Source organism: Hymenobacter qilianensis (assembly GCF_014489555.1).
Lineage (GTDB): Bacteria > Bacteroidota > Bacteroidia > Cytophagales > Hymenobacteraceae > Hymenobacter > Hymenobacter qilianensis.
Genome location: NZ_CP060784.1, coordinates 4,103,921 through 4,161,591 on the forward strand (window position 1 = coordinate 4,103,921; position 57,671 = coordinate 4,161,591).

Sequence of the window (57,671 nt, forward strand, 5' to 3'; positions counted from 1 at the left end):
TGGGGGCTTTTTTGGCGACCAATTGCAACTCGCGCGGCTTGGTTTGCTGGCAGCCCTCGTGCGCCGGGCCAAACCTCAGCGGTACTTCAATCAATATCCGCTTGCCTAAACTCAAGCCAGGATTTCCGGGTTATCTTTACATCCTGAATCCTGAACTTATGGCTATTACCCAAGAAGACGTACTGCGTGCCCTCAGCTACGTGGAAGAGCCCGATCTAGGCAAAGACCTGGTGACGCTCAACATGATTGAGGACGTGCGCATCGACGGCCTGAACGTCTCGTTCTCCGTCATTCTCACTACTCCCGCCTGCCCGCTTAAAGAGCTGATTCACAACGCCTGCGTGCGCGCCATCCATACCATGGTCGACAAAAACGCGGTGGTAAATGTGAACCTCACTTCCCGCGTGACGACCGCGCGGGCGGCCAACTCGGCTATTCTGAGCGGGGTAAAAAATATCATCGCCATTGCCTCGGGCAAAGGTGGCGTGGGCAAAAGCACCGTAACCGCCAACCTGGCTATTGCCCTGGCCCGCACCGGCGCCAAAGTAGGCCTGATCGACGCCGATATTTCCGGCCCGAGCATGCCCACTATGTTTGGCGTGGAGGATCATCGCCCCCACGTATTCCAGACGCCGGAAGGCAAAAACCTTATTCTGCCCATTGAGAAGTTCGGCGTCAAGCTGATGAGCATTGGTTTTTTGGCCCCCAGTGATAACGCTATTGTGTGGCGCGGCCCTATGGCTTCGTCGGCGCTCAAGCAGTTTATCTCGGAGGTCGATTGGGGTGAGTTAGATTACTTGCTCATCGATATGCCCCCCGGAACCTCCGACATTCACCTGACGCTGGTTCAAACCGTGCCCGTGACAGGCGCCCTCATCGTGACCACGCCCCAGAAAGTAGCGCTGGCCGATGCGCAGAAGGGCTTGCAGATGTTCCGCCAGCCCCAGATCAACGTGCCGGTGCTGGGCGTGATTGAGAACATGGCGTGGTTTACGCCCGCCGAGCTGCCCGACAGCAAGTACTTCATCTTCGGCGAAGGTGGGGGGCAAAAATTGGCTGAAAAGCACGAAGTACCCCTGTTGGGCCAGATTCCGCTGGTGCAGAGCATCCGCGAAACCGGCGACCAGGGCACGCCTGCTATTACCCAGGAAGGCACGCCCGCCGCAGCTGTATTTGAGCAGGTAGCCGAAGAAGTTGCCCGCCAGATTTCTATCCGCAACGCCGTGACGCCCCGCACGCAGGTTGTCGAAATGAACCGCTAAGGCAGGCAGTTCGGCCGTTTTCTCTCCTAACTCAGGCTACGGCCGAACTTCCCAACTCCGTCTTTGGTTGGTTCTTAACCAGCTAAAAACCTTACTTTTGTTCCGCTGATTTCTCGTTGCTGGATTATTCGTAATCAGCGAAATCATAGAAATCAGCGTTAATTTGCGATTCATGACACATTCTGTTGCCGTCGAAGAACATCCGCTCCTCTCCCGCATCGAGCAGGCCCTGGACACTATTCGTCCCTACCTGGCCGCCGACGGAGGCAACGTGCGCGTGCTCAACATCACCGACGATATGGTGCTCCAACTGGAGCTGCTCGGCGCCTGCGGTACCTGCCCCATGTCGCCGATGACGCTGAAAGCCGGCGTGGAAGAATCGGTGAAGAAAGCGGTACCCGAGATTCGGTCGGTGGAAGCGACCAACGCCACACCGATGGAAGAGCAGCCCGCCGGCCAAACCGGTCACCCTTTGCCCCCACCCCCGTCCCTACGCCGCAGTTTTAGGTTTTACTGCTTGTACTAAACACGCCCCGCTCCTGCCGATTTCGGCGGAAGCGGGGCGTAGTGGTTTGGGGGATTTGGGAAGGTTATGTTTAAGACTTTGTGCTAAATCAAATCAAGGAAAAGTCAGAGAATAATGTCAATTTTTTTAATCTATTAATAGTACTTTTCAATTCCTAAATAGTCAATTAGGTCAAAAAACACTTCATTGAATACTAAACCCAATACGCCGCTTAGTCCTATACTTACTAGAAGTAATCGCGAAAAATATTTAGTCTTTGCATTATTACTCGATTTGACCACAGTGTAAATTCCAAAAGGAATAAAAATCATACAAATAGGAAGTCTAAATGCAGGACTCAACCCCCAAGCTCTTCCTTCTATAACGTAGGACAATGAGATAAATCCGAATATCACGACTGTAATCAGGAGTCCGAACACAATTTCCCTCATTGCAATTTCTTTATCCATAATAAGCTTAAAAGTGTCAATTAAAGCCATTAGTGAGATTATCAGCCCCCGAGTAAAAAAGGCAGAATTATTATTCCCATTTTTATTTATTTTCAGTTAAAAATCTCATATTTATCGATGGTCTTTAATTTCTATTGACAATACTGGCGCGAGCTTGTAGCTCGTTCCTAACTTCAAAGTGGAAGTTATACCTCCACTACCGCAACAGCGGCAAACGTTGACCGTGCCGCTTAGAGAAATTCGTGCGGCGTGGTCGTTCTAGCGGGGAAGGCGCAGACTCCCAACATGACTGGTCACGAGTTACACTACGTTAAACTCGCCCCAGTTGGGAGGTTATAGCAGAAAGCCATTTTCTACTGGATAAGGCGCAGGTATATTTTCTTCATCCAACATTTCCCGCAGATCAATTTCTATAGTGCGGGCAATGGAAGAAATAGGCACATCATTATACGCCGCCTCAAACGGGTTTTCCGAGTAGTCGCCTATTCTGTCCACCAGAAAATACAACCAAATGATGACCGTGGAAAAAGGAATGGTAAGCCAGTAATGTAAAGCGCGTGATTGCTCAAATATGTCAAGCAGCCCGAAAGGGATAAGCGCACAAAAAATATACATAATCCATAGCCCGGTGGAGGCATACTGCCGGGGGAAAGGAAAATTTTTAATGCGCTCCGTCATCCCCTGCGCGTCATACAGACTGCCTATGAGGGTATGGAGCCACACATGCTTGTAATCGGATAATTGCCCGCTGTGAAATAAACGCTCGATTTCGCGGCTTTGGTTTTTCAAAATCTGGCTGGGAATGTTCGTGTACTTTTTGAGCTGGCTAAATTCCTCGGCCGATAAATAGGGCGCTATCTCAGGCTCCATTCCATCCTGGCACTCCTTTCTGAAGTTTGGCGTAAAATCCAGCTTTTCAATAGCCTCATTGTGCTCCCAGGTTCTTCCTTTTCGCATATTATGCTTGAGAGCCAGCAGCCAGGCCAAGTGACGATGGATGGTTGTTTTCTTCCATTCATTGCTTATCTCTTGCCCCGGCATGGTCAGGATGGCCGTCGCGAACGTGCGGCTGTCATTGATAATTTTCCCCCATATTTTTCTCGCCTCCCAGGTTCGATCGTAGGAACTGTTGTTTTTAAAGCTCAGGAAAAAGGCCACCGCAATGCCAATGACCGAAATGGGCTGCCAAGGCAAGGCAAAGGGAATATGCGTGGTTTCATACACAATAATTATCGCTGCGGAATAAAGCAACCCATACAGCAGCGATTTTCGCGACCACCGAATTGTCATCCACAGACTGTAATAGCGTTTTATGTACATCCTTTATCAATTTTGGCTTAAGCTAACGCTTGTTAAAATTCCTCCACTGGCGCGAGTTTGTAGCTCGTGACTCGCCTTGAGGTGGAGGTTGTACCTCCACTGCCGCAGCAGCGGCAAACCGAAACTGCTCCGCCTGGAAAAGTCCGGGCGGCGTGGTAGTTCTGGCGCGGCAGCCTCCCGGCATGGCTGGTCACGAGTTACGCGGTGCTAACCTCACGGCAGTTGAAGTCTTTATTTTGAGTAGTGTGATAAAATATCCTTTCTATCTTAGGAGAGGTTGCTTCGTTAAGTTTTATTACAGCAACAAGAGGGTCTCCAATAATCAACTCTTTAAAGTTAAAAAAATAAATTTCTTGTCTCGCACCTCCTTTATATCCTTCCAAGGAATAAGTATTGGGTCATGAAACAAATGAAATAAAAAGATGGGTTTTAGGTAAATGCCCTCACTGTTATACTTTAGTAGAAGTGAATTATTATAATTAGCGCTATTTATCGAAGCGGAAATCAATCCTATCCGCTTGCCAACAAATTCATCATTTGCTTTATAGTGTAAGACAAGATCACTCCAACCGAATTTGGAAATAATACAGGTAACAAATATCCATATGCTAATAAAAAATAGAGGAAAAAGGTAAATTATATTTTCCATTGACTTTCCTTATTGTTAGTCTGGTGTTAAATTCAATCAACATCTATATTTCCGCTAAAGAGAATAAACGGAGTAGCGGATGTCATACTTACAATGGCATGATAGAAACTGGTAATCCTTCCAAAACCTTAGCGGTATTTAACAGTAGGAGGTGTAGCCCAAGGTAGCCGGTTTCACTGGCTTCACCTAAACTTCAGTTCAGGTTGCACGCCCTTCAGCGAGTGGCTCTACCTTTGCCCCTCCTCCTACCAAGCATCCGCTCCATGGCCAACCCCAACGACCCCACCCTCCGCTCCTGGATTGATATTCCGCCCACCAGTGATTTCCCGATTCAGAATCTGCCGTTTGGCGTGTTTGAAACGCCGGAGCGAGGTACGCGCCTGGGTGTAGCCATCGGCGAGTATGTGCTGGATTTGTACGCAGTTTGTCAGTATGGCTTTTTTGAAGATCTGGACTTGGGGCCGGCTCAGCCGAAGGTGTTTCGGCGGCGGTCGTTGAACGCGTTCATTGCCATGGGGCGGCCTACTTGGCGGGCTGTGCGCCAGCGCGTAAGTGAATTGCTGCGCCACGACAATCCGGCTCTGCGCGAGGAAGAAGCGATGCGGGCCTGTCTGCTACGGCAGAGCGAGGTGGAAATGCTGCGCCCCGTGAAGCCCAACAACTACACCGATTTCTACTCCAGTATTGAGCACGCGACCAACGTGGGCACCATGTTCCGCGACCCGAATAATGCCTTGCTGCCCAACTGGCGCCACATTCCGATTGGTTATCATGGGCGTGCCAGCAGTATTGTGGTGTCGGGTACGCCGATTCGTCGGCCTAATGGGCAGCGCAAAGCTCCCGATGCGGAGGCACCTACTTTTGGGCCCTCGCAGCAGCTCGACTTTGAGCTGGAGGTAGCCTTTGTAAGTGGGCGCTCTACGGAGTTAGGCTCCCCGGTGCCGATACAGTACGCCGAAGAGCATATTTTTGGCTTGGTGCTGTTCAACGACTGGAGCGCCCGCGATATTCAGGCGTGGGAATACGTACCGCTGGGGCCATTTCTGGGCAAAAGCTTCGGCAGCAGCATTTCGCCCTGGGTCGTGACGCTGGATGCGCTCGAGCCCTTCCGCACGGCTGGCCCAGTGCAGGAGCCGGAGCCGCTGCTGTATCTGCGCCAGCTGGATGCGCACAACTTTGACATTAATCTGGAAGTAGCCATTCAGCCCGAAAATGCCCCCCAGACGGTGGTGAGCCAAACCAACTTCCGGCATATGTACTGGAGCATGGCCCAGCAGCTCACCCACCAGACGAGCAACGGCTGCAACCTGCAAGTAGGCGACCTCTACGCCAGCGGTACCATCAGCGGCTCTACGCCCGACTCGCTGGGCTCGATGCTGGAACTGGCCTGGAAGGGCACTCGCCCGGTGCCGTTGGCCGATGGATCTGAGCGCAAGTTTCTGCTGGATGGCGACACGGTAACGATGCGTGGCTTCGCAGAGAAAGACGGCGTGCGCGTGGGTTTTGGGGAAGTAAGCGGGAGGATTTTACCAGCAATCATTTGATTCTACGGTTAGATACCGCCACTTGGGTTACTTAGATTCTTTGGCCCAGTAAAACCCCGTTGCGGGCTGCCGTAGCGGGGTTTTGCGTTGCCGGCCAGCTATCTGGCTTCATTAAACAAAACCGAATTTGCGCTTAGCGAAGCCAGCGTGCGCAACTTTAGTCGGCGAGGTCAGTACTATCTACTGCCGACATAGGACTTTTCAGCAAGCACAATTCCTGAAAAAACCCTGGCGGTCCAGCGCCCCATTTACCACTCTCCAAAACCACCAACGTATGCTAGCTATGGAATACCGGGGCCCTAAAAGGGTCCGTGCCGTTCAAAAACCAATGCCCGAAATCAAGCATCCACAGGATGCGATTGTGCGGGTAACCCGTACCTGTATCTGTGGGTCGGACCTGCACTTATACAACGGCAACGTACCCGACACCCGTGTGGGTTCGACCTTCGGGCACGAGTTTGTAGGGATAGTGGAGGAAGTTGGCCCCGATGTAACTAAGATTAAGGTGGGCGACCAAGTACTGGTACCCTTTAATATTGCTTGCGGCGAATGTCACTTCTGCAAGCAGAACATGTTTGGCAACTGCCACGAATCGAATACCATGGCAACGGCCGTGGGGGCCATTTTTGGCTACTCGCATACGGCTGGCGGCTTTGATGGCGGCCAGGCAGAATATGCTCGCGTACCTTATGCCAACGTAGGCCCAACGGTTATTCCGGCCGGCATGGACCCGGATGATGCTGTGCTGCTCACGGACGTAGTGCCCACCGGCTACCAAGCAGCCGAAATGGCGGGTATTCAGCAAGGCGATACAGTACTGGTATTTGGTGCTGGCCCGGTTGGTATTATGGCGGCCCGCTGTGCGTGGCTGTTTGGCGCCGGCCGTGTTATTGTGCTCGATAATGTTGACTACCGCTTAGAATTCGTGCGTGATTATGCCCCTTGCGAGGTGTATAACTTCGATGAGATCGGCGACCCGGTGCTGTTTATCAAGAAAATAACCGACTGGATGGGTGCCGACTGCGTGATTGACGCCGTCGGGGCCGAAGCATCCGGCGACCCTATGCAGACCATTACGGGTCGTAAAGGATTGCTTCAGGCTGGTTCGGCCACGGCGCTGCACTGGGCTATCAACTCCGCGAAGAAAGGCGGCGTTGTGTCGGTTGTGGGCGTGTACGGCCCCACCGATAACCTGGTGCCCATCGGGAATATGATGAACAAAGGCCTCACCATGCGGGGCAACCAGACCTCAGTGAAGCGCCTGCTGCCGCGCCTGATTGATCATGTGATGAACGGCACGCTCAACCCAAAAGCAATTATTACCCACCGCATTCCGCTGGAGGAAGTAGCCGACGGCTACCGTATGTTCTCCGCGAAGCTGGATAATTGCATCAAGACTGTTATGATTCCCCCATCCGCTAACAAGTAAAGCCGACTGATCATGGAAAATACGATAAAGGATTACAAGCAGATTAAAGGCTGGGGTGTAGATGCGGACCCAAAGAACGACCCTACCTACCCCATGCGAAATCGGATGAACGTGTCGCAGGACCCTGACAGCCACTCGCACCCCACGCCGATGCAGCATGATGATACGGAGGTGCTGAAGTCGAATGAGCGGCCCCGCGTAACGACCGTTTATGGAACTACCGTGCCGCCCGGTGGGCTGAGCGGCATGATCCGGCGCTTCGCCTTCAACTACAGCGAAAATGAATATCGCCACTGGCTGCCCCTGCTGGTTGCCGACCGCGTAAACGTGGTGGAAGGCATCCTGGAAGACTTCTCTAAGGGCACAATCCCGAATATTTTTGCCGAAAAAGGCTATGCCGTGGAGTGGAAGTACAACCGCACCGCCTTCGTGACCAAGATGGCTGCCATTGCGGCGGTTACGGCGGGTGTGGTGATTTTCCTGAGTTCCGATTCCAAGAAGAACAAGGGCTCACGCAAGATCAAGGGGTATAAGAAAGGCTACCGCGGTTATTCTGAAACGCACGCGTTGTAGAATTCCAAGTTGCTAAAAAAGCCCCCAGAGCAGTTCTGGGGGCTTTTTTATGGAGTTACCTAACCTGAGTTAAAGCATTATTACTTCTTTCCGGCAATAATTTCTTCTACGATGCCGGGGTCGAGCAAGGTGGTGGTGTCGCCGAGGTTGCTGATTTCGCCCTCCGCCACTTTGCGCAGAATGCGGCGCATGATTTTGCCGGAGCGCGTTTTGGGCAAGCCCGACACAATCTGAATCTTGTCGGGCTTAGCAATTTTACCGATTTCGGCCACCACGGTTTCAATAATGCTGGCTTCTACATGCGACAGTTGGTTGGGCTTCACGGGCTCGCCGCAAATAACGAAGGCATAGATGCCCTGCCCTTTTACATCGTGCGGGTACCCCACAACCGCCGACTCTACCACATAGGCGTTTTCGTTGATGGCATTCTCGATTTCGGCCGTACCAAAGCGGTGGCCCGATACGTTGATCACGTCATCGACGCGGCCGATGATGCGGTACAGTCCGTCCTTATCGCGGCGGGCGCCGTCGCCGGTGAAGTAGTAGCCGGGGTAAGCGCCAAAATAGGTTTGGCGGCAGCGCTCATGGTCGCCGTAGGTGGTGCGAATCATGCCCGGCCACGGATACTTAATGGCCAAATAGCCCTCCTCTTCGTTGCCTTCAATTTCCTTTCCTTCCTGGGTTAGCAGCACGGGCTGCACGCCGGGCAAGGGCTGGCCGGCGTGGGCCGGTTTGAGTGGAGAAATGCTCCCCAGCGCCGAAATCATGATGCCGCCGGTTTCGGTTTGCCACCATGTATCCACAATGGGACAGCGCTCCTTGCCCACGTGGGTATGGTACCAATCCCAGGCTTCCACGTTGATGGGCTCGCCCACGGTGCCCAGAATGCGGAGAGAATCGAGGGAGTAGCTGAGCACGTTATCAAGGGGCGTGGCCATCAGCGACCGGATGGCGGTTGGGGCCGTGTAGAAGATATTCACGCCGTGCTTGTCAATTACTTCCCAGAAGCGGCCCGCGCTAGGATAAGTTGGTACGCCCTCAAACATAAGCGTGCTGGCGCCACTCAAGAGCGGGCCATAGAGCAGGTAGCTGTGTCCGGTGACCCAGCCAATATCAGCGGTGCACCAGTATATGTCGTTTTCCTGCACCTGAAACACATTGCGAAACGTGTAGTCAGCCCACACCATATAGCCGGCTTGGGTATGCACCACGCCTTTGGGCTTGCCGGTGCTGCCGGAGGTATAGAGGATAAAAAGCATGTCCTCGGCGTCCATTTCCTCGGCCGGGCAGGACTTTTCTGCTTCCAATGCTTCCTCGTGGTACCACACATCACGGCCTTCTTCCATGTGCACGGGCCAGCCCAGGTGCTCAACCACAATCACGCGGCGCACGCTGGGGCAGGTTTCGAGCGCCTCGTCTACCACGCGCTTCACCGGAATCTGGCGGGCGCCGCGGTTGAGGCCATCGGACGTGAGCACGGTGGTAGCCTGAGCGTCGTTCACGCGGTCGGCAATGGCGGTGGCGGAAAAGCCAGCAAATACCACCGAGTGCACCGCCCCAATGCGGGCGCAGGCCAGCACGGCAATAGCCAGCTGCGGAATCATGGGCATATAAATACATACCCGGTCGCCTTTTTCCACCCCGTTATTGTGCAGCACGTTGGCAAATCTGCATACTTCCTGGTGCAGCTCGCGGTAGGTGTACCGAATCTGGCGAGTTTTGGGGTCGTTGGGCTCCCATATCAGCGCCAGCTTGTTGCCGCGCGTGGCTAGGTGGCGGTCGAGGCAGTTTTCGGTGATGTTGAGCTTGGCGCCGCTAAACCATTCATTGTGTCCCCCTACTAGGTCGGCTTTGACCACCGTATCCCACTTGCGGCGCCAGGTGAAGGGCTCGGCCACGTCTGCCCAGAATTGCTCGGGGTTCTCGACGCTGCGTTTGTAGGCGTCGGTATATTCTTCGAAGGTGCGGATGCGCGAATGTTGAGTGGGCATAGTAGGGAGAGTGTTATTTGGTTGGAAGTATTGTTCTAGTAGGGCTTACATTGCTTCATTTTTTTCAAAAGCCACACCTATCCCCCGCCGCTCCAGCCCGGCCCGAATCTCGTCCAGGATAAGAGGGTCGTCGATGGTGGAAGGTACGGTGAACTGGTCGCCGTCGGCAAGCTGACGCATGGTTTTACGCAGGATTTTGCCCGACCGGGTTTTCGGCAGACGCTTTACTACGAGCACCTGCCGGAAGCAGGCAACCGCACCAATCTGCGAGCGAATTACTTGTACCAATTCCTGCTCCAGGGCATCCTCCGCAATGGATTGGCCATCTTTCAGCACAACCAAGCCGATGGGCCGCTGGCCCCGCAGCTCGTCGGCAATGCCTAGCACGGCGCATTCGGCCACGGCCGGATGGGCGGCCAATAGCTCTTCCATCTCGCCGGTGCTGAGGCGGTGGCCGGCCACATTCATCACGTCATCTACCCGGCCCATAATGAAAAGGTAGCCTTCCGCATCGCGGAAGCCCCCATCGCCGCTGAGGTAGTAGCCTGGAAACGTCGTCAGGTAAGATTTGCGGAACCGCTCATCATCCTGCCAGAGCGTGGGCAGGCAGCCGGGAGGCAATGGCAGGCGCACTGCGACCAGCCCGGTAGTGCCAGCGGGCACCTCGTGGCCGGCCTCGTCCAGAATCTGCACATCGTAGCCCGGCACTGGGTGGCCGGCGCTCCCGGCGCGTGCGGGGGCATTTCCGTCAGGCCAACTAACGTAGCCAGCATCGGCCACCCCGATTCGGTTTGCCACCAATGGTCAATCACGGGTACGCCCAACGTGTGCGCGGCCCATTCATACGTAGCGGGGTCGCAGCGCTCTCCGGCCAGGAAAAGGTAGCGCAGGCGGCTCAGGTCGTACTGTTTAGCCCAATTGCCCTCCGGATCTTCTTTTTTGATGGCCCGAATGGCGGTTGGGGCTGTGAACAACACACTGGCGCCGTATTCAGCAGCTATACGCCAAAAGGTGCCGGCATCGGGCGTGCGAACGGGTTTTCCTTCAAACAGAATTGTAGTGCAGCCATGCAGCAATGGGCCATACACGATGTAGCTGTGGCCCACGGCCCAGCCAATGTCGGAGCCGGTAAACATAGTTTCGCCGGGGGCCAGGCCGTAAATCGCGCTCATGCTGTACTTGAGGGCCACGGCGTGGCCTCCGTTGTCGCGCACTACGCCTTTGGGTTTGCCGGTGGTGCCGGAGGTATACAGGATGTAAAGCGGGTCGGTGGCGTGCACGGGCACGCAAGCCTGAGGTTTGGCCGTGAGCAGCTCCTGGTAATCAAGGTCGCGGCCAGATTGCATGTCGGCTTGCACGAAGGAGCGCTGGAGCACCACCGTATAATCGGGCTTGTGAGTGGCCAGCGCAATAGCCTCGTCGAGCAGAGGTTTGTAGGGAATAATCTTGTCAATCTCGATTCCGCCCGAGGCCGACACGATAACTTTTGGCTGGGCATGATCGATGCGTATGGCCAGCTCGTGGGGGCAAATCCGCCAAAAACCACGGAGTGCACTGCCCCCAGACGGGCGCAGGCCAGCATAGCGACTACCGCTTCCGGTACATTGGGCATATAAATAATGACCCGATCTCCTTTGCCCACGCCCAGATCGCGCAGCCCGCCGGCGAAGCGCGCCGTAAGCTCCAGCAGCTGCTCATACGTGTAGCGCCGCTTGGTTTGGGTCACCGGCGAGTCATAAAGCAACGCCACCTGCTGCCCGCGCCCTGTTTCAACATGATGATCGAGGGCGAGGTAGCAGGTGTTGAGCATGCCGCCCTTAAACCACCGGTAGAAGCCGTTTTCGTCCTGCGACAGGATTTCCTGGGGTTCATCGAACCATGTCAGTTGCCGGGCCTGCGCGGCCCAGAAGGCGGCGGGGTCGGCGAGGCTGGCCGCGTGGGCAGCAGCGTAAGCAGACGGTTGGGGGCATTTTTCATGGGAGTGAGTTATTACTCTTCCGATTGAGTGGGATTAACTTACTAACCAGAACGTCATGCAGAGCGGAGCGAAGCATCTCGCGTGTTTATCAGGATTAGTACTCAGACATCAGCACGCGAGATGCTTCGCTCCGCTCTGCATGACGTTCTGGTGTTATATGCTGCTGCATGACATTTCTTTTACACCTATTTTCCTACTCAGCGGCGGCGGTAGCTACCATTTCCTGCACTTTGCTTACCAGTTGGCGCGTGCTGAAGGGCTTGGGAATATAGAGGTCAGCGCCGGCTTCGTAGCCTTTTTGCACGTCGGCCTCCTTGCTTTTGGCGCTCAGGAAAATCACTTTCGTGCCTTGGCGATCGGGGTGGGCGCGCACGTGGCGGCACACTTGGTAGCCATCCACATCGGGCATCATAATATCCAGCAGAATAATGTCGAAAGCCGTTTGGTTGATGGCTTCCAGAGCCTCCGTGCCATTGCGGGCGATGCTGACGTGGTAGCCGTTTTTGCGCATCAGAAACTCCAACGACATCACGATATTAGGTTCATCATCAACGATTAAGATTCGGGGCTGTTTCATATAGAAAAGACAGATCGGGAGCGGAAATCGAGGTAAAAGCGGAGGCTGGCCGCACCGTGGGCTTATGTAGTTTGCGGTTACTTAATCTTAGGTTTGGGTGCCGGTGGGGGTTGGCTGCGGCGCATTGCTACCCGCCGAAACCGGCAGCTCAATAGAGAAGCGGGCACCCTGGTCGGGCCGGCTTTCCACCCAGATCCGGCCGGCGTGCAGCTCCACAATTTTCTTGGTTATGGCCAGGCCTAGGCCCGAGCCTTCGGGCTTGCGGGTAGTCTGGTTTTTGGCCTGAAAAAACTTATCGAAAATCAGCTCGTGATAGGCCGGATCGATGCCCTTGCCGTTGTCGAGCACGCTGATGCGCAAGGCTTCGCCCACGACTTCCGTAAGCACGCTAATTTGCCCCCCACCATCGGCGCGGCACGATTTGATGGCGTTGGACAGCAGATTGACCAACACCTGCATCAGCCGGTCGCGGTCGCCAGAAAGCAGCGGCAGATTCGGCGGCACCACCACATCGAGCCGGATGTGCTTGTCGCGCATCAGCTGGCCCACCGACTCGATGGCGTCGTTGATAATCTCGGCCACATCCACGGGGCCGTAGTCCAGCGTGGCCTTGCCCGATTCGTACTTTTCCAGGTCCAGCACCAGCGTAATCAGGCGGCTCAGGCGCTCCGACTCGCGGGTGATAGTGTGCAGGAACCGCAGGCGTTCTTCCTCCTCAATTTCCGGGTTATCACTCAGGATTTCCGACAAAGCCCGAATGCTGGTGAGCGGCGTGCGCAGCTCGTGCGTGACCGTATACAGAAACTCATCCTTGCGCATGTCCAGCTCCTGAAGCTGGGAGTAGGCGTCGCGCAGGTCGTCGGTGAGGCGCTGCAACTGGCGCGACTGTTTCTGAAGCTGGCGGTTGGCTTCCATTACCTGCTGTGACTCCTTCAGAATGCCCACCACATTATCGAAGCTGATTTCCTCCACCCCCACCGCCGACGACAGCAGCAGCCGCGCCGAGGCCGGGCCGATACTACCGGCCAGCAGCTTTTCGGCATAGGCTACCAAGCGCGGATCGGCTTGGGGGGCAATTGTGTCAGCCAATTGGTTGTCGGCATCGGGGAAGCGCTCGGAGAAGGCGTGCAGGGCCTGGGCGGTTCGTTTTTTTCCCAGAAAGCCGGTGAGCAAAGCCCGCAGATCGGGCAGCGGAGCCGCCGAGCTGGGCCAGCCGCTGGGGCCTTCAAATACGGTGCGGTAGCGGAAAACGTCCACGAATACATCGGCCTGGCGCTCTTCCAAGGCCGTGGGCCGGCCCGCCAACGAAACCCCTACGTAGAGGCCCACATTGAAAAACCAGCTCCAGAAGAGTCCGTGCGAGAGATAATCCAGGTCAGTGAGGCCGAACAAGGCGAAAGGCCGGAGCCAGCTTTGCCCGAACAAGCCCTCGGTCAGCAGGCTCTCGGGCAGCAGCCCCGGCCCTACCATCGTGGGCATGACAAGGGTGAAAAACCACACAAGAAAGCCCCCAGAATGCCCGCCGTCGCGCCCTGATGGGTGCCGCCTTTCCAGTACAGGCTTCCCAGCACCACGGGCAGAAACTGCGCTACCGCCGCAAACGACACCAGCCCAATATTCACCAGCGGCAGCAAATGGCCCACAAAAATATAGTAGCCATAGGCCAGCAGCAGCACCAGTATCACGGCCAGCCGCCGGCTTTGCAGCGCCACCTGACTCAGGTAAGCAAACCAATGCGTACGCACCTCGGAGCGGGCGGCGGGCACGCGCACCAGCAATGGCATGAGCAGGTTGTTGCTCATCATCACGCTCAGGGCGATGGTCTCGACGATAATCATGCTGCTGGCCGCCGATAAGCCCCCCAGGTAGGTGAACATGGCCAGCCAGCGCTGGCCCGCGTTCAGGGGCAAGGCCAGCACAAACGTATCGGCGTCGAGGCCGCGGCCGCCGTAGAGCAGTACGCCGCCGAACGCAATGGGCAGCACAAACAGGTTGATAACGATGAGGTAGAGCGGAAACAGCCACATGGCTTTGCGCAAATGGTCCTCATTCACGTTTTCGACCACCGACACCTGAAACTGCCGGGGCAGCAGCAGTATGGCCGACACGCTGAGCATGAGTAGCGTGAGCCACTGCGTAGCGCTGGTGCCCGCCCCGCCCAGCGTAAACAAGCGGCTCAGGGCCGGCTCGGCGGCCGCTTTCTCAAACACGTCGCCGAAGCCATCAAACAGCCCGAACGTGACGAATATTCCCACGCCTAGAAAGGCGATGAGCTTCACCAAACTCTCCACGGCCACGGCCAGCACCATGCCTTCGTGGCGCTCGGTGGCTTCCACCGAGCGGACCCCAAAAATGATGGTAAAAAAGGCCAGCGCTACCGTGGTGTACAGGGCGGAGCTGGTCGCCTCCCCGCCCGCAGCTACAATGGAGGTTGCCGCCGCTCCCCGAGTCATGATATTAAACGAGGCGGCTATAGCCTTGATTTGCAGAGAGATGTAAGGAATGATTCCCAGCACGCACACCACCGTGACGAGGGCACCCAAGGAAGCGCTTTTGCCATAGCGGGCCGATATAAAATCGGCGATGGACGTGAGGCGCTGCAAGCGGCAGATGCGAATGATTTTGCGCAGCACCAGCCACCAGGCCGGAGCCAATAATGTGGGACCCAGGTAGATAACTACAAACTCCAGCCCGTGGCTGGCAGCGTGGCCCACGCTGCCGTAGTACGTCCAGGCGGTGCAATACACGGCCATGCTCAGGGCGTACACGTAGGGGTTGCTCACCAGCGAACGGCGTTCTGCCGAACGGCGCTCGGCCGCGTAGGCCACGCCGAAAAGCAAAGCCAGGTAGCCGAAAGAAAAGCCGATGATGAGCAGTTGGTTCATTTAACCGTTATCAATTAATAGTTAACAGCTGTACTGGAAGCAGGAATAAGGGAATTGGTGTAAAGCCTGAGTAAGGCGCAGCCAGCTTGTCAAGGCAACCCAACAACGCGCTCATTCGCGAGCATCCCAGTGTTAAATGCTGAATGTTACTTGTTAATTGTTCTCACCAGCCAGCCCGTGAGCATCACCAGTACCACCCAGGCCAGCAGCACATAGAGGTAGAGCACCGGAATGCCCCCACCCGACCATTATGATCGAAAACGGCCAGCAACGGGTAATTGAGCAGCACCGCAAACAGCAAACCTAGAAACAGCAGACGCTGCCCGCGGCGGTGTTCGGCCTGCTCTTGGGGCGACATGGAAGCCATAAACGACCAGAAACATTTGAAGTGAAACCCTGTAAATGCAGCCCTACTCGACAGGCAAAAGGATGCGGGTAGAATGTACGCATTCGCTGATAAATGCCCCCCAGACACTAGTTAGGTCTGCTCACCCAACCTAAAAAGTCCGCCGTGCCACTGGCCCGACGGACTTTTACACGTTAACAGCGCTGGGCGTCCTGTTATCGAATTCTTAGTGCGTGCTGCCGGAGCCTTCCTCCATGAGGCGCACGTTGCGCACGTCTTTCATCAGCGCCTGCCCGATAACCCAGCAGATCAGGGCAATGCTGACCGGATAAATCAGGCCGGCAAAGCTGCTGTATTCTTTCCATATAGTGCCCTCGGGCTTGGTAGCGGCCCACAGGGTAAGCGCCGTAGCAATGAAAGGCACAAAGCCACCAAACACGCCATTACCAATGTGATAAGGTAAGGAAAGCGACGTGTAGCGCACTTTGGTAGGGAACAGCTCTACCAGGTAAGCCGCAATCGGACCGTAGGCCATTGTCACAAACAGGACGAGGCAGAAGGTCAGGGCAGTCATGGCCATCAGGTTGGGATTCAGCGACTTCATCACGGCAGGTACGGCTTTACCGGTGGCATCTACGGTAGCGGCAGTCACTTCTGTTAGCGGGCCGGCGAAGGCTTTAAGGCCGTAGAAAATGGGGATGGTAAATAGTGCCCCGCACAGCAGCCCCATCATGATGATTTTCTTGCGGCCGATGCGGTCCGATAAGCTGCCAAAATACACGAAGAACGGAGTAGCCAGCAGCAGGGCCGCGCACAGTACAATACTGGCGTCGATGAGGTCAAGCTTCAGCACGTTCTGCATGAAGGAATAGGCATAAAACTGGCCAGTGTACCATACAACGCCTTGGCCCATTGTAGCGCCAAACAGCGAAATAAGCACCAAACGGCGGTTTACAGGGTTCACGAACGACTCGCGCAATGGGCTCTTACTGGTTTTGCCTTCAGCCTTCGCTTTGGCAAAAAGAGGCGACTCGTGCAGTTTACGGCGGATATAGTAGGAAGCAATTACCAGGGCACCGGAGAGGAGAAATGGGATGCGCCAGCCCCACTCCTTGAAGGCTTCCTCGCCCAGGCTCTTACGGGTAATAATAATGACCAGAATGCTCAAAAACAGACCAGCGGTAGCCGTAATCTGGATGAAGGAAGTGAAGTAACCCCGACGGTTATCTGGCGAATGTTCAGCCACATAGGTAGTTGCACCGCCATATTCGCCCCCCAGGGCCAAACCTTGCAGCAAGCGCAGCAGCGTTACGATAATAGGCGCGGCAATACCAATTTTGTCATAGCTCGGAATGAGGCCGGTGATGAACGTGGCACCACCCATGATCAGCAGCGTAAGCAAAAAGGTGTACTTGCGGCCAATCATATCACCGATGCGACCGAAGAACACTGCTCCGAAAGGCCGCACGATGAAGCCCGCTCCAAAGACGGCCAGCGTACCCAGAATGGTGTCCTCGATCTTGCCCGTAGTGCCAAACAGCACCGGCCCGATGATAGCCGCCAGAGAGCCGAAGATGTAGAAGTCGTACCACTCGATGACGGTACCAACGGAGGAGGCCGTAATAACCTGCCAGATTTTACTTTCCGATACGGCGTTATTATCGTGCTCTACAGGCGCATCCGCGACAGCGCCGTAGCCGGGATTAACAGTATTTTCCATGCTGATTGGGGGGTTATGTTGTGGAGTATAGGGAAGTATCGATGGAGTTTGGAGGGAATCCGCACGCTGTCAAAGCGGCCGGCTGCACCAGCGTATTAAAGGGATACTTGGGTTTGGAGCGTGATTTCGGGCCGATAGTTCAGGTTGTTGATGTTCGTGAAGTCGGGCCGGGCGCGGTAGTTGAGCGTGAATTTGGCGTTGTGTCCGTCGATGTAGAAATTGGCCCCCGCATCGAAAATATTGACGTTTCTGGTTTCACCGTTGGAGCGGCGTAGCCCTTCGTAGTTGGCCAGCAAGTGGGAAGCGTATGGCTGCACGCGCAGCTTCGGCCCCAGCAGATTTGTGGGCAGCAGATAGCCGGCCTGGAGGTAGCCTACATTGCCGGTACCGGAGTGGGGCACGGCATTGCCACGGCGAACATCGGTGCCGTAGCCGGGGTTGGAAGCTCCGATAAACCGCACGTGGTTGGGGCCCATATTATAGTTGTAATAAACCCCATAGAGCGTAAAGGCGGTACCGGTTTCCTTGTTGATGGGCGTATCAAAAAACACATCGGCCGAGAACAGCGCGATGTCGCTTTTGGTCGTTTGAATGTTGTTGGGATCGGCAATCTGGGAGCCATTTACGATGCTGCTCGTGGGCCGCGACACCATGCCGTCGTTGTTGTAGAAGAAGCCTGCCCCAATGTTGAATACCCGCTTGGTTCCCAGGTAAGTGCCCACGTTGAAGGGCAGAAGGTTGGCCTCCTGATCCAGGAATTCGTAGCTGAAATAGCCTTGGTAGACGTGGTCGGTGCCCTGCGGATTATACTGGGCGGTATTGGTACCCGTATTTACGGCGGTCGCGCCCGTGCCTACTGTAGTACCCAAGCCCAACGGGGTACTTAGCGCCCCCGTCTGATTCGTAAGGAACGACTCGTTCACGCTTAGCACGTAATCCAGCTTGCCAATCCGGCCCTTGCCGTACACCCCGATACCGCGCACAAACTGGTCGATGGCTTCGATGGTAGGCCAGTTGGTGAGCGGCGCGTCCAGCGTGAGGTAATTGATGGTACTGGAGCGCGTCATGCGTGAAAGCCCGTTCTGGTAGTGCATACCGGCCCCCAGATTCAGGTATTTGTTCACCTTGTACTCCACTACCGCCTCGTGCACAAAAAGCTGCGGCTTTTTGGCGTCGGTAGCCGGGGCCACGCCGCCACTCACGGCTGTTTGGTTATTGATACCGATGTGGGTGTAAACCAAAAACCGCGGATTCAGCTGCGACAGCACGATAAAGCGGGAGCGGCGAAGGGCAAAATCAATCTGGTCGCTCTGGGGCTTGTTGGGCGCGCGCAAGGTGCCGGTATTATTCTCCGTGTAGCGCGTCCAGACCTGGTGCCAGGTGATAAAACGCAGATACTTAGAGCCATCGGGCGATAAGGGCACTTTCATACCCGCCCCGTATGGCACAGACTCCGTGGCCGTGGGCGTAGGTGGAGCGGGGGCCGGCGCTGCTGGCGGCGGGGCGGGTTGTCCGCCAACGGGTGGGGGCTGTACCTGGGCTGAAGCTCCAGCGGCAGACAATAAGGCACTGATGGCCAACGCGTAACGGGCGGTTCGCATAGGGTCTTGGATGGGTAAGAAGTGTGGGAACATCTACCCGAAACCAGAGCGATTCTCCGGTTCGGCCCAACCAAGTAGGAAAATCCTCGCAGCGAAAGCACACCCTTGCTATACTTCCGCTAAGTGCTATAGCTCTATACCCCTTTAAACCGTTCCCAACGAATCATCATGTACTTATCGCCTAGCTCCGTGACTACCAGCCCTGCTCCTTTCAGCTGCTGCGGGTCCTGAAAAAACTCCGCCAGCTCCTTCTGATTCAGTATTTTATACGTAGGGTGGTAGTCAGTCTGGCGAGGGGCTTTTACGCCGTATTTTTTCACCCAGTTCATCACGCTCACGTGGCTTACGCCCAGCAGGCGCTCGATTTCGCGGTAGCTAACTCCCTCCACGTACAATTGAAGCGCCTTGATTACATAGTAGGAATTGATTTCCCGCCCAACCTTCGCTACCGAGAAGTGGTAGCCACAATTCTTGCACTTATAACGCTGCCTGCCGCCCACAACCCCACTTTTTGTAGCCTCTGTGGTATCGCATTTGGGGCAGGATGGCTTTGTCATAGGGGGCTTTTCTCAGGCAGAAAAAGTATAAGCTATATCTATTTAGTAAAGATATATCAGATTAGCTAATTACATAGTAAACCAATCTATTTATAACTGTCTGCCAGCAGTCTACAAGTTTCTCATAACCAGCGCAACACATAAGAATACCTGCCTCGACTCACGAGCTTAACAACGCCGCCAAAACCGCATCTACTGCTAAGCTCAGGCGGCGCAGATCGAGCCGATCAAGGGTATCGGTGGGCTCGTGGTAGTGCTTGTTGCGGTAGAAAGCGGTGTCAGTAACCAGCACGGCAGAATAGCCAAACTGCCAGTAGTTGAGATGGTCGGAAAAGTCGATACCGGGCAGCAAGGCGGGCGCTTTGAAACGCTTGACAGGCAAAGCAGCCACTTGCCGACAATGCCGGGCAAACTGCCGCCCGAAGCGTCCATTCCCGAATTTCTGGGCCACGGTCAGGTAGTTGCCGCGGGTACCATACACTAAGCTCAGCAAGCTGACGGGGTAATCCTGCGTGTTTTTGTGGTCGTCGTAGTAGCCGAGCGTTTCGAGTGCCACCATGCCGCGCACGGGGATCTTCTGGTCATACAGAGATTTGGCGTGGATGTAGCTGCCCATGTTTTTGGTCCGGAAAAAGGGCGGCTCTTCCAGGGTATACGCCACCAGATCAATGCGATACTTCATATCCTGCTGTTGCCTCAGCAACCGCGCCAGCTCCAGCAAGGCAGCCACGCCCGAACCATTATCGTCGGCGCCGGGCTGCTCGCCGCACACGTCGTAGTGGGCACCCACGATGAGGCGGGGCCCGTTCTCGGGGCCGAAGGAGGCAATGATATTGCGGTAGATTTGCCCCCCAATCTCGTAAGGCTGGTCGCTGAGGCGGGCACCTGCGGCGGTTAGCTCCCGCTCGATGTAGCTCGCGGCCTGATTCAAGGAAGCAAGATGCAGGTAGTTGCGGGGCTCAGGCGTATTAACCAAGGCCTGTATATGCTGCCGCAAACGGGCGGTGTCGGCGGTGGCTGGAGCAGCCGTTGCGTATGCCGAAAGGTTGCTAAGCAGGGCAATTAGAAAGAATAATCGGAAATGCATAAACTGCGCAAGTATTAGCTAAACTCTATAAGTCGTGAAGTTATCTATTAGCCGAGCTGCCTTACAGCGTATAGGTATAATTCTGGCAGTCATGCTGTGTCTGCACACAGAAGTCAGTGAGCCGATATTAATGATGTTACAATTATTTAGCATACCATTTTTGCTCTTTGTATACTTTATGATCCCAGTGTTCTGGGTATCACATTTATCCGTGATGACACGTAGTATCATCCGTTCAGTGGCAGTTGCGGCCCTTCTCAGTTTCCTTATAATGATACCGATTTGGAGTTGGCAAGATCACCTAACCCATCGCCGCGCTGACACCATTATTCAACAGGTTAATATCTACCAAAAGAAGCACGGCCGCTATCCTGGGGCACTGGAGCAACTGGTGCCGCGACAGTTGAAAAAGGTTCCATCCACACCCATGGGATTATTGAAGGGAAGGCCCTTTGTTTATACTACTTACTACCTCCAGCCCGACTCAACTGACGCTTTAGCTGTTCAGAATTACTCACTCCGGTACTATGCGGGCATCATGGTAGAAGCTAGCTATGATAGCAGAAGCCGTGAGTGGCACTATGATGATTAGTCTGCCTAATATGTGGGAGGCCTTACATTCGGCATGAATCCTCCGCTTGCAGGTATTCCGCAGGAACCGCCTCCGTCAGCCAAACACCATTCGCCGAGAGGTAAAAAAGCCCCCCAGCTCTATGTAGCCGGCTTGCTTGCACGGTAAGTACAACGGGTTTGCCATGTCGGCGTCCTACAGCTTCGGCTGTTACTGCATCGGCAGACAAATGAACGTGTTGCCGACTGCCGCTCCTTAGTCCGTCTTTTCGAATAGAAGCAAGAAAGCGTGTAGCCGTGCCATGGTAAAGCAGCTCGGGGGGCGTTATTGGCGTCAGGCCCAAATCAACGGCTACCGAATGGCCTTGATTGGCGCGTATCTTCGTGCCGTCGGCGGATAAGCTGAACCGTTGTTTGTCGTTGGTGGCTACTACTTCGTTTAGCTGTTCTGGCGTTACTTCGTGCCGCTGATTCTGTAGCGCGCGAAGCAGTTCGGCTACGCTCACCCAGCCTTGGGCGTCCAGCGCGAGCCCAAATTCCTCGGGCTTATGGCGCAGCACGTAGCTCAGGGTTTTGCTCAAGGCCTTATTCTGCATGAGGTAGTTTATGTTTGCTAGCTCGAAGCTACCATTGCTTTTTTATCGTCCTCCATTATTCTTTCATGTCCACGCTTCCCTCCTTCCGCACCATAGATCCGGCCACGATAAAGCCCACCGAGCTGCACCCGTTTTTGGTAGGCGCGGTGGCGCCGCGACCGGTGGCGTTTGCCAGCACTGTAGATACGGAAGGAAACGTGAATTTGAGCCCCTACAGCTTCTTCAACTGCTTCGGCTCCAACCCGCCGATTCTGGTGTTTTCGCCCGCCAACCGCGTCCGCGACAACTCGCAGAAACACACCTTGCAAAATGTGCGGGAAGTACCGCAAGTCGTCATTCATATCTGCGACTACGCCATGGTGGAGCAGATGTCGCTGGCCAGCACGGAGTATGAAAAGGGCGTGAATGAATTCGTAAAAGCCGGTTTTACGGCGCTGCCCAGCCAGAAAGTACGGCCGCCGCGCGTGGCGGAAGCGCCGGCGGCCTTCGAGTGCGTGGTAGAGCAGGTAATTGAGCTGGGGCAGAATAACGGGGCCGGTAACCTGGTCATTTGTCGGGTAGTGCTGGCCCATTTTCGGGAGGACATCGTGCTGCCCAGCGGCACCGGCATCGACCCGTTTAAGCTCGACGCCATTGCCCGCCTCGGCGGCGACTGGTACTGCCGGGCCTCGGGCAGCAGCCTGTTTGAAGTGCCCAAGCCCAACCGCAACATGGGCATCGGCATCGACCAGCTGCCCGAGCATATCCGCAACTCCGATATACTAACCGGCAACAACCTGGGCCGCCTGGGCAATATTGAAGCTACTGCGCTACCAACCACTGATGAAATACAAGCCTACCGCCACGACCCAATGGTAGCCTACACGCTTAGCAAATACGAAAAAGCCCCCAGGAGCAACGCCAGCAACTGGAGTTGCTGGGCAAGAAGCTTCTGGAAGAAGGCCGGTTGCTTGAAGCCTGGAAGGTGCTGATGCTTGTCTGAATAGAAACCGGTGCCTACAATGGCCGGACCATCTCAAACAAAGGCAAGGGCATGGGTTCCCACTGCATCGCCTGCAAAAACGAATACAGCGGCCCGGTAGGCAGCATAGAAATCACGAGCGGTTTTTTCGGAAAAGCTGCTTCTACGGTGTGCAGTAGCTCACGGCCTCGCCCCTGCCGCCGATGCTCGGGCCGCACCAGCACCGCCTGCAGTAACGTGCGGTCTGCATCCTGGCGCAGCATAACATAGGCCTTTTCATCGAGCTGAAAAGCCCGAGAAGGCGCAGCGGCTCCCATCAGCGTCTCGGGCGCGTACATCCACGAGATGTTCGGCGCCTTCCAGCATCACCAGTCGGGCTACTTCGGCTGGGTTTATCTCCTGTAGTTCCCGGCTCTTGTCTGGGGGCTTTTTGGAGTGGGTACAAGCCGGAAATGAAACAGCTCGCGCTCATTGCGGAAGCCCAGCCGTTCGTAGAGCCTTCGGGCTCGCTCATTAGCTACAAATACCTCCAGCAGCATGGATCGGTCGCGGCGCGCCATGGCCTCATCTATGGCCGCTTGCAGCATCTGATGGCCATACTGTTTGCCACGCTCTTCCCGCACCACACCCATTGCCGCCACCCGGCTCGTCCAGCCCCGCCGAGCAATAAATACCACTCCGATCAGCTCTTCCCCGCGAAACCAGAGTTTGCTGGCTTCGGCGTCGAGATGCTCACCCCGGAAACGCCGCTCAAAGGTGGCCGGCGTGAATACCATTGGCACCATGTATTCCTCAAAGGAGCGGTTCATGGCATCGGTTACCTGGGCTGAGGTGAATTCGAGTACCGGGTGGGCAATGAGTTTTGCGTCAGTGGATACCATAGGAAGAGACTGTTTAGCGATGATCAATCCGGTTTTATGTGAGCAAGCTTACACTTGCTGCATCTACTTTTAAGGAGGCTAATTTCCGTTAAAAAGCATGCGACAGATGCAGCCACAAAAAAGGCCGTTTCGTGTTAGAAATGGCCTTTTTAAGATAGAAAATTTAGTACTGTGAGTGGTCAATTCCGCACGGCAATCATTAGCCCCAATTCCTTATAGCGCATATTGAATTTCTTCGCAATGGCAGAATTCGTCAGGGAGCCCTTATAGATGTAGACGCCCGCCCGGAAATGCTCATTGGCGAACAACACTTCATTTACGCCGCCATGCTGGCTGATTTCCTGAAGAATAGGCGTGAAGATGTTGCTTAGCGCGCCCGTGGCGGTGCGCGGCACGCGGGAGGCCACGTTAGGCACGCAATAATGCACTACGTCGTACTTGCGGAACACGGGCTTGCTGTGGCTGGTCATCTCGGAGGTCTCGAAGCAGCCGCCCTGGTCGATGCTTACGTCGATAATAACGGAACCAGGCGCCATCGTAGCCACCACGCTTTCGGGCACCATAAATGGAATCCGGCCCTCTTCTACGTTCAGAGCCCCAATTACCACATCGGCGCGGCGGATTTGCTGATTCAGCACATAGGTATCCAAGGTGCTGGTATACAACTGGGTACCGAGGTTTTGCTTCAGGCGGCGCAGCTTATAGATATGGTTGTCAAACACTTTTACTTCCGCTCCCAGGCCAGTGGCGGCGCGGGCGGCATACTCAGCCACGGTGCCAGCTCCCAGAATGACCACCTGCGAAGGCGGCACGCCCGTAATGCCCCCAGAATAATTCCCTTGCCTTCGTTGGAGCGGGCGAGGTACTCAGCCGCGATAAGCATGACCGTAGAACCCGCAATTTCGCTCATGGCGCGCACTACGGGCCGGGCGCCCGAGGGGTCTTTGATTAGCTCAAACGCAATGGCATTGATCTTTTTGCGGGTGAGCGAAGCAATGTAGTCGCCGGTGAGCGAGCCAAATTGCAGGGCCGAAATCAGGGTTTGGCCCGCCCGCATCAGGTTGATCTCGTCGGTGGTGGGCGGGGCAACTTTCAGGATGATGTCGGCCTCGTACACTTCCTTCTGCGAGTAGGCGATGGTAGCGCCCGCCTCCGAAAACTCGTGGTCGGAGTATTTGCTGGGCTCGCCGGCCCCGCTTTCCAGCACGATTTCGTGGCCTTCGTTGATGAGGTGCTTCACGGCCTCGGGGGTCAAACCCAGACGATTTTCCTGTAGAGACGATTCGCGGGGCAACCCGATAAACAGCTTACGGCGGCGCGTTTCCACCGCCAGCATCGATTCCTGCGTGAAATAGGCACGGCTCGTAGCCAGCGACTCGAATCCCGGGGGTACTGCTTCCTGCATTATGGCAAGTAAAAATGTTGACCTAAAGACGATGAATTAAAGTGTGCTTACAGAATAGAATTGACTTAAAAACAGGCTTGTTTCTACTTCAATTCTGCTTTTTAACCCATCGTTTTCAACTGAAGAACGCGTGCTTCTTCGCCGGTGACCGTGAGCGTGACGAGTAGATGGCGCGAGGGCAAAAGGTCGGATACTCGGCTTGGCCATTCTATCAGGCAAAGATAGCCAGAATCGAAGTACTCAAGCGCACCCATTGCTAAAGCTTCGGCCGAATTATCGAGGCGGTAAAAATCGAAATGGTAGACGGGCTGGTTGCGGGCATCGCGGTATTCATTTACCAAGGAAAAAGTAGGGCTGCTGACTTCGGAGGCCGGCACGCCCAGGTTTTCGCATAGTGCCTTGATCAGCGTGGTTTTGCCCGCGCCCATTTCGCCCTCAAACAAGATGATATTGTGGTCGCTGAGGGCCGCCCGGAGCTGCGTGGCGGCGGCAGGCAAGTCGGCGAGCGATGGAACGGCTATTTCGGTTTCAGGAATTGCCATAGTGCAGGGCGTTGGTACGCTACTTCAGAATCTGATAAATCCGCACGTGCTCGTCTTTGTGTACGCGCGGGTTGAGGGCATGCAGCACCTGGTCGTAAGGCGAGGGCGTGATAGTCTGCTCTAGTTTTAGGTGCGGAAACAACAAGCGCAGACGGTCGAGGCGACGGTCAATTTCTTTGTTGCCCACCAGCAACAGGTAGGTTGGCCGGCGCTGTGTGTAATTCATCTCGCTAATCAGCCGCCGCAACGGCGTTTTGTCGTTGAGAGCGTAGGTCATCACGAAGTTGGTGGGCAGGCGGCGCTGCTGCTGGTAACGACGCCACACGCCACTTGAATCGGGAATGAAGGCGCTAGCCTCAGCCCCCATTCGTCCCAGATAAAATATGGGGGGCATTTTGGTGCCGTGGGGGCCAAAATCTAGCACTATGCCGCGCAAATCAGTCTTTTGTGACAAATAAACCATAGGCTCAACACGGCTCTTTTTGGAGTAGGTTAGCGCTAAAGCCAGCGTCACAATTCCATTCAGGACCCAAAATAACCGCCAGCTATTCGCCAGCAATCGTGGGTGTCGGTGCCAGAAGGCAGCGCCGGCCACGTACCGCTCCCACCCTATCACGCCCAGAATAATGAGCAACGGGAAGAGAGGCAGAATAAACCGTTCCTGCTTGTTGGGAAATAAGGAGTGAGCGACAAAAAACATGACGCCGCCCCAGAAAAGCAGCGGCGCCAAGCGTCGGGTGCGAGCGTAGCCAAACACCAGAAAGGCGCTAATTGGTGGCACCAAAAACCCCAGAACCGTGAGCGCAAAGCGGTATACAGGCCCAGTGCTATACTGGAAGGCGCCTTTCGAATTGAAAAGGAAATAAGCCACCAGCGAATCCATCGGGTAGTCAAATAGAATTCCATCGATGGTCCCTTGAACCAGCCCAACCACGCCGATGAAGCCAAGCGCAAGCCACGCAATAGCTTTCCACTGCTGCCGAAATAAGAGCACCGCGCCGGCGCCCATCAGAAATAAAGCCGTGTGGTAGCGAAACAGAAACGAGACCCCAAACAAAGCGCCGGCCAGTAGAAAATGGCGTGCCTGAAGCCGGTCGCGGTACCGCACCAGCACATAAAAGCCCCCAGATACGGCGGAATGCACACCATCTCAACCAGATTGCGCACGCTCATGAACGGCATAAACCACAGTACCGCCAGCAGCAGCGCAGCCCGGCGGGCGTACGTTTCGCCGGCCAGCTCCTCGGTGATTTTGTAGCCCAGATACACCGTGAGCAAGGAATAAACTCCGTGCAGCAGGCGTACAAGGGTCATTTTGGCGTCGGGGTTGGTGAAGCCGACTGTGTCGAGGAGCCAAAAAAGACCGTAGTGCAGCCCTGTATAGGTCATGCTGTGGCGTGGCGGCAAAGGCTGATGCAGCCAGGTGGTGAGGCCGTACACCCAATCTTGGGCGATGCTGATGACGTCGAAGTGGTCGTCGTGAAAAGCGTAACCCTTGGAGAAAAAAGCCGCCAGCACCCGCAGGCCCAACGCCAGCAATAGAATGGTGAGCAACGGCGGCAGATACTCCCGGCGCGCCGGCACTTGCTGGGCTGGCTGAGGCGAAAGGGTAAGCGGATCGGGCATACAACAGGCAGACGTGAGACCAAGCACTGACGCGGGCCAGCAGACTGAAACGGGCGCAAGTTCAACAATTCCTGTGGGCCAACGGTTAGCTACCGCGCTATTTTCGGAAGCTGACCGCAACGCGCTCCGTGACTACGCTTACCTTTCCGGCTACCAAGCGGCTGTTATCTTTAAGCAAAAAAAAGCCCCCATGACTGTATCCAAGATGGCCGGTAGCTTGATCGGCTCTGAAATCATAAAAATCGGCAACGAGGTAAGCGAGATGATCAAGAAGGGAGCAGCTATCTGCAACCTGACCATCGGCGACTTCGACCCCGCTATTTTTCCTATTCCCGAAGAACTGCGCGATGCTATAACCGACGCGTATGCAGCCGGCCAGACCAACTACCCGCCGGCCAATGGCGTAGCCGACCTGCGCACGGCCGCCGCCGATTTTGTGCATCAGCGACTGGGCCTCACCTACTCCCCGGCCGATGTGCTGGTGGCAGGCGGCTCCCGCCCGCTCATCTACGCTACCTATCTGGCGCTGCTCGACCCCGGCGATAAAGTGGTGTTTCCGGTGCCATCATGGAATAATAACCACTACTGCCACTTAGCCAGCGCGGAAGCGGTAATGGTGGAAACCAGTCCGGCCCACGACTTTATGCCCACGGCCGCCGAAATTGCCCCCCACCTGCCCGGTGCCACGCTTTTGGCGCTTTGCTCGCCACTCAACCCAACCGGAACCGTTTTTGCCCGCGCCGATCTGGAAGCTATCTGCGACCTGGTAATAGCCGAAAACCAGCGCCGGGGGCCCAGCGAAAAGCCGCTATATATTCTGTATGATCAGATTTATTGGATGCTCACCTTCGGCACCGCTCAGCACTTCGACCCCGTAAATCTGCGACCCGAGCTGCGCGACTACGTGATTTATATTGATGGCATCTCTAAGTGCCTGGCGGCCACGGGTGTGCGGGTAGGATATGCCTTTGGCCCAAGCGGCGTAATCGACAAAATGAAGTCTATTCTGGGCCACGTGGGCGCGTGGGCTCCGAAGGCTGAGCAGGTAGCCACCGCGCATTATTTGCCCAACACGACAGCCGTTGACACCTACACGGCAACGTTTAAGCAGAAAATTCAGCGCAGCCTCGACACGTTGTATAATGGACTGCAGGAATTGAAAGATGCGGGCTATCCGGTTGATGCCATTGCACCGGCGGGGCCATTTATCTGACCGCGCGGCTCGATGTGCTCGGAAAAACCACGCCGTCCGGTCAACTATTGGCCACCACCCGCGACCTGACTTCTTATCTGATTGCCGAGGCTGGCTTAGCGTTGGTGCCCTTCAGCGCCTTTGGCACCGCCGACACCTCGCCATGGTTTCGCCTCTCGGTAGGTGGGGCTTCGCTGGAGTCGATTGAGGCAGCATTGCCACGACTGCGGGCGGCACTTACAGGATTAAAATAGTCATTACAGAGCGGTTTGGGAGGCACAGATTCGCTTTTCAGCAACCATACTATTTCTCCGATTCTAAAATCCTTCTGCAAATCCTTAGATTGACAAGATTTTTGGTTGCCTGTTGAGCTTGCGAAAGCGTAACAGGCAACCGATTATTGTTCTGCTTACGCCACTCCTACCCTTGCGCTACCCATGTTTTAACCGGCAGCGTAAGGACCCGTCATCTTCTCCACCGCGGCGTCGCAACAGCGCCTGCTCCTGATGATCTTTCGACCTACGCTTTTGTCCACATCTATGTCAACCAACAATTTAGCTCCGCTCCCCCTTATATAGTCTTTATGCAAAGTGCTTTACCTACTTCGGCCATGGGCCGACTAGGTTATTTGCTGATACTGCTTCTGCTGACCTCGCAATCAGCCCTTGCCCAAACCCAGCCTAGTCTGAGTAGCGTTACGGGTCGGGTGCAAACCGCAGTTGGAGGCGTACCCATACAATTCGCCAACGTAACCCTGCACCGCGCTACCGATTCATTGGCGGTCAAAACAGAATTCAGCGATGTCCAGGGGGCCTTTCGGCTGGAACAATTGGCGGGGGGGCTTTTTTAGTTTCCGTCACTCAGGTTGGCTTCGCCCCTTACTGGAGCCCGGCTTTCGAGTTGACCGCTGGGGGCAAAATTTAGCCAACATCGCCCTGCAAGCCAGCGCAGCTACCCAGCTTAAGGAAGTAACTGTCGTAAAGCAAAAGCCTCTGTATGAGCACTTAGCCGACCGTACAATAGTGAATGTGGAGGGCTCCACGCTCGCATCAGGCAATACTTCACTGGATGTGCTGACGCGCGCACCGGGCATAACCGTGGGCAGCAATGATAATTTGGCGCTGCGCGGCCGCCAGGGCCTGTTAGTGTTGATTGACGGCAAGCGCCAGCCCATGACCGGCTCCGAGCTATCGGACTATCTGCGTGCGTTGCCCGCCGAACAGCTCAGCAGTATCGAGCTCATTACCAACCCTCCTGCCAAGTACGATGCGCAAGGTGGAGCCGGTATTATTGCCATCAATCTGAAGAAAGATCAGCGGCAGGGCACCAACGGTACTGCTAATGCCGCTTACGGCCGCGGTCAGTACGGCAAATTCACGACGGGTCTGACCCTGAACCATCGGCAAAAGAAGATCAATGCCTTCGGATCTTATGCTTACACTGATCGGGAAAACTTCCAAAAACTTACGTTTGACCGTTTCTTTTACGACGCAGGAGTACTTCAAAGCAGCAGCATCCAACGCAATAACGGCCGCAGCCATTTACAGTCGCATACCTGGCGGGGCGGCCTCGATTATTCCATTACCAAACGGACAGTCATAGGAGTTGTAGTAGGCGGCTTGGATAGCCGCTTTCCAGGTTTTGCCACCAACCGGACGCTGTTGTTTGACGCTCAGGGTCAGTCACTTCCCGCCTACCGCTCCACCATTAATCGGCGGCCCTACAATCCAAGCATCACGAGCAACCTGAATTTCAGGCATTCATTCGCCGATTCCAGCGGAGCGCCTTCGCTCTCAGTAGATATTGACTACGACCGCTTTAACCGCTACGCTGATCAGGAGCTAACGACCTTCTTCAGCGAGCCCGGCCGATCGGCAGTAATACTGGATGGAGATCAGGAGGGTCACCTGACCATTCAGTCAGTAAAGGCTGACTATACGCGCAATTTGCGCCAGGCTACGCGGCTGGAAGCTGGCCTCAAAGCAACACTTATTGAGTCCGACAATGATCTGGTATTCGAGGATATTATAGATGGAGTACGCACGCCCAACCTTAATTTCAGCAACCAATTTCGCTATAAAGAGAACATTAATGCGGCCTACGTAACCCTGACGCGCACTCTGCCAAAGCTTACTATTTCGGCTGGATTGCGAGGTGAGCAAACGAATGTGGAGGGCCAGCAGGCAATTGGCAACGAAGGCTTCGACCGCAACTATTTCCAGCTCTTCCCTAGTGCCAGCGTACAGCGCAAGCTATCGGATAAGCACGATCTAAGCCTCTCGCTCAGCCGCCGGATCAACCGGCCCACCTACAATCAACTCAACCCGTTTCGGTCCTATGTAGATGCCACCTCCTACCGCACCGGCAACCCCTATTTACGGCCCGAAACCAGTTATAATATTGAGCTAACTCACACTTTCAAAGAAAAGTACAGCGCGGCGCTAACTTATAGCATCACCGATCTACCTATTATCAATGTAGTTCAACCAGCATCCGAAGGCGGCTTCTTTGTCGTGAACCGGGATATTAACCTTCGTACTTTACAGTATTATGCCTTGACTTTAACGGTTCCGCTGGAGCCAACCAAATGGTGGAGCGTATACAACAACCTCTTACTATACTACAATCATTTTGAGGGGAAAGTAGCCGAAACAATGCCCCCAGCACCTGGGCCACGGTGAATGTAAGCAGCAATAACACGTTCACATTCAGTAACGGGTGGAAAGCCGACCTAAGTGGCACGTATCTGGCGCCTGAGCGCTATGGGTATGAGCGCCTGCGGGCCCGCGGACAGATAGCCATCGGCCTGCAAAAGCAGCTATGGGCTAATAAAGCGTCGGTGAAGCTGAACGCAACCGATATTCTTTATACAAGCAATGTCCGCTCTACGTATGCATACGCCAACTTTGAGGATACTTTCTTTAATCGGCAGGATACGCGGGTTGCTACGCTCTCCTTTACCTACCGCTTTGGCAACGATAAGCTAGCTCCAATTCGCAGGCGCCAAAGTGGAGCCGAAGACGAAAAGCGACGAGCTCAGTAGCGCTACTTACCAGAAGGCCAAATCGATAACTCTTAGACTAGCGGCACTAGCCGGAATGAGGTTAACTCTCATTCCGGCTAGTGCCGTTACTATTTGTACGCTATTAATCGGCTAAACGGCGTTATAGAACCTTCTGATTCTAAAGAGCGTACCAGAATCACTCCAAATTTTTATTAACAAAGTTATACATCATGCAGAATAATCATAACTCTGGGATACAGAAATAGTCATAAAATATAGTTATTTATTTAGATTATATACTCGAACCGTAGTATGTTTGAATGAAATATTTGAATTGTATTGATATGAGTGGTTACAATAGGATTAATTGGGATGCTATCAAATTGGTTATTTTCGATGTAGATGGCACTCTATATGCTCAGTCACGCCTTCGGACAAAGATGCTGTATGCCTTATTACGACATTATGCCCTGAGACCCTGGAAAGCCAGAGATCTGATGATTCTGCAGCGATTCAGGGCTGAGCGCGAGAAGCATGCCGGATATACCGGGGGTAATTTGGATAAAGCACAATACGACTGGTGTGCGGAGAAAGGAGGCTATTCTCCATCTAGGGTCAGGCGAGTAGTCGAGCAATGGATATTCACCTTTCCCAATCCATACCTAGCACAGTGTATATATCCTGGTACGCATAGCTTTTTTGCTGAACTGAAAAGAAAAGGCATCAAGGTTGCTATCTATTCCGATTATAAAGCACACGATAAGATGCTGGCAATGAGTCTCGAAGCAGACCTTATTGTTAGCTCCACCGATTCGGAGATAGACCGGCTCAAACCAGACCCTGCTGGCCTGCTTTACGTTGCTGATAAGCTACAAGTACAACCTCAACAATGCCTGTTTATTGGCGATAGGCAAGAGATGGATGGGGAATGTGCCATAAGAGCCGGCATGCCGTATCTCATCTTGGATAAGAAGCCCTTCCATTCATTCGATTTTTATCAACAGCTCGAACAAACTCTCACCGCCCCTATTACTGCCTAAGCAACAACCTTTATGAATAACACATTAACTATTTCATCAGAGCATACCACTGCAGAAAGCAGAGGCGCAGTTCCTGCTGGAATAAGAGATTACATTACCATAGCCCGTCCTGATAACTGGGTGAAGAATATCTTCATGGTGCCGGGAATACTTTTTGCGTTAATAGTATTTGCCCCCAGATCACTTTAGGCCTAGTTTATAAAGTAATAATAGGCTTGATAAGCACATGCCTTATTGCCTCGGCCAATTACGTTATCAACGAATATCTTGACGCTGAATTTGATAAGTTCCACCCAATAAAAAAGGCCAGAACATCGGTAGTTAAAGTAGTCAATCCACTAATTGTATACTTAGAATGGCTGCTGCTGGCCGTTGTGGGATTGAGCCTCGGATACCTCATTTCGATTCCATTCATGGTGGTGTCGGCGTTCCTGCTTTTCATGGGCATCATGTATAATGTTCGCCCTATCCGCACAAAAGAGCGAGTTTATTTGGATGTTTTATCTGAATCGGTAAACAACCCCATTCGGTTCGTGCTTGGTTGGTTTATTGTTGCTCCTGCGCTATCGCTGCATGACTTGAATCCCTTTTCATTTTTTAACGCTCTTCCTTCTTCCAGCATTATCGTTGCTTACTGGATGGGTGGAGCATACCTGATGTCCACCAAGCGCTTCGCCGAATATCGCCTCATCGACAACCCTGAATTAGCAGGCCTTTACCGCAAATCATTTAAATACTATACTGAGCATAGCCTGCTGATTTCTATGTTCTTTTATGCGCTTACGTCAGCATTTTTTCTAGGCATTTTTTTGGTAAAAAACAGAGTCGAATTGCTTGTTAGCTTTCCCTTCTTTGCGCTTTTATTTTCCTGGCACCTACGCATCGGCCTTCTAAATGACTCGCCTGTTCAGGGTTCCGAAAAGCTTTATACCCGCAAGTGGTTTATGCTCTATGTTGTATTATTCTGTATTTTATTAACGGTTCTGATGTTTGTAGATATTCCCTGGCTACATCAGCTTTTACAGGATCATTATAATCTTAATAACCGGTAGGTCTTCTTCGCTGAATTATTAGTCTTGTCTAATGTCACCTATCACATTGGCCGCGCCTGCTTCAGGGGTGCGTAAATCTGCGCTGGCTCGCCGCTATACGGCTGCTCACTACAAGCACCTTGCGTTGTATTTAATCTTGGCCGTCGGGATTGGCTTTCGTCTATTTCATTTCTTTTATAACCGGTCTCTATTCATTGATGAGCTTTACTTAAATATTAGTTTAATCAAGCTTAACTTCTGGGAGTTAGCCACTCAGCCCTTAGCTTATGAGCAAAAGGCACCAATCGTCTATCTCTGGTCTGTTAAGCTATGCGTTCTGCTTTTCGGCAAAGGCGAAAAAGCGCTTCGGCTTTTTTCTCTGATATGCGGTATTAGTGCGCTGTTCGCTTTTATTCCCGTTGCTCGCTTTTACTTAAAAGAGTGGGGCGTTGTCCTTGCTGTTGGTTTGCTATCCTTATCATGGGCTACGATTTATCATTCTGTCGAAGCAAAGCAGTACAGCGCCGAGCTCTTAGCGACAGTTCTGGGCTTATTGCTATATACCAGATACCACAATGCTACTCGCTTGCATCCGCTACTGCTCTGGGGCCTTGCTGGGGGCTTTTATTGTGGCTCTCGTTCTCGCTCATCTTCGTGCTGGCTGGTATAGGCACGGCTCTTAGCCTTAAGGCAATTTTTGAGCGCAACTGGAAACGGTTCTTTACTTATCTCATTCCCTTTTCCCTCTGGCTGTTCAGCTTTGGTTTACTGTATGTGCTTTTCCTAGGCAAATACCACCAATCGGGTTGGCTCATCGATTTCTTCGATAAAGCCTACGATGCCTTTATGCCCCTACATATAACCAATTATGATCAGGCTCTGTGGTTTCTTAAAAAGCCATATAATGTTCTTTACCACCCACTTGGTGTACTGTTACATCTTAATAATAATATAGCTAGCTTCAGTGTTAAATTCCTTCTTAAGCTAGGATGGCTAACAGGTATCTTTCTCGTATTCGGAATGATTATGTTATTTCGATCAGCTAGAATAAGCTTCTTTATACTCTTTCTCCCTATCCTTATTACCTTCCTTGCATCAGCACTCAAGCTTTACCCTATTTTCGATAGGTTTATTCTTTTTTTAGCTCCGTTAATAATCTTGTTTATTGCTTTTGGTGCAGAAAAATCAATGAAGTTATTCTCATTGAAATACCGAGCGTCATTATTACTTGTATGCATATTAATAAGCCCCGCCTTGGCTAATTCGGCTCGCCATTTTTTCTACCCAGATACACTTCTTAGGCTTTCTAACTCAACTGAGCGAGAAGGAATTATGCATATCAATGAAAATTTTAAAGAGGGCGACGCTGTTTACGTTTTCTGGAATATGCGCCACGCCTACGACTACTATAAAGAAGCATATGGATTAAAGTACACCGCTATTAAGGGTAGTTATGTAAAAAGTATATCTACTAGCCCAGAAGATTACCTCCGCAATCTTTCGCCGGACTTTGCAAAATTTAAAGGAAAGAAAAGACTTTGGTATATATATAATACTAACAACGACTCAGATATAGGGGAATATTTGGGCCAGCCTACTTGGTATAGCAGAAATGGATACGTTGCGCCGTTAGCAGTAGAACAAGAAATAGGTAGGTTTGGGAGAAAAGTTTCTCGTTATACTATGTACTATCAGCACATCATTCTGTATGAACTTAACGATTAGACTATAGCGTGTATATTAAATTAAAACCATTTCATAACCATAAAAAAAGCCAGACTATAATAGTCTGGCTTTTTTTATGGTTAAAGCAATTAAGCTCCTTTCGAGCTAAGCGTTACAAAAGGAATAATGATTTCCTCCAGCGATATACCACCGTGCTGGAATGTATCCTTGTAGTAATTTACGTAGTAGTTATAGTTATTCGGGTAGGCGAAAAAATAATCGCCTAACGTGAATACGTAGGCAGTGCTCACGTTTTCGCGGGGCAGGAAAATGCGCTCCGGCTTGCGCACTACGTATACGTCCTTCTCGGTGAAGCCTAGGTTTTTGCCGTGCTTGTAGCGCAGGTTAGTGTTCGTGTTACGGTCGCCTACAATTTTGAAGGGGCGCTTTACGCGGATGGTGCCGTGGTCGGTGGTGATGATGAGCTTGCCTTTCTTGTCGGCTATCTGCTGGAGCATTTCGTATAAGGGCGAATGCAGAAACCAGGACCGGGTGAGCGAGCGGTAAGCCGACTCGTCGCCGGCTAGCTCCCGAATCATGGCCATATCGGTGCGGGCATGAGAGAGCATATCTACAAAGTTGTAGACGATGACATTGAGCTTATGATTGTTGTGCAGGTTGCTCATCTTGCTCAGCAAGTCTTTGCCGGCCTGAAGATTCGTCACCTTGTTGTAGCTGAACTTCTGCTTCTGGTTAGCCTTCTGGAACATGATTTCCAGAAACTCGGCCTCATTCAGGTTCTTGCCTTCATCGTCGTCGTCGGTCACCCACAGGTTGGGATACTTTTTCTGAATTTCACCAGGCATCATGCCTGAGAAGATAGCATTCCGGGCATAGGCCGTTGTGGTCGGCAGGATGCTGTAGTACATCTCCTCCGTGTCCACGGTGAACATTTCGGCAATAATGGGCTCCAGAATCTTCCACTGATCGTAGCGCAGGTTGTCAATGAGTACGAAGTAAACGGGCGTGTCACCGGTCTCTTTAAGTAGCGGGAACACACGCTTCTGAAACAGCTCATGCGACATAAGCGGCGCATCGTCTACTTCCTTATTCACCCATTCTTCGTAGTTCTCCATAATGAACTTGGAGAAGTAGGTGTTGGCCTCGTCCTTCTGCATATTGAACACATCGGCCATGCTCTTGCCTTCCGTCTCGTCGATCTCCAACTCCCAGTACACCAGTTTTTTGTACACGTCGGCCCACTCCTGGGGCGAGAGACGGTCGCCGAGCTGCATGCCGAGCTGGCGGAAATCGCGCTGGTAGCCGGTGTTGGTGCGCTCACTTACTAAGCGCTTGTTATCCAGCACTTTCTTTACAGAGAGCAGAATCTGGTTGGGGTTGACTGGCTTAATGAGATAATCGGCGATTTTGGAGCCGATAGCCTCTTCCATGATATGCTCTTCTTCACTCTTGGTAATCATAATAACGGGCACCGTGGGGCGCGCCGCTTTGATTTCAGAAAGGGTTTCTAAACCAGTGAGGCCGGGCATATTTTCGTCGAGAAACACAATGTCGAAGCTCTGCTCAGCTATTTGCTCAATGGCATCAGCGCCGCTGTTAACGGGCGTAACGTCGTAGCCGCGGTCTTTGAGAAAGAGAATATGGGGCTTGAGCAGGTCAATTTCGTCGTCGGCCCAAAGGATGTTGTATCGTTGCATAAGGGTGTTTAGAGGTACGTTGCTTGAATAAGAGTGGCAGGTAAGCAGTAGTGCGAGTATGCCCGGAGCATAAAGCTCCGCAGTCACTAACGCGCTGCAACTAAAGTTTCGTCAGTAGCTTTACTGCCAATCAGTAGATTTTGATCCGAAAAATTCAGACTTCTCTATTTTTTGTAAGTAACTCATCCGTTAAGTAAGGCATAACAAGATCGTTCTGGTTCCCCGGCTGGTTGCGCGAGCCGTATCACAAAGTTGTAGTTCGCGGGTCGTTGCGCAGGGTTCTGGGGGGCTTTTTTCAACACTTACCACTATGCGCACCTCGGATAGCGCTTTTACGAATGACTGCTCCCACTCATTAAGCTTGAGCTTAATGTAACTGCCAATGAACAAGAAAAAGATATTCAACGACCCGGTATACGGCTTTGTAACAGTGCCCACCGAGCTCCTGTTTGATTTAATAGAGCACCCGTATTTTCAACGGCTGCGGCGCATTCAACAATTAGGACTCACTGGCTTCGTGTATCCGGGGGCGTTGCATACGCGCTTTCATCATGCGCTGGGCGCTATGCATTTGATGAGCATGGCGCTGCGCACCCTTAAAGACAAGGGGGTGCAGATTTCGGCGGCGGAAGGGCAGGCAGCGCTGGCGGCTATTCTGCTGCACGATGTGGGCCACGGCCCCTCTCCCACGCGCTGGAAACGGCTATTTTTGATGAGGTGCCGCACGAGCAGTTGTCGCTCTATCTGATGCAGCGCCTCAATGCCGAGCATAATGGCGCCTTGGATAAGGCCATTGCTATTTTTCAGGGGAGCTACGCGCGGCCGTTTTTTCATCAGCTGGTGAGCAGCCAGCTGGATATGGACCGGCTCGACTACCTCAACCGCGACTCCTTTTATACCGGCGTGCAAGAAGGCCGGCCGGGCGCTGACCGTCTTATCAAAATGTTGACCGTAGTAGATGAGCGCCTTGCTTTGGAAGAAAAGGCCATCTACTCGGTTGAGAATTTCCTGGTAAGTCGGCGGCTGATGTACTGGCAGGTGTATCTGCACAAAACGGTGACCAGCGCCGAGCAGATGATTATCCGGATTGTGCAGCGGGCCCGCGACCTGGTACGCACCGGGCACGATGTGCCAGCCAGTGCCGACCTGCATTTCTTCCTGGCCAGCGCCGTTACGATACTGGACTTCGAGAAAGACGATACGATACTGCAACGCTTTGTGCAGCTCGATGATCATGATATCTGGGGCGCGGTAAAGATGTGGGCCTCTCACCCCGACCGCGTACTGAGCTATATGTCGCGCAGCCTGCTCGACCGGCGCCTGTTCAAAATAATCCTGCAGACTGAACCGTTTGAGGAAGAAATGAAAGCAGGCGTAGTCGAGTTGATTGCCGAACACTTCAATTTGCCCCCAGCGAGGCCAGCCTGCTCATGCTTGCTGGCCGCATCAGTAATAATGCCTACGACGCCGACGGCAAGGATACGATTGATGTTTTAACCAAGTCGGGACGGGTGGTAAATGTGGCCGAAGCATCTGATTTGCCGAATATTCGCGCCCTGGGCCAACGGGTTGAGAAGCATTATATCTGCTACCCGAAGGAAATAGCGCAGTGAGGGTGGCACTAGCTTCGGAGCAGTACAAATAGGCGTGCAGTTATTCAACAGCTACTTTGTCCTGGAGCTAATCACGACTATTCACCAATTGATTTTATTTACTTTTGCCCGATGGAATTTACTGTAGGCCAAATAGCCGAAGTACTGAGTGGAACTGTCGAGGGCGACGCGTCAATGCGCATCGACAGGCTGGCAAAGATTGAGGAAGCGCAGGCTGGCTCTTTGGCGTTTCTGGCTAATGCCAAGTACGAGCCCCACTTATATACAACAAGTGCTTCCGCCATTATCATTAGTAAGAAGCAGGCGCTGCGGCAACCGGTAGCGGCAGCCCTGATCCGCGTCGATGACCCGTATTTGTGCTTCAGCCGCTTGCTGGAGTTTTATCAGCAGACCACGCGCACGGGTCGGCGCGGCGTAGAGGAGCCCGCCTTTCTGGGGGCTAACTCCACTATTGGAGAAGGGCACTTCCGGGGGCTTTTTCGTATATAGGTGAAGGCTGCACCATCGGCCGCGACGTGCTCATTTTTCCCCATGCTACCATCGGCGACCGGTGCCAGATCGGCGACGGCAGCATCATTTACGCCGGGGCCCGAATTTATGCCGATACCGTTATCGGAGCGCGCTGCACCGTGCACGCGGGCGCCGTAATAGGCTCTGATGGCTTCGGATTTGCCCCCCAGCCCGACGGCTCTTACCGGGCCATTCCGCAAATCGGCAATGTAGTGCTGGAAGACAATGTCAGCATTGGCGCCAATACCACCATCGACTGCGCTACCATGGGCTCTACCATCATCCGGGAAGGCAGCAAGATTGATAACCTAGTACAAATTGCTCACAATGTGGAGATTGGCCGCCATACCGTAGTGGCCGCTCAGACGGGTATTTCGGGCTCGACCAAAATCGGCGACTATTGCGTGTTGGCCGGCCAGGCCGGCCTGGCCGGCCACCTGACGCTGGCGAATCGCACGACGGTCACGGCGCAATCGGGCGTGGGCAAATCGATAAAGGAGGAAGGCCAGTTTCTGCAAGGTTCCCCAGCTTTCAACTTGCGCGATAGTTTGCGGGCAAACGCGATTTTCCGGCATCTGCCCGACCTTGCGCGCCGCCTCGACGCATTAGAAGGCAGTAAAAGCGCAACAGAAAAGCTTTAGCTTTGCCCTTCCTTAGAAGTGAGATACGAGAAGTGAGAAGCGAGAAAAGAAAAGCAGTGGTGCTTTACACTTTTCTTTGTCTCACCGCTCGCTTCTCACTTCTCACTTCTGAAAGATGAACGACAAGCAACACACTATCAAGTCGCCGGTTACTGTGAGCGGCATTGGCCTGCACACGGGCGTACAGGCCACCATGACCTTTTGCCCAGCACCGGTCGACCACGGCTATAAGTTTCAGCGCATCGATTTGCCCGGCAAGCCCATTGTAGATGCCGACGTTGACAACGTAGTGGACCTTTCCCGCGGCACTACCATCGAGCAGAATGGTGCCCGCGTTAATACCGTGGAGCACACGCTGGCCGCGCTGGTGGGTCTGCAGATTGATAATGTGCTAATTCAGTTGGATGGCCCCGAGCCGCCCATCATGGATGGCTCCTCGTATGAGTTCATCAAACCCTTGCAGGAAGCTGGCCTGGAGGAGCAAAATGCCTTGCGCAACTACTTCGAGATTCCGGAGAGCATTCGGTACGTAGACCACGGCCGCCACGTAGAGCTGGCTGTGCTGCCTCTGCACGACTACCGCGTGACGGTGATGGTGGATTATAATTCCCCCGTACTCGGCTCCCAACACGCCACTCTCACCGATATTACCCATTTCGCGACCGAAATAGCCTCCTCGCGTACCTTCTGCTTTTTGCACGAGCTGGAAGCGCTGTACAAGCAAAACCTCATCAAAGGAGGCGACCTCAGCAACGCTATTGTAGTTGTTGACCGCGTGGTAAGTGAGGAAGAGTTGCACGATTTGGCCGAAATGCTGGGCAAGCCCAAAGTGGCGGTTAAGAAAGAAGGTATTCTAAATAATGTAGACCTGCGCTACAAAAACGAGCCCGCTCGCCATAAACTGCTGGACTTAGTAGGAGATCTGGCCCTCGTTGGTCGTCCGCTGAAAGGTCAGATTCTGGCGGCGCGGCCGGGCCACGCGGCCAATGTGGCGTTTGCCAAAAAGATCAAGAAAAAGATGATGGAGGTGGATTCGTCGCCGGTTCCCACCTATGATCCTGGCCGTGAGCCGGTAATGGATATCAATCAGATATCGGCCACCCTGCCGCACCGCTACCCATTTCTGCTTATCGACAAGATCATTCACCTCGACACGACTACCGTGACAAGCGTGAAAAACGTGACGATGAATGAGCAGTTTTTCCAGGGCCACTTCCCCGGCAACCCCGTTATGCCCGGCGTCATTCAGATTGAAGCCATGGCCCAGACGGGCGGCATTCTGGTATTGAACACCGTGAAAGACCCCGAGAACTATTGGACTTACTTCCTGGGAATTGAGAATTGTCGCTTCCGAAAGCGGGTAGTTCCCGGTGACACTATCATCTTCAAATGCCAGCTCCTTGCTCCCGTGAAGCGAGGTATTGCCAAAATGAGCGGCAAGGCTTTTGTGAATGGCAAAGTGGTAATGGAGGCCGAAATGAGCGCCGCCATCGTCCGCAAAGACGCCTGATTTTTTAATTAATAATTAAGAATTAGTAATTAATGACTGGGGGGCATTTTGTGCGTTGTGCGGCGTGTCTTTCCTTGGTTCCTTGATTATGAATGTGAATTCTTAATTACTAATTATTAATTACTAATTGAATCAGAATGAACCAACCCCTCGCCTATATTCATCCGGAGGCTAAAATTGCGCAAAACGTAGTGGTAGAGCCGTTTACCACTATTGATAAGGACGTAGAAATTGGCGAGGGCACCTGGATTGGGCCCAATGTAACGATCATGCAGGGAGCCCGCATTGGCAAGAACTGCAAGATTTTTCCGGGGGCTGTTATTGCCGCGATGCCCCAGGATTTAAAGTTTGCCGGCGAAAAAACCACGGCCCATATCGGCGACAATACCGTGATTCGGGAGTGCGTAACCGTAAACCGGGGTACTATAGACCGGATGCGGACGGTGGTGGGGGCCAATTGCCTGCTCATGGCTTATGTACACGTAGCGCACGACTGCATTGTGGGTGATAACTGCGTGCTAGCCAACTCTGTGCAGCTGGCCGGCCACGTAGAGATTGGCGACTATGCCATTGTAGGTGGCATGTCGGCGGTGCACCAGTTTGTGAAAGTGGGACCGCACACCATGATTTCGGGTGGCTCTCTGGTACGCAAGGATGTGCCGCCGTTTGTGAAGGCGGGTCGCGAGCCCCTGACGTATAGCGGTATCAACTCAATTGGTCTGCGCCGCCGGGGCTATTCCGATGTGAAAATCAGCGAGATTCAGCAGATCTATCGCCTGCTGTTTTTGAGCAAGCTCAATAACGCCGACGCCCTGGATAAAGTAGAGCTGGAGCTATTACCCTCACCGGAGCGGGATGAAGTGGTGAACTTCGTGCGTAACTCCGGGCGGGGCGTGATAAAAGGATATTCGCGGAGCAGCAACGGCAGTTCCGACTACTAGTTTATGCAGATTCAGGCCACTGGACTGGGCAAGCGCTTTAACCGCGACTGGATTTTCCGGGACCTGACCCACACCTTCCGACCTGGTACTGCCACGGCCATTCTGGGGCCGAATGGCGCGGGCAAAAGCACCCTACTTAATACTCTTTCCGGGCAGCTGTTGCCTACTGATGGCACGCTTACCTATAGTTTGCAAGGCAAGCCTGTACCTGTGGAAGATGTACCAACCCAGCTGGCCTATTGCGCGCCCTATCTGGAGCTCATTGAGGAGCTGACGCTGAGTGAGCTGCTTGCTTTTCATACCCGTTTTAAGCCTCTTCGGCCGGGCCTTAGCACGCAAGGACTGATAGAGCTGCTCTACCTGGAGAAGTCTCGTCATAAGCTTGTGCGCGATTTTTCTTCGGGTATGAAGCAGCGCCTCAAGCTAGGGTTGGCTTTATACAGCGCCGCTCCTCTCCTGCTTCTCGACGAGCCCACCACCAATCTGGATCGTGCTGGCGTGGCCTGGTATCAGGAACATGTGCGCGCTACAGTGGCCGGCCGCTTGGTACTGGTGAGCTCCAACGTGGCGGAAGAGTATGAGTTCTGTGAGGAGCAGCTGGACGTAACCAGCTTTGGCGCTACAGCAGCACGTTAACAAGGAAAAAAGCCCCCGCTTTTCGTGTAAAATGAATGTTTGACTGGTGTGTGCTAGGTAACTTAATTTTCGCCAAATTGTAAGTGTAACGCAATTTTCTCTCAGCGTTGAAGCTCTTCCATTTGTGCTGATCGGAGCGTAGTGACTAACGCTTCATGGGGCAGGTTTATAGCTGAATGCTCACAAGTGATTCGCTAAAAAACGACTTTATTTCCAACGCGAAAACCATTCGAACCGTATCTTCGCAACTGCCCCTTGGTAGTAGAGTTGCCTAAAGTATTCTTCTTTCACCCATTACCTGCCCTCACACGGCCATGAGACAATACGACGACCTCGACGACGATTCGCTCGATGATGACGAGCTGGATAACTTCGCCAAAAGTGGCGGCCGCGCTGGTATCGGCAGCACTGAAGACCGCCTCAGCGCCAAATATGCCGACTATCTGATGTGGCGCGATACGGGTTCCTCCCACGACGAGGCATTGGACTTGGCCAGCATGACGGAGGAAGAATACACCGCCGCCGAAGCAGCCGAAGACCCGGACAGCAGCGGCTTTGCTTCCCTGGATGATGATGACGACTTCGATATTGCCGACGACGATGATGATTTCGGCAGTAGCCGCTCCGGCCGCAGTGGTCGTGGCAGCGACGATGACGATTTTTAACCGACCATATGCACAAAAAAGCCCCCCAGCTAGATACTGGGGGGCTTTTTTTGTGATTACTTAGGCTAAGACTTCTTACCAAATACCCGCTTAAGCAGTTCGCTGCCGCGAGCCATCGGATTTTCGCGAATGTTGGCTTCTTCCTGCGCAATGAGGGTAAAAAGCCCCCCAATGGCTTTGTCAGTAGCATACTGATTCAGATCGGTGTTGACGGGCTGCACCAGCGGAATGCGGTTGTAGCGCGTGGTCAGGTCGGTGTAGTAGCGGGTGGCGTTCACCTTATCCAACGACTGCTGAATGATTGGTTTGAAGGCTGTAGTGAGTTGGGTGGTAGTGGTGCGGCGCAGATAGTTGGTGGCCGCGTCTTTCTCACCCGTTAGAATGCCCCACACGTCTTTGAAAGTCAAGCTTTTGATAGCGGCCAAAAAGATTGGCTTGGCGCTTTTGGCCGCATCCTCCGCGCCTCGGTTCAACGACAGCTCAAACTTGTCGACCTGCGAACCTAAACCGATGCTGCGCAGCGTGTTGGCTACGCGCTGCGCATCGGGCGGAAACGGAATGCGGATAAGCTTGTTGAGGTAGAAGCCATCCTGCTGCGACGCCTGGTCGGCCCCTTTGCTGATACCTTGCACTAAAGCTTCCTTGAGGCCGCGGGCCGCTTCATCCTGCGTAATGCTACCGGTGGAGCCCTGCGTGGGAGTTTTAGTAGTAGGGGTCGTTAAAATGCCCCCCAGCTTGGGCAGGCGAAAAACCTGCGCTGAAGCGGCCACATGCAAACCAAGCAGAGCAGTTAAAACGAGTGAATAGCGGATCTTTTTCATAACTCGGGGCAACTTAAATGTAACGACCCAACGGGCCGGGCGTACTGGCTAAGGCACAAACCGGACCAAACCATCCTATTTTTTCCTTCCTTATTCCCCTTTATGCGGCAGGTACCTAATGCAGAAATCATTACCATCGGCGACGAGCTACTTTATGGGCAGGTTGTGGACACCAACTCGGCCTTTATGGGCCAGGAGCTAGGCAAGCTTGGTATACGAGTGCGCCAGATCACCAGCGTGTCGGATAGGGCCGCCGAAATCGTGCTGGCCCTGGATGCCGCCCGCGAGCGGGCCGACGTAGTGCTGATTACCGGTGGTCTCGGCCCCACCAAAGACGACCTAACCAAGCATATTCTCACCGAGTATTTCCGCACCGAGCTGGTGTTACACGAGCCTTCCCTGCGCGATGTAGAAAGCATATTTGCCCGCTTTAATAGGCCGATGCTGGAAGTAAACCGACAGCAGGCTTATCTGCCCGCCGCCTGCACACCTGTTCGCAATGCCGTGGGCACGGCGCCGGGCATGTGGTTCGAGGACCGCGACGTAGTGTTTGTGTCGATGCCAGGCGTGCCGTTTGAGATGAAGCGCATGATGACGGACATTGTGCTGCCTAAGCTGAAAGAGCATTTTCATACGGCCCCCATCGAGCACCTGGTTATTCAGACGGTGGGCATTGGCGAGTCGTTTCTGGCGGAGAAAATCTCGGACTGGGAAGACAGTTTGCCCCCAACTTCAAGCTGGCGTACCTGCCCCACCTGGGCGCCGTGCGCCTCCGCCTCACCGCCACCGACGACGGAATCCCAGACCTTCGTGGTCGATTAGAAGCGCACTTGCCCATCCTTCAGGAGCTAGTGGGCGAGTACATTTTTGCCGTCGGGGAAGTGACGTTGGAGGCTGCAGTGGGTCAACTGCTCGGGGAGCGCAACCTTACTATAGGCACGGCTGAAAGCTGCACGGGGGCTACTTAGCCCACAAGCTAACCAGTGTGGCGGGCAGCTCGCGTTACTTTCTGGGGGGCATTTTGGCATATCATAACGATATCAAAATCAAACAACTGGGTGTAAGTACCGAAACCTTAGCTGCACATGGTGCGGTGAGCGAAGCCACCGTGCGCGAGATGGCGGAAGGCGCGCGCAAGCACCTCGGCGTAGATGTGGCGCTGGCCACCAGTGGTATTGCTGGACCCGGCGGCGGCACTCCCGAAAAGCCCGTAGGCACCGTCTGCATTGCCTACGCCGATGCCCACCAAACCATCAGTAAGCAGTTCACTTTCGACCGGGGGCGTCAGCTCAACATTGAGTACACGACGACCATCATCCTGAATCTGCTTCGGCAGAGCTTACCGAAGTAAGTTAGGTTGCTTTTGAGTCAGGCTGAATTTTCTAATAAAACGGTGCTGCTTTTTCAGGCTGTGGCTACCTTCTTAAGCAGAGCAGCCCGCCACGCTTCGGCTACTCACTAAAACACCTACCTTTGATGCAGCTTGTGGGCGTCCACCCCGCATACTATGGCGCCCCAAGCAAGTATTCTGACCTTCAACACCCAATAACCCCAACCCCCAATAACCGCATGGCACGAGTGGAAATGGTGATGCCCAAAATGGGCGAAAGCATTATGGAAGGCACCGTCCTGAAATGGCTCAAACAAGTAGGCGACGCAATTGAGCAGGACGAATCAGTACTGGAAGTAGCTACTGATAAGGTAGATACCGAGGTACCGGCCATTCATGCCGGCGTTTTGCAGGAAATACTGGTACAGGAAGGCGAAGTAGTGGCCGTGGGCGCCCCCATCGCCATCGTTGAAACCGATGTAAACAGCGCCAGCGCTTCGGCCCCGGCCGCGGCTCCCGCTGCGCCACAGGCAGCTTCTGCGGCCGAAGCCACCAATGGGCAGGACACTGCCGCGCAGGTACCGCACGTACCCCAGCCCCAGGAAGCGCAGGCAAGCCAATCGGCAGCCCAGCCCCAGCAAGGCCGCTTCTATTCGCCCTTGGTATTGAGCATTGCCCGGCAGGAAGGCATTTCGATGGCTGATCTTGAATATCTGCCCGGCACTGGCAAGGAAAACCGCGTGACCAAGAAGGATATTCTGGACTACGTGGAGGGCGGCAAGAAGTCGTTGAGCCAGACGACCGGGGCAGCAGCTCCTGCGCCTGCCCAAAATGCCCCCCAGGCCGCCTCAGCGCCCGCCACTCAAGCTGTGCAAACTCAGCCTGCGGCTTCGGCCCCAGCGGCGCCTGCCGAGGCAGCAAAGCCCGCCAGCAGCGCGCCGGCCAGCAAGCCCGCCCCATCGGTGAGCGGCAACCAGGAGCTGATCGAGATGGACCGCATGCGCAAGATGATTGCCCAGCGCATGGTGGACAGCAAGCGAATTGCCCCCCACGTTACGTCCTTCGTAGAAGCCGACGTGACGGAGCTAGTGAACTGGCGCAACAAGCACAAGGACGCCTACAAGAAGCGGGAGGGCGAAAACCTTACATTCACGCCTATCCTGATTCAGGCCATTGCCCGCGCTATTCAGGACTTCCCCAACATCAACGTGTCGGTGGATGGCGACTACATTATCAAGAAGCGCGACATCAACATCGGCCTGGCCGTGGCGCTGCCTTCCGGCAACCTCATTGTGCCAGTCATTCACAATGCCGACCAGCTCAACCTGAACGGGCTGAGCAAAAAGGTCAATGACCTGGCTAACCGGGCCCGCATCAACAAGCTGACGCCAGGCGACCTGGAAGGCGGCACCTATACCGTATCCAACGTCGGATCTTTCGGCAACGTGATGGGCACGCCCATTATCATGCAGCCGCAGGTGGCCATCATGGCACTGGGCGCTATCAAAAAGAAGCCGGCCGTGATTGAAACGCCCCAAGGCGATTTGATCGGTATCCGTCACTTCATGTTCCTGTCCCACTCCTACGACCACCGCGTGGTTGATGGCTCGCTGGGCGGAATGTTCGTGCGCAAAGTGGCAGACTATCTGGAGCAATTTGACCCGAATACGGTTATCTAACTTAGCGCTCAATAGCTGGCATAGCGGCGCGGCTGCACTTGAATAAGCCCGTCTACTGGACGGGCTTTTCTTTTTCATAATCAGACTACTATGAAGAATATTTCTTTTCTTATTGCGCTCGTGATTTCCTTGGGGCTTATCATCTTTCTGTACCTACAGCTGACCTCAGCGCAAGAGGCGCTGCGCCGAGCAGAGCAGCGATACGCTGACTGTGAGAAGGTGACATTTCAGTTGCAAAATCAACTAACGGCTAAGCAGCGAGCAGACGAAGCTAAATAAACTGCCTACCAGTCCAGACACAAAAAAAGCCCCCCAATCAAGTGACTGGGGGGCTTTTTTATGGACAGATTTTACGACTTGATTCCGAGGAGCATCAGCATAAACGCCTGCTGCCGGGCCACGTCGCGGATGGACTTGAAGCGGCCGGAAGCACCGCCGTGGCCCGCGGCCATATCGGTATGCAGGAGCAGCAGGTTGTTATCGGTTTTCATAGTGCGGAGCTTGGCAACCCACTTGGCAGGCTCGAAATACTGTACCTGCGAATCGTGCAAGCCGGTAGTAACGAGCATATTGGGGTACGGCTGCTTCTTCACGTTGTCGTAGGGCGAGTACGAGAGCATATAGTCGTAGTACTCCTTCTTGTTGGGGTTGCCCCACTCGTCGTACTCGCCGGTAGTCAGCGGAATGCTTTCATCCAGCATCGTGGTCACCACGTCAACGAACGGTACGCCCGCCAACACGCCTTTGTAAAGCTGAGGGCTCATGTTTACGACGGCGCCCATCAGCAGGCCGCCGGCGCTGCCGCCCTGGGCAAACAGCTTGGCGGGCGAGGTAAACTTCTGCTGAATCAGAAACTCAGAGCAGTCGATGAAGTCGGTGAAGGTGTTTTTCTTCTTCAGCAGTTTGCCATCCTCGTACCACTGCCGACCCATTTCCTGTCCGCCCCGGATATGGCAGAGCGCGTAGGCAAAGCCCCGATTCAGCAAGCTCAGACGAGCAGCACTGAAGGTAGCGTTGGAGATAATGCCGTAGGAGCCATACGCGTACTGTAGCACCGGCGCATTGCCGTCTTTCTTAAAACCCTTCTTATAGACAATGGAAATCGGAATCTTGGTGCCGTCTTTGGCCGTGGCGTACACGCGCTCCGTCACGTAATCTTCCTTGTTAAAGCCCCCCAGCACGGCCTGCTCCTTGAGCAAAGTCTTCTGGCGAGTGTTCATGTTGTAGTCGTACGTGGAGTTGGGCGTGGTGAGCGAGGTGTAGGAATAGCGTAGCACCGGCGTGTCAAACTCGGGGTTCACGCTGATGCTGGCCGAGTACGTGGGCTCGCCGAAGTTGAGGTAGTGCTCCTCGCCTTTCCAGGGGCGCACGCGCAGACCCAGCAGACCTTCCTTGCGCTCACCCAGCACCAGGAAGTTCTTGAACAGCTCCATGTTCTCCAAAAACACGTCTTTGCGGTGCGGGATAATCTCCTTCCAAGCGGTTTTGGCGGTGTTGCTCACAGGCGTTTCGAGCAGCCGATAGTTGGGCGCGCCCGCATTCGAGCGGATATAGAATTTGTCCCCCAGGTGGTCCACGTCGTACAGATGATCCCTCTCACGAGCCAAAAATACCTTGGGTGCGGCCGTGGGGTTGCTGGCGTCGATGTAGCGCAGCTCCGAAGACATGGTGCTGCCCATGCCGATAAAGATGTATTTCTTCGACTTTGTGCGGCCTACGCCCAGGTTGAAGGTGTTGTCCTTTTCTTCGTACACCAGCACGTCCTGCTTGGGGTCGGTGCCCAACGTGTGCCGGTACACCTGATACGGCAGCAGCGTGGTGGGGTCTTTTTTAGCGTAGAAAAGCGTTTTGTTGTCGGTGGCCCACACGGCGTTGCCACTAGTATTCACGATTTTCTCGGGGTACAGCTTGCCCGTTTTCAGATCCTTGAAGCGCAAGGTGTACAGGCGGCGGCTCACCGTGTCGGCGCCGTAAGCCATGACCAGGTTGTTGTCACTAACCTCGTAGCCACCAATCTGAAAGTAGCTTTTGTCTTTACCTAACTCGTTGGCATTGAGCAGGATTTCTTCCGGCGCCTTCATATCGCCTTTTTTGCGGCAGTAAATCGGGTACTCGCTGCCCGCCTCGTAGCGGGTGTAGTAATAATAGCCGTTGTCGCGGTAGGGCACCGATTCGTCCTGCTCTTTTATGCGCCCTTTAATCTCGTTGAAGAGCTTGTCTTCCAGCTCCTTGGCGGGCGCCATCTGCTTGTCGAAATAAGCGTTTTCGGCGTTGAGGTAGCTGATTACTTCGGGGTTTTCGCGCTCATTCAGCCAGTAATAGTTATCGGTGCGGGTACCGAAGGGCGAAGTGAGCTGCTTGGCCTTGATGGGCGCGAGAGGCGGAGTGGTCATGGAGTAGGTAGTAGGCTGGGTCTGGGCCTGCGCCACGCCGAGCGTCAGGGCAAAGGCGCCAGCCAGCCAGCGTAAGGAATGATTCATAGAGTGTTAGGCTGAGTTGGAGTTTAGAACAAGCTAAAGATACTGAAATCAATCAGCCTTGCTTGTAGTGCCAGCTATTTCCCTCCGGAAACTTTTATGCGCAAAAAAGCCCCCCAAGTTCACTCTGGGGGGCTTTTTTCATAAAAACATGTTTCTACAGCGCGGCCAAGCTTTGCTCCAGCGCCGTGATTTTGCCTTCTGCGTCGGCTTGCTTTTGGCGCTCCCGCTCCAGCACGTCGGGCTTGGCATTTTGCACGAATTTCTCGTTGCTGAGCTTCTTCATCACCGATTCCAGGAAGCCGCGGGCATACTCGATTTCCTTGGTCAGGCGCTCGCGCTCGGCCCCTAAATCAATGTGGCCTTCCAGAGGAATGAAGAACTCACCTGTACCCAGCACGAAGCTCACAGAGCCCGTTGGGGCAGCATCCACGAAGCTGATGTCGGTGAGCGCTGCCAGCTTGCGAATTACGCCGTCATAGTCGCGCAGCAATGCCGTTTCATCCGTTTTCGCCGCCAGCGTCAGGGGCTTGTTAGGGCCGATGCCTTTCTGATTGCGCACGTTGCGGACGCCGGCTACTACCTCCAGCACTTTATCCATGCGGCTGAGGATGTCGGCAGCATTCGACATTGGCTGTGGCTTGGGCCAAGCGGCCACGCACACGTACTCTTTCTCACCGCGCTCGGCCAGCTCATGCCAAATTTCTTCGGTAATGAAGGGCATGAACGGGTGCATAAGTTTGAGCAAGGTTTCGAGGTAAGCCGTGGTCTGGCGCAGCGTCGCCGGGTCGATGGGCGCCTGGTAAGCCGGCTTGATCATTTCCAGATACACCGAGCAGAAATCGTCCCACACGAGTTTGTACACCGTCATGAGCGCATCCGACATGCGGAACTTGGCGAAATGCTCATCCAGCTCCGTCTGCGCGCTTTGCAGCTTAGCCGCGAACCACTCAACGGCCTTTTCATTGGCAAACGGCAGCTCCTGATTGACTTCCCAGCCCTGAGTCAGGCGGAAGGCATTCCAGAGCTTGTTGGTGAAGTTGCGGCCCTGCTCCACGAGGCGAATATCGAAGAGTAAGTCATTGCCAGCCGGCGACGAGAACAGCATACCCGTTCGCACGCCATCGGCGCCGTACTGGGCAATCAGGTCCAGCGGATCGGGCGAGTTGCCGAGCTGCTTGCTCATCTTGCGGCCCTGGTCGTCGCGCACGATGCCGGTGAGGTACACGTTACGGAACGGCACCTCTTTGCGATACTCCAGACCAGCCATAATCATGCGGGCCACCCAGAAGAACAGGATTTCGGGGGCCGTTACAAGGTCGTCGGTGGGATAGAAATAGTTGATGTCGGGGTTGTCAGGATCCTTGAATCCATCGAACACCGAAATCGGCCACAGCCACGACGAGAACCACGTATCCAGCACATCCTCATCCTGACGTAAATCACTGATTGTCAAAGCAGCGTTAGCACTCTTCTCACGTGCTGCTTCAAGAGCTTCTTCCGCAGAAAGAGCAACTACAAAGGAGCCATCAGGCAGGTAATATGCCGGGATGCGCTGCCCCCACCACAGCTGCCGCGAGATGCACCAGTCGCGCACGTTCTCCATCCACACCCGGTACATGTTCTTGAACTTGGGCGGGTGCAGCTTTATTTCATCGTTCTCAACTACGGCCAGCGCCTTCTCGGCCATCTGGTCCATTTTGCAGAACCACTGCATGCTCAGGCGCGGCTCAATCACGGCCCCGGTGCGCTCCGACGTTTGCAGCACGCTGGCGTACTCCTCGATTTTGTCGAGCAAGCCGGCAGCCTGCAAGTCCTTGGCTATCTGCTTGCGGGCGGCAAAGCGGTCCTGGCCCACATAAAGCACAGCCTTTTCATTCAGCGAGCCGTCATCGTTGAGAATGTCAATTACGGGCAGATTGTGCTTTACGCCCAGCTCATAGTCGTTCAAATCGTGGGCTGGCGTTACTTTCAGTGCGCCCGTGCCGAAATCGATGGCTACATAGTCATCCAGAATAATCGGAACGGCGCGGCCCAACAACGGAATGCTTACTTGCTGGCCGTGCAGGTGCTTGTAGCGCTCATCGTTCGGGTTTACGGCCACGGCTACGTCGGCCATAATGGTCTCGGGCCGCGAGGTAGCTACGGTCAAAAACTGGCCCTCCTGCCCTACTACCGGGTAGCGCAGATGGTACATTTTGGCCTGAGTGTCCTTGGCAATTACTTCCTCATCGGAAATGGCGGTCCGGCCCTGCGGGTCCCAGTTTACCATGCGAATGCCGCGGTAAATCTGGCCTTTCTGGTACAAGTCCACGAATACGCGCAATACGGCGTCGGTCAGCTCCGGCTCCATGGTGAAGCGGGTGCGGTCCCAGTCGCAGGAAGCGCCGAGCTTCTTGAGCTGCTCCAGGATGATGCCGCCGTACTTTTCCTTCCATTCCCAGGCGTGGGCCAGAAACTCCTCGCGGGTCAGTTCGCGCTTATCAATGCCTTTTTCCTTGAGCAGCGCTACTACTTTAGCTTCGGTGGCAATGGAAGCGTGGTCGGTGCCGGGCACCCAGCAGGCCTCTTTGCCCTGCATGCGAGCCCGGCGCACCAGCACATCCTGAATGGTATTGTTGAGCATGTGGCCCATGTGCAGCACGCCCGTCACGTTGGGCGGCGGAATTACTACAGAGTAGGCAGGCTTGCGCGGGTTGGGCTTGGCTTTGAAGAAGCCCTGCTCCTGCCAACGTGTGTACCATTTGGCTTCTACGTCGGCGGGAGTATAGGTTTTGGCGATGGACATGGGCGCTGGGGGGCAAATTCAGTTCTAAACAAAGACAAAAGTAGGCATTTCAACCGGGCAAATGCCCCCCAGAGCATCAGTTTGGCTAAACCGAAAAGGAATGTCAATTCTTATCTTCTGATCCTACCTTTGATGCCGAAAATGACTTGACCGATCTGCCAGGATAAGCCGAGTTTGTTTTTTGCTTTATTTTTAGTGCTTCGTTCACCGTTTTTCTATCGGCATGGCCGCTTTATTCTCTTTCCGAAAAGCACCAAAAGCTGCCCTCAGTACGCCTGAGCCGGTAATTTTGCCCCCCACTGCCTCCGTCCGTATCGGGATGGGGCAGCTGCTGGTAGAAGGCGGCGAGCCGGCACGCAACCTGGAGCGCGCCGCCCGCATGATCGGTGAGGCGGCACAACAAGGCTGCGAGTTGGTTTTATTGCCCGAAACGCTGGACTTTGCCTGGACGCATCCCAGTGCCCTGACCGAGGCTCAGCCCATTCCAGGACCTTTCAGCGACTTGCTTTGCCAACAGGCAATCAAGTATAAGATTTATGTGTGCGCGGGCCTGACCGAGCGTCTGAATGGTCGCAACTACAACGCCGCTATTCTGATAAATCCGGAAGGCGAAATTATAGTTAAATATCACAAGATCAACTTGCTGTCCGTAGAATTACCGTTCTATGCAGTAGGCCAGACCCTGAACGTGGTGGACACGCCTCTGGGTAAAATCGGGGTTAATATCTGCGCCGACAACTACCTAGATGGCTTGCCCATCGGCCATACGCTGGCTCGCATGGGCGCCGAGTTTATTATCTCCCCTTCCTCCTGGACCGTCGATTATTCGCTGACGGAAGAAGATGATCCGTACCGCGAAAAGTGGGTAAATCCCTTTTCCATTCTGGCGCGGCTGTACAATGTGGTGGTGGTGGGCACCACATCAGTGGGCTATATTGTGGGAGGGCCGTATGAAGGCAAAAAAAGCGTGGGCTGCTCGTTAGCGGTCGATGCGAGCGGCGTACGCGCCCAGGGTACTTTTAATGAGTTTGCGGGTGATTTGGTAGTGGCCGATTTGCCGCGCCCTGTTCGTCCGGAGCAGGGAACGGCCATTGGCGAAATGCTCCAACGCAAAGGCTATCAGTTTGATAAGTTGCTTTAAAATAACGCCTATCTCTTTATTCACGTTATAAATCTTACTAAGCAAAGCTTCAAATTTCATAGTCGTTCACTTTTCCTTTGCCGCTTGTCCGCTCCTCTTCCCCCTTCTTCCAGCGCTCCCATCACCTCAACTGAGCCAACTGCTGCCACTGTGCCCGCTTTTCAGCTGAAAGCGCCCGCCCAGCGCTGCACCCGGTGTATTATGGATAGTACCGTGCCTGGTATTGCGTTTGATAACCGCGGCGAGTGCAGCTTCTGCGCCCTGCACGATAAGCTGGACCACGCCTTTCCGCTGGGCGAAGCCGGCCGCCTGCAAGTGCAAAAGCTGGCTGATGACATCAAGCGCACCGGCAAAGGCAAGAAGTACGACTGCGTGCTGGGCGTAAGCGGCGGCCGCGACAGTTCCTTTACGCTCTGGTATTGCGTCACGAAGCTGAAGCTGCGCCCGCTGGCGGTGCATTTCAATGATGGCTTCGGCAACCCCGTGGCAGGCGAAAACATGGTGAAGGCTTGCCGCAAGCTGGGCGTGGAACTGCGCACCATCACCTCCGACTGGCGCGAGTCCAAGGACCTCAAAATTGCTTTTCTCAAAGCTTCCACTCCCGATATGGAGGAAGGCACTGACCTAGGCATCGCTACGGCGCTCTACGGCGTGGCCGCCAAAGAAGGCATTCAGCGCGTGGTGATTGGGCAGAGCTTTCGGACGGAAGGAATTTGCCCCCTGTCGTGGAACTATCTGGATGGCCGCTACCTGAAGGCCGTGCACAAGCGCTTCGGTACAGTGCCGCTGCGGCCCTGGTCGCCGGCTGATCCGGGCTTTAATCTGGATCTGAAGGAGATGTTCTACTATGCCTTCGTGCGCCGCATCAAGACCGTGACCTTGCTGTATCATGTGGACTATGTGCGCGCCGACGTAGACGAGCTGATTGCCCGTGAGCTGGACTGGGTGAATCCGGGCGCGCACTACTTCGACGACCTGTACCAGAGCGTTATCTATTACCTCAACCGCACCAAGTTCAACATCGACCGGCGGCTTTTCAACTACTCAGCCTTGATCCGCTCGGGCCAGATGACGCGCGAAGAAGCGCTGGAGCGCACCTCCCGTATAAATTCCATCGAAGACCCGCGCGTGATTGACCTCTGCATCAAGCGCCTGGGCCTCACTCGCGCGGAGTTCGACCAGATTGTAGCCGCGCCGCCCAAAACATTCCGCGACTACCCCAACAACTATTCGCTTATTCGGCGTCTGCGCTGGCCCATTAAAGTGCTCAGTCAGCTGAATCTGATTCCGGAGTCGGCGTATGACAAGTATTTCAACTGCGGATCCTAAACCCTTGATTTAGAAAATAAACCAACCAAAAAAGCCCCCAGAATGTTTCTGGGGGCTTTTTTAAGCTGAATCTTAAATATCAAGCCCGTTCTAAGCAGTAAGATGAAGCCACTCCTTCTTTTTGAGCAGCTCATCCTGAGTTTCGCGCAGATCGGGGTCGTCCACACAGCAGTCTACGGGGCACACGGCGGCGCACTGAGGCTCTTCGTGGAAGCCCACGCACTCGGTGCACTTATCAGACACGATGTAGTAGTATTCGTCTGAAACCGGGGTTTGGGGTGCCGTGGCTGATACTACGGCTCCACCATCCACTTCCACTTGCTTCAAAGAAGTGCCATCGGCCCAGCGCCACTGAGCACCACCTTCATAAATCGCGTTGTTGGGGCATTCAGGTTCGCAGGCACCACAGTTGATGCACTCGTCGGTTATCATTATGGCCATAGCCGCAGTCGTCTTGGTTTGGGTACTAGTTATGGAACATTTACGCTTACGCAAAGATGCCCCTCAAAAGTTTGTTAGGACCAGCAAAAGTAGAAACTAACCTTGTTTTAATTTTGAATGTTCAGCTTTGAGGGTTGATTAATAAAAAAATGCCCCCAAGCCTTACTCCGCAGTGGTAGTATACCGCCAAAGTAGTAGTAGTAGTACCACTCCTCCTCTTCTCGTATCAGAACACTGAAAAATGAATCATACCGAACGTTTAGCCTCTTTCATTGCCCTTGGCCAGCGCCTCCGCCACCTGACCGAGGATGAAAAAGCCGACCTCTTTAGTCGGGCCCGCAACAATAATTCGTGGTTCGATGCGCCCAACGTAGCCTCGGCCCTAGACGGAATTGCGCGTTTGCTGGAAGAAGACAGCTTCCGGACCTGGGCAAATCGCTACCCCGCCGAGCCTCCTACGCCGCGCGCCGTGGGCGTTGTAATGGCAGGCAATATTCCGCTGGTGGGCTTTCATGATTTGCTGTGCGTGGTGCTCAGCGGGCACAATCTGTTGGCAAAACCCAGCTCCGATGACAAGTTTCTGATGCATTGGATTGTGGATGAGCTGACGCGGATTGAGCCGCGTATGGCTGAGCGCATCACCTTCGTGGAGCGCCTGAATGCCGCCGACGCGTTCATTGCCACCGGCTCCGACAACACGGGCCGCTACTTTGAGTATTATTTCCGCCATAAGCCCAACCTCATTCGCCGCAACCGCACCAGCCTGGGCATTCTGACCGGCCAGGAAACCCCGGAGGAGCTGGCTGCATTGGGTGCCGACATCTTTCAGTACTACGGCTTGGGCTGCCGCAACGTATCCAAGCTATTGGTGCCGAAGGACTACCGCTTTGATAAGCTGCTCGATAATCTTCAGCCCTGGGAGCGCGTGCTGGAGCAGAATCGCTATCAGAACAACTACGACTACAACAAAAGCATTCTGCTGGTAAACCGCGTGCCCCACTTAGACAACGGCTTTGTGCTGCTCACGGAAAGCGCCCAGCTCGTGTCGCCGATTTCGGTAGTGCACTACGGCACCTACCGCGACGAGGCCGACCTTCAGCAGCAACTAGCGCAAGTAGCCGAGCAGACGCAGTGCCTGGTGTCGGCTGGGGGCTTTTTCCGGGCAGTTTCGCCTTTGGCCAGGCCCAGTGCCCCAGCGTGAGCGACTACGCCGATGGCGTGGATACGATGGCTTTTTTAACGGCTTTGACGTAAATAAAACAGATGCATAGGCCCTGGGGCGCTTACTTGAGCTGAATCGTTTTGCCGTCTTACGGTGCTGTTTCTGCTGGTTTACGAGCACGTTGAACACCTAACCGCTTTGTGCCATGAACGCTGACTTTACCGATGTTGTGACAATCGAAAAAGAAACGATTTCCGGCCAAATCTTCCCCCACGAGGATGTGCTTCCTGATACGGAAGCTCAGCGCAAGCGCCGCCGTGATGCTGAGCGCGCTGCCACCTTAGGTAATGGGTACCAAGGCAAGCTGGATATCTATTTTCAAACTGCTGACGGCGTCACCAAGCGGGTACAAACCACCGTGTGGGCTGCCCACGAAGAATACATCACGCTAAAAGCAGGAGCTACCATTCCGCTGCGAGCCATCCTGCACTTCGATTTTTACTAACCAAAAAAGCCCCCCAGAGATGCTCCGGGGGGCTTTTTTGGTTAATAGTTATCAGCAACGATCCAGCGTTTTGGCAATCAAATCGCTCATGGTTTGCTCGGCGTTGGTGGCAAATTCGCCGGTAGCACGGTTCGCCACAATCGCATTCAGCGACACGATTTCGTGGCCCAGCATGCGACCCAACGCGTAATAGCCGGCAGTTTCCATCTCGAAGTTTGTCAGGCGAAATTCGCCTTCGGCGCTTTCGTACCGGAAGTTCTGGAACTGCTTAATCAGGTCGGGCTGACGCAGATCGAGGCGGAGGACGCGGCCCTGCGGACCATAAAAGCCAGGGCAGGTGAGCGTGTTGCCAGTCAGCATGCCGGCCCCAATCTGCTCCCGAATAAGATCGTGGCCACGCACGCAGTACGGCCGATAATCAAGCTGCAAGGCCTTTTGTATGCCCGCGCCGACTTCCACCTCCAGGCCGGTTTCTACCAGCGGATAAAACTGCATCAGGGCATCGAGGCCCACGCCGTGCTCGGTCACGAGGTGCGCGCCCAATGGAATATCAGGCTGCAATGCGCCGCTGGTGCCTACCCGAATAATACGCAGCGTGATGCGCTCTTCCAGAGGCCGCGGCTCGCGGGTTACGAAGTCAATATTTACCAGCGCATCCAGTTCATTAAGCACGATATCAATGTTATCGGTGCCGATACCGGTAGAAATTACCGCTATCCGCTTGCCCTTGTAATAGCCCACATGAGTCACAAACTCG

The 57,671-nt window shown here is 54.1% G+C and carries 52 protein-coding genes and 4 pseudogenes (1 of these 56 cut by a window edge); 31 read left to right on the forward strand and 25 right to left on the reverse strand.

Annotated elements, in window-relative coordinates; genetic code table 11:
• The first annotated feature begins 158 nt into the window (after positions 1-158).
• Positions 159-1,262 carry an Mrp/NBP35 family ATP-binding protein gene (locus H9L05_RS18550; RefSeq protein WP_187732175.1) on the forward strand — a complete coding sequence of 368 codons (1,104 nt, stop codon included), beginning with the start codon at positions 159-161 and terminating at the stop codon, positions 1,260-1,262.
• A gap of 172 nt (positions 1,263-1,434) precedes the next feature.
• Positions 1,435-1,788 (forward strand): NifU family protein, encoded by a 354-nt coding sequence (locus tag H9L05_RS18555; RefSeq protein ID WP_187732176.1) that lies wholly within the window; start codon positions 1,435-1,437, stop codon positions 1,786-1,788.
• Between the two features lie 782 nt (positions 1,789-2,570).
• On the opposite strand, the gene H9L05_RS18560 is transcribed toward H9L05_RS18555, so the two are convergent.
• Positions 2,571-3,557 (reverse strand): bestrophin family protein, encoded by a 987-nt coding sequence (locus tag H9L05_RS18560; protein WP_187732177.1) that lies wholly within the window; start codon positions 3,555-3,557, stop codon positions 2,571-2,573.
• 912 nt (positions 3,558-4,469) lie between these two features.
• Between H9L05_RS18560 and fahA the strand changes: the two genes are divergently transcribed.
• From fahA to H9L05_RS18575, 3 genes are all read left to right on the forward strand, one after another.
• On the forward strand, positions 4,470-5,750 hold the full coding sequence (gene fahA / locus H9L05_RS18565; protein ID WP_187734337.1) for a fumarylacetoacetase: 1,281 nt from the start codon (positions 4,470-4,472) through the stop codon (positions 5,748-5,750).
• A 274-nt stretch (positions 5,751-6,024) separates the two neighbouring features.
• Positions 6,025-7,179: a zinc-dependent alcohol dehydrogenase gene (locus H9L05_RS18570; protein WP_187732178.1), complete on the forward strand. Its 1,155-nt coding sequence runs from the start codon at positions 6,025-6,027 to the stop codon at positions 7,177-7,179.
• Positions 7,180-7,191: 12 nt separating this feature from the next.
• Positions 7,192-7,752 carry a hypothetical protein gene (locus H9L05_RS18575; RefSeq protein WP_223284561.1) on the forward strand — a complete coding sequence of 187 codons (561 nt, stop codon included), beginning with the start codon at positions 7,192-7,194 and terminating at the stop codon, positions 7,750-7,752.
• An 80-nt stretch (positions 7,753-7,832) separates the two neighbouring features.
• Here H9L05_RS18575 and acs read toward each other — a convergent pair whose 3' ends face one another.
• From acs to H9L05_RS18625, 11 genes and pseudogenes are all read right to left on the reverse strand, one after another.
• A complete protein-coding gene (acs, locus tag H9L05_RS18580) occupies positions 7,833-9,743 on the reverse strand; it encodes an acetate--CoA ligase (protein WP_187732179.1) in 1,911 nt (636 codons plus the stop codon).
• A 45-nt stretch (positions 9,744-9,788) separates the two neighbouring features.
• A complete protein-coding gene (locus H9L05_RS25280; protein ID WP_394368443.1) occupies positions 9,789-10,376 on the reverse strand; it encodes an AMP-binding enzyme in 588 nt (195 codons plus the stop codon).
• Positions 10,301-11,745 (reverse strand): annotated as a pseudogene (locus H9L05_RS27015) (AMP-binding protein). The gene H9L05_RS25280 and the pseudogene H9L05_RS27015 overlap by 76 nt, the downstream one beginning before the upstream one ends.
• A 169-nt stretch (positions 11,746-11,914) precedes the next feature.
• Complete coding sequence (locus H9L05_RS18595) at positions 11,915-12,298, reverse strand: response regulator transcription factor (protein ID WP_187732180.1); 384 nt, start codon at positions 12,296-12,298, stop codon at positions 11,915-11,917.
• A gap of 87 nt (positions 12,299-12,385) precedes the next feature.
• Entirely contained in the window at positions 12,386-13,777 is a 1,392-nt protein-coding gene (locus tag H9L05_RS26440) for a sensor histidine kinase (RefSeq protein ID WP_317175012.1), read from the reverse strand.
• On the reverse strand, positions 13,762-15,183 hold the full coding sequence (locus H9L05_RS26445) for an SLC5/6 family protein (protein WP_317175013.1): 1,422 nt from the start codon (positions 15,181-15,183) through the stop codon (positions 13,762-13,764). The genes H9L05_RS26440 and H9L05_RS26445 overlap by 16 nt, the downstream gene beginning before the upstream one ends.
• Positions 15,184-15,367: 184 nt before the next feature.
• The gene (locus tag H9L05_RS18605) at positions 15,368-15,550 is read right to left on the reverse strand and encodes a hypothetical protein (protein WP_187734363.1); all 183 of its coding nucleotides are present in this window, start codon (positions 15,548-15,550) and stop codon (positions 15,368-15,370) included.
• Between the two features lie 205 nt (positions 15,551-15,755).
• Positions 15,756-17,249, reverse strand: a complete 1,494-nt coding sequence (locus H9L05_RS18610) for an MFS transporter (protein ID WP_187732181.1) — start codon at positions 17,247-17,249, stop codon at positions 15,756-15,758.
• Between the two features lie 95 nt (positions 17,250-17,344).
• Positions 17,345-18,850 (reverse strand): hypothetical protein, encoded by a 1,506-nt coding sequence (locus H9L05_RS18615; protein WP_223284562.1) that lies wholly within the window; start codon positions 18,848-18,850, stop codon positions 17,345-17,347.
• Between the two features lie 134 nt (positions 18,851-18,984).
• On the reverse strand, positions 18,985-19,407 hold the full coding sequence (locus tag H9L05_RS18620; RefSeq protein WP_187311425.1) for an IS1/IS1595 family N-terminal zinc-binding domain-containing protein: 423 nt from the start codon (positions 19,405-19,407) through the stop codon (positions 18,985-18,987).
• A 160-nt stretch (positions 19,408-19,567) separates the two neighbouring features.
• On the reverse strand, positions 19,568-20,494 hold the full coding sequence (locus H9L05_RS18625; RefSeq protein ID WP_187732182.1) for a M28 family peptidase: 927 nt from the start codon (positions 20,492-20,494) through the stop codon (positions 19,568-19,570).
• Positions 20,495-20,528: 34 nt separating this feature from the next.
• On the opposite strand from H9L05_RS18625, the gene H9L05_RS18630 reads away from it, so the two are divergent.
• Positions 20,529-21,086 (forward strand): hypothetical protein, encoded by a 558-nt coding sequence (locus H9L05_RS18630; protein ID WP_187732183.1) that lies wholly within the window; start codon positions 20,529-20,531, stop codon positions 21,084-21,086.
• Positions 21,087-21,108: 22 nt separating this feature from the next.
• On the opposite strand, the gene H9L05_RS18635 is transcribed toward H9L05_RS18630, so the two are convergent.
• Complete coding sequence (locus H9L05_RS18635) at positions 21,109-21,660, reverse strand: RNA 2'-phosphotransferase (protein ID WP_187732184.1); 552 nt, start codon at positions 21,658-21,660, stop codon at positions 21,109-21,111.
• Between the two features lie 65 nt (positions 21,661-21,725).
• Between H9L05_RS18635 and H9L05_RS18640 the strand changes: the two genes are divergently transcribed.
• Positions 21,726-22,631 carry a flavin reductase family protein gene (locus H9L05_RS18640; RefSeq protein ID WP_187732185.1) on the forward strand — a complete coding sequence of 302 codons (906 nt, stop codon included), beginning with the start codon at positions 21,726-21,728 and terminating at the stop codon, positions 22,629-22,631.
• A 25-nt stretch (positions 22,632-22,656) separates the two neighbouring features.
• On the opposite strand, the gene H9L05_RS18645 is transcribed toward H9L05_RS18640, so the two are convergent.
• The 6 genes and pseudogenes from H9L05_RS18645 to H9L05_RS25295 all read right to left on the reverse strand — a co-directional run bounded on the left by H9L05_RS18645 (position 22,657) and on the right by H9L05_RS25295 (position 27,075).
• Complete coding sequence (locus H9L05_RS18645; protein WP_187732186.1) at positions 22,657-22,959, reverse strand: GNAT family N-acetyltransferase; 303 nt, start codon at positions 22,957-22,959, stop codon at positions 22,657-22,659.
• A gap of 54 nt (positions 22,960-23,013) precedes the next feature.
• Positions 23,014-23,502 carry a GNAT family N-acetyltransferase gene (locus H9L05_RS18650; protein ID WP_187732187.1) on the reverse strand — a complete coding sequence of 163 codons (489 nt, stop codon included), beginning with the start codon at positions 23,500-23,502 and terminating at the stop codon, positions 23,014-23,016.
• Between the two features lie 179 nt (positions 23,503-23,681).
• Positions 23,682-24,907 (reverse strand): annotated as a pseudogene (locus H9L05_RS18655) (alanine dehydrogenase).
• 101 nt (positions 24,908-25,008) lie between these two features.
• Positions 25,009-25,449, reverse strand: coding sequence for a tRNA (adenosine(37)-N6)-threonylcarbamoyltransferase complex ATPase subunit type 1 TsaE (gene tsaE / locus H9L05_RS18660; RefSeq protein WP_187732188.1), 441 nt, complete (start codon positions 25,447-25,449; stop codon positions 25,009-25,011).
• Between the two features lie 19 nt (positions 25,450-25,468).
• Positions 25,469-26,563 carry a hypothetical protein gene (locus tag H9L05_RS18665; protein WP_317175201.1) on the reverse strand — a complete coding sequence of 365 codons (1,095 nt, stop codon included), beginning with the start codon at positions 26,561-26,563 and terminating at the stop codon, positions 25,469-25,471.
• Positions 26,458-27,075, reverse strand: coding sequence for a glycosyltransferase family protein (locus tag H9L05_RS25295; RefSeq protein WP_262892576.1), 618 nt, complete (start codon positions 27,073-27,075; stop codon positions 26,458-26,460). The genes H9L05_RS18665 and H9L05_RS25295 overlap by 106 nt, the downstream gene beginning before the upstream one ends.
• A 73-nt stretch (positions 27,076-27,148) precedes the next feature.
• On the opposite strand from H9L05_RS25295, the gene H9L05_RS18670 reads away from it, so the two are divergent.
• The 9 genes from H9L05_RS18670 (at position 27,149) to H9L05_RS18705 (ending at position 35,067) form a co-directional block, all read left to right on the forward strand.
• Positions 27,149-28,288, forward strand: coding sequence for a pyridoxal phosphate-dependent aminotransferase (locus H9L05_RS18670; protein WP_223284563.1), 1,140 nt, complete (start codon positions 27,149-27,151; stop codon positions 28,286-28,288).
• A 14-nt stretch (positions 28,289-28,302) separates the two neighbouring features.
• Positions 28,303-28,521 carry a hypothetical protein gene (locus tag H9L05_RS24185; RefSeq protein WP_223284564.1) on the forward strand — a complete coding sequence of 73 codons (219 nt, stop codon included), beginning with the start codon at positions 28,303-28,305 and terminating at the stop codon, positions 28,519-28,521.
• Positions 28,522-28,850: 329 nt separating this feature from the next.
• Positions 28,851-29,117, forward strand: a complete 267-nt coding sequence (locus H9L05_RS18675; protein ID WP_187732190.1) for a hypothetical protein — start codon at positions 28,851-28,853, stop codon at positions 29,115-29,117.
• Positions 29,068-30,948 (forward strand): TonB-dependent receptor domain-containing protein, encoded by a 1,881-nt coding sequence (locus tag H9L05_RS18680; RefSeq protein ID WP_187732191.1) that lies wholly within the window; start codon positions 29,068-29,070, stop codon positions 30,946-30,948. The genes H9L05_RS18675 and H9L05_RS18680 overlap by 50 nt, the downstream gene beginning before the upstream one ends.
• Positions 30,945-31,310, forward strand: a complete 366-nt coding sequence (locus H9L05_RS25300) for an outer membrane beta-barrel protein (RefSeq protein ID WP_187732192.1) — start codon at positions 30,945-30,947, stop codon at positions 31,308-31,310. Before H9L05_RS18680 ends, H9L05_RS25300 begins: the two co-directional genes overlap by 4 nt.
• 305 nt (positions 31,311-31,615) lie before the next feature.
• Complete coding sequence (locus H9L05_RS18690) at positions 31,616-32,311, forward strand: HAD family hydrolase (protein WP_187732193.1); 696 nt, start codon at positions 31,616-31,618, stop codon at positions 32,309-32,311.
• Between the two features lie 215 nt (positions 32,312-32,526).
• A complete protein-coding gene (locus tag H9L05_RS18695) occupies positions 32,527-33,363 on the forward strand; it encodes a UbiA family prenyltransferase (protein WP_223284565.1) in 837 nt (278 codons plus the stop codon).
• A gap of 31 nt (positions 33,364-33,394) precedes the next feature.
• Positions 33,395-34,012, forward strand: a complete 618-nt coding sequence (locus tag H9L05_RS18700; RefSeq protein WP_187732194.1) for a glycosyltransferase family 39 protein — start codon at positions 33,395-33,397, stop codon at positions 34,010-34,012.
• Positions 33,997-35,067: a hypothetical protein gene (locus H9L05_RS18705; protein ID WP_187732195.1), complete on the forward strand. Its 1,071-nt coding sequence runs from the start codon at positions 33,997-33,999 to the stop codon at positions 35,065-35,067. Before H9L05_RS18700 ends, H9L05_RS18705 begins: the two co-directional genes overlap by 16 nt.
• An 89-nt stretch (positions 35,068-35,156) precedes the next feature.
• Here the strand turns inward: H9L05_RS18705 and porX are convergent, their stop codons facing one another.
• Positions 35,157-36,725, reverse strand: coding sequence for a T9SS response regulator signal transducer PorX (porX, locus tag H9L05_RS18710; protein WP_187732196.1), 1,569 nt, complete (start codon positions 36,723-36,725; stop codon positions 35,157-35,159).
• A gap of 382 nt (positions 36,726-37,107) precedes the next feature.
• Here porX and H9L05_RS27020 point away from each other — a divergent pair.
• The 6 genes and pseudogenes from H9L05_RS27020 (at position 37,108) to H9L05_RS18740 (ending at position 43,241) form a co-directional block, all read left to right on the forward strand.
• Positions 37,108-38,338, forward strand: a pseudogene (locus H9L05_RS27020) (HD domain-containing protein).
• Between the two features lie 111 nt (positions 38,339-38,449).
• A pseudogene (gene lpxD, locus H9L05_RS18720) lies at positions 38,450-39,489 on the forward strand (UDP-3-O-(3-hydroxymyristoyl)glucosamine N-acyltransferase).
• Positions 39,490-39,604: 115 nt separating this feature from the next.
• On the forward strand, positions 39,605-40,999 hold the full coding sequence (locus tag H9L05_RS18725) for a bifunctional UDP-3-O-[3-hydroxymyristoyl] N-acetylglucosamine deacetylase/3-hydroxyacyl-ACP dehydratase (RefSeq protein WP_187732197.1): 1,395 nt from the start codon (positions 39,605-39,607) through the stop codon (positions 40,997-40,999).
• Between the two features lie 137 nt (positions 41,000-41,136).
• Positions 41,137-41,940: an acyl-ACP--UDP-N-acetylglucosamine O-acyltransferase gene (gene lpxA, locus H9L05_RS18730; RefSeq protein WP_187732198.1), complete on the forward strand. Its 804-nt coding sequence runs from the start codon at positions 41,137-41,139 to the stop codon at positions 41,938-41,940.
• A gap of 3 nt (positions 41,941-41,943) precedes the next feature.
• Positions 41,944-42,576 carry an ABC transporter ATP-binding protein gene (locus H9L05_RS18735; RefSeq protein WP_187732199.1) on the forward strand — a complete coding sequence of 211 codons (633 nt, stop codon included), beginning with the start codon at positions 41,944-41,946 and terminating at the stop codon, positions 42,574-42,576.
• Between the two features lie 314 nt (positions 42,577-42,890).
• On the forward strand, positions 42,891-43,241 hold the full coding sequence (locus tag H9L05_RS18740) for a hypothetical protein (protein ID WP_187732200.1): 351 nt from the start codon (positions 42,891-42,893) through the stop codon (positions 43,239-43,241).
• A 65-nt stretch (positions 43,242-43,306) separates the two neighbouring features.
• Here H9L05_RS18740 and H9L05_RS18745 read toward each other — a convergent pair whose 3' ends face one another.
• A complete protein-coding gene (locus H9L05_RS18745) occupies positions 43,307-44,062 on the reverse strand; it encodes a DUF4197 domain-containing protein (RefSeq protein ID WP_187732201.1) in 756 nt (251 codons plus the stop codon).
• A 102-nt stretch (positions 44,063-44,164) separates the two neighbouring features.
• Here H9L05_RS18745 and H9L05_RS26460 point away from each other — a divergent pair, with 102 nt between their 5' ends.
• The 5 genes from H9L05_RS26460 (at position 44,165) to H9L05_RS18760 (ending at position 47,350) form a co-directional block, all read left to right on the forward strand.
• A complete protein-coding gene (locus H9L05_RS26460) occupies positions 44,165-44,884 on the forward strand; it encodes a competence/damage-inducible protein A (RefSeq protein ID WP_317175016.1) in 720 nt (239 codons plus the stop codon).
• Between the two features lie 8 nt (positions 44,885-44,892).
• Complete coding sequence (locus tag H9L05_RS26465; RefSeq protein ID WP_317175017.1) at positions 44,893-45,030, forward strand: hypothetical protein; 138 nt, start codon at positions 44,893-44,895, stop codon at positions 45,028-45,030.
• 17 nt (positions 45,031-45,047) lie between these two features.
• Entirely contained in the window at positions 45,048-45,413 is a 366-nt protein-coding gene (locus H9L05_RS26470; RefSeq protein WP_317175018.1) for a CinA family protein, read from the forward strand.
• Positions 45,414-45,631: 218 nt separating this feature from the next.
• Entirely contained in the window at positions 45,632-47,071 is a 1,440-nt protein-coding gene (locus H9L05_RS18755) for a dihydrolipoamide acetyltransferase family protein (RefSeq protein WP_187732202.1), read from the forward strand.
• A gap of 90 nt (positions 47,072-47,161) precedes the next feature.
• The gene (locus H9L05_RS18760) at positions 47,162-47,350 is read left to right on the forward strand and encodes a hypothetical protein (RefSeq protein ID WP_187732203.1); all 189 of its coding nucleotides are present in this window, start codon (positions 47,162-47,164) and stop codon (positions 47,348-47,350) included.
• 71 nt (positions 47,351-47,421) lie between these two features.
• Here H9L05_RS18760 and H9L05_RS18765 read toward each other — a convergent pair whose 3' ends face one another.
• Both H9L05_RS18765 and H9L05_RS18770 read right to left on the reverse strand, forming a co-directional pair.
• Positions 47,422-49,551: a S9 family peptidase gene (locus tag H9L05_RS18765; protein WP_373285348.1), complete on the reverse strand. Its 2,130-nt coding sequence runs from the start codon at positions 49,549-49,551 to the stop codon at positions 47,422-47,424.
• 154 nt (positions 49,552-49,705) lie between these two features.
• Positions 49,706-52,336: a valine--tRNA ligase gene (locus H9L05_RS18770; protein WP_187732204.1), complete on the reverse strand. Its 2,631-nt coding sequence runs from the start codon at positions 52,334-52,336 to the stop codon at positions 49,706-49,708.
• A gap of 223 nt (positions 52,337-52,559) precedes the next feature.
• Between H9L05_RS18770 and H9L05_RS18775 the strand changes: the two genes are divergently transcribed.
• Both H9L05_RS18775 and H9L05_RS18780 read left to right on the forward strand, forming a co-directional pair.
• Entirely contained in the window at positions 52,560-53,477 is a 918-nt protein-coding gene (locus H9L05_RS18775) for a carbon-nitrogen hydrolase family protein (RefSeq protein ID WP_187732205.1), read from the forward strand.
• A gap of 84 nt (positions 53,478-53,561) precedes the next feature.
• Complete coding sequence (locus tag H9L05_RS18780; RefSeq protein ID WP_187732206.1) at positions 53,562-54,806, forward strand: N-acetyl sugar amidotransferase; 1,245 nt, start codon at positions 53,562-53,564, stop codon at positions 54,804-54,806.
• Positions 54,807-54,896: 90 nt separating this feature from the next.
• On the opposite strand, the gene H9L05_RS18785 is transcribed toward H9L05_RS18780, so the two are convergent.
• On the reverse strand, positions 54,897-55,247 hold the full coding sequence (locus H9L05_RS18785) for a 4Fe-4S dicluster domain-containing protein (RefSeq protein WP_187732207.1): 351 nt from the start codon (positions 55,245-55,247) through the stop codon (positions 54,897-54,899).
• Between the two features lie 241 nt (positions 55,248-55,488).
• On the opposite strand from H9L05_RS18785, the gene H9L05_RS18790 reads away from it, so the two are divergent.
• Positions 55,489-56,448 (forward strand): acyl-CoA reductase, encoded by a 960-nt coding sequence (locus H9L05_RS18790; protein ID WP_317175019.1) that lies wholly within the window; start codon positions 55,489-55,491, stop codon positions 56,446-56,448.
• Positions 56,449-56,614: 166 nt separating this feature from the next.
• Entirely contained in the window at positions 56,615-56,914 is a 300-nt protein-coding gene (locus H9L05_RS18795) for a hypothetical protein (RefSeq protein ID WP_187732208.1), read from the forward strand.
• 51 nt (positions 56,915-56,965) lie between these two features.
• Here the strand turns inward: H9L05_RS18795 and H9L05_RS18800 are convergent, their stop codons facing one another.
• Positions 56,966-57,671 carry the 3' portion of a nucleoside phosphorylase gene (locus tag H9L05_RS18800; protein ID WP_187732209.1) on the reverse strand. 167 nt of this gene lie beyond the right edge of the window, so the window shows 706 of its 873 coding nt (coding positions 168-873); the start codon falls outside the window, past its right edge — the gene reads right to left on this strand; its stop codon occupies positions 56,966-56,968.

Bases quoted from the DNA above. Each gene is read 5' to 3' on its own strand.
- H9L05_RS18550 (WP_187732175.1), top strand. From the start codon at position 159: ATGGCTATTACCCAAGAAGACGTACTGCGTGCCCTCAGCTACGTGGAA.
- H9L05_RS18555 (WP_187732176.1), top strand. From the start codon at position 1,435: ATGACACATTCTGTTGCCGTCGAAGAACATCCGCTCCTCTCCCGCATC.
- H9L05_RS18560 (WP_187732177.1), bottom strand. From the start codon at position 3,557: ATGTACATAAAACGCTATTACAGTCTGTGGATGACAATTCGGTGGTCG.
- fahA (WP_187734337.1), top strand. From the start codon at position 4,470: ATGGCCAACCCCAACGACCCCACCCTCCGCTCCTGGATTGATATTCCG.
- H9L05_RS18570 (WP_187732178.1), top strand. From the start codon at position 6,025: ATGCTAGCTATGGAATACCGGGGCCCTAAAAGGGTCCGTGCCGTTCAA.
- H9L05_RS18575 (WP_223284561.1), top strand. From the start codon at position 7,192: ATGGAAAATACGATAAAGGATTACAAGCAGATTAAAGGCTGGGGTGTA.
- acs (WP_187732179.1), bottom strand. From the start codon at position 9,743: ATGCCCACTCAACATTCGCGCATCCGCACCTTCGAAGAATATACCGAC.
- H9L05_RS18595 (WP_187732180.1), bottom strand. From the start codon at position 12,298: ATGAAACAGCCCCGAATCTTAATCGTTGATGATGAACCTAATATCGTG.
- H9L05_RS26440 (WP_317175012.1), bottom strand. From the start codon at position 13,777: ATGCCCACGATGGTAGGGCCGGGGCTGCTGCCCGAGAGCCTGCTGACC.
- H9L05_RS26445 (WP_317175013.1), bottom strand. From the start codon at position 15,183: ATGAACCAACTGCTCATCATCGGCTTTTCTTTCGGCTACCTGGCTTTG.
- H9L05_RS18605 (WP_187734363.1), bottom strand. From the start codon at position 15,550: ATGGCTTCCATGTCGCCCCAAGAGCAGGCCGAACACCGCCGCGGGCAG.
- H9L05_RS18610 (WP_187732181.1), bottom strand. From the start codon at position 17,249: ATGGAAAATACTGTTAATCCCGGCTACGGCGCTGTCGCGGATGCGCCT.
- H9L05_RS18615 (WP_223284562.1), bottom strand. From the start codon at position 18,850: ATGCGAACCGCCCGTTACGCGTTGGCCATCAGTGCCTTATTGTCTGCC.
- H9L05_RS18620 (WP_187311425.1), bottom strand. From the start codon at position 19,407: ATGACAAAGCCATCCTGCCCCAAATGCGATACCACAGAGGCTACAAAA.
- H9L05_RS18625 (WP_187732182.1), bottom strand. From the start codon at position 20,494: ATGCATTTCCGATTATTCTTTCTAATTGCCCTGCTTAGCAACCTTTCG.
- H9L05_RS18635 (WP_187732184.1), bottom strand. From the start codon at position 21,660: ATGCAGAATAAGGCCTTGAGCAAAACCCTGAGCTACGTGCTGCGCCAT.
- H9L05_RS18640 (WP_187732185.1), top strand. From the start codon at position 21,726: ATGTCCACGCTTCCCTCCTTCCGCACCATAGATCCGGCCACGATAAAG.
- H9L05_RS18645 (WP_187732186.1), bottom strand. From the start codon at position 22,959: ATGTACGCGCCCGAGACGCTGATGGGAGCCGCTGCGCCTTCTCGGGCT.
- H9L05_RS18650 (WP_187732187.1), bottom strand. From the start codon at position 23,502: ATGGTATCCACTGACGCAAAACTCATTGCCCACCCGGTACTCGAATTC.
- tsaE (WP_187732188.1), bottom strand. From the start codon at position 25,449: ATGGCAATTCCTGAAACCGAAATAGCCGTTCCATCGCTCGCCGACTTG.
- H9L05_RS25295 (WP_262892576.1), bottom strand. From the start codon at position 27,075: ATGCCCGATCCGCTTACCCTTTCGCCTCAGCCAGCCCAGCAAGTGCCG.
- H9L05_RS18675 (WP_187732190.1), top strand. From the start codon at position 28,851: ATGCAAAGTGCTTTACCTACTTCGGCCATGGGCCGACTAGGTTATTTG.
- H9L05_RS18680 (WP_187732191.1), top strand. From the start codon at position 29,068: ATGTCCAGGGGGCCTTTCGGCTGGAACAATTGGCGGGGGGGCTTTTTT.
- H9L05_RS18690 (WP_187732193.1), top strand. From the start codon at position 31,616: ATGAGTGGTTACAATAGGATTAATTGGGATGCTATCAAATTGGTTATT.
- H9L05_RS18700 (WP_187732194.1), top strand. From the start codon at position 33,395: ATGTCACCTATCACATTGGCCGCGCCTGCTTCAGGGGTGCGTAAATCT.
- porX (WP_187732196.1), bottom strand. From the start codon at position 36,725: ATGCAACGATACAACATCCTTTGGGCCGACGACGAAATTGACCTGCTC.
- H9L05_RS18725 (WP_187732197.1), top strand. From the start codon at position 39,605: ATGAACGACAAGCAACACACTATCAAGTCGCCGGTTACTGTGAGCGGC.
- lpxA (WP_187732198.1), top strand. From the start codon at position 41,137: ATGAACCAACCCCTCGCCTATATTCATCCGGAGGCTAAAATTGCGCAA.
- H9L05_RS18735 (WP_187732199.1), top strand. From the start codon at position 41,944: ATGCAGATTCAGGCCACTGGACTGGGCAAGCGCTTTAACCGCGACTGG.
- H9L05_RS18740 (WP_187732200.1), top strand. From the start codon at position 42,891: ATGAGACAATACGACGACCTCGACGACGATTCGCTCGATGATGACGAG.
- H9L05_RS18745 (WP_187732201.1), bottom strand. From the start codon at position 44,062: ATGAAAAAGATCCGCTATTCACTCGTTTTAACTGCTCTGCTTGGTTTG.
- H9L05_RS26460 (WP_317175016.1), top strand. From the start codon at position 44,165: ATGCGGCAGGTACCTAATGCAGAAATCATTACCATCGGCGACGAGCTA.
- H9L05_RS18755 (WP_187732202.1), top strand. From the start codon at position 45,632: ATGGCACGAGTGGAAATGGTGATGCCCAAAATGGGCGAAAGCATTATG.
- H9L05_RS18760 (WP_187732203.1), top strand. From the start codon at position 47,162: ATGAAGAATATTTCTTTTCTTATTGCGCTCGTGATTTCCTTGGGGCTT.
- H9L05_RS18765 (WP_373285348.1), bottom strand. From the start codon at position 49,551: ATGAATCATTCCTTACGCTGGCTGGCTGGCGCCTTTGCCCTGACGCTC.
- H9L05_RS18770 (WP_187732204.1), bottom strand. From the start codon at position 52,336: ATGTCCATCGCCAAAACCTATACTCCCGCCGACGTAGAAGCCAAATGG.
- H9L05_RS18775 (WP_187732205.1), top strand. From the start codon at position 52,560: ATGGCCGCTTTATTCTCTTTCCGAAAAGCACCAAAAGCTGCCCTCAGT.
- H9L05_RS18785 (WP_187732207.1), bottom strand. From the start codon at position 55,247: ATGGCCATAATGATAACCGACGAGTGCATCAACTGTGGTGCCTGCGAA.
- H9L05_RS18790 (WP_317175019.1), top strand. From the start codon at position 55,489: ATGAATCATACCGAACGTTTAGCCTCTTTCATTGCCCTTGGCCAGCGC.
- H9L05_RS18795 (WP_187732208.1), top strand. From the start codon at position 56,615: ATGAACGCTGACTTTACCGATGTTGTGACAATCGAAAAAGAAACGATT.